Origin of the sequence: Pseudoalteromonas sp. SR45-4, assembly GCF_014163535.1 — a bacterium.
GTDB classification, from domain to species: domain Bacteria; phylum Pseudomonadota; class Gammaproteobacteria; order Enterobacterales; family Alteromonadaceae; genus Pseudoalteromonas; species Pseudoalteromonas nigrifaciens.
In genome coordinates this window covers 1-57,671 of record NZ_JACJDO010000007.1, presented here as the reverse complement: position 1 = coordinate 57,671, position 57,671 = coordinate 1, and the positions used below count along the sequence as shown (strand labels likewise).

55 protein-coding genes and 5 tRNA genes (1 of these 60 running past the window's edge) are annotated in these 57,671 nt (G+C 39.6%); 19 read left to right on the top strand and 41 right to left on the bottom strand.

Features of this window, described 5'->3' with window-relative positions:
• A protein-coding gene (locus H5058_RS05115) for a hybrid sensor histidine kinase/response regulator (protein WP_182677163.1) crosses the window boundary here: on the top strand, positions 1-2,526 show its 3' portion. 249 nt of this gene lie to the left of the window's left edge; the window shows 2,526 of its 2,775 coding nt (coding positions 250-2,775); its start codon lies beyond the left edge, outside the window; its stop codon occupies positions 2,524-2,526.
• Positions 2,527-2,581: 55 nt separating this feature from the next.
• Here H5058_RS05115 and H5058_RS05110 read toward each other — a convergent pair whose 3' ends face one another.
• Positions 2,582-2,854: an oxidative damage protection protein gene (locus H5058_RS05110; RefSeq protein ID WP_011327256.1), complete on the bottom strand. Its 273-nt coding sequence runs from the start codon at positions 2,852-2,854 to the stop codon at positions 2,582-2,584.
• Positions 2,855-2,888: 34 nt separating this feature from the next.
• Positions 2,889-3,950, bottom strand: coding sequence for an A/G-specific adenine glycosylase (gene mutY, locus H5058_RS05105; RefSeq protein ID WP_182677203.1), 1,062 nt, complete (start codon positions 3,948-3,950; stop codon positions 2,889-2,891).
• A gap of 174 nt (positions 3,951-4,124) precedes the next feature.
• On the opposite strand from mutY, the gene trmB reads away from it, so the two are divergent.
• From trmB to arcA, 3 genes are all read left to right on the top strand, one after another.
• Positions 4,125-4,850 (top strand): tRNA (guanosine(46)-N7)-methyltransferase TrmB, encoded by a 726-nt coding sequence (gene trmB, locus H5058_RS05100; protein ID WP_089367781.1) that lies wholly within the window; start codon positions 4,125-4,127, stop codon positions 4,848-4,850.
• Positions 4,851-4,949: 99 nt separating this feature from the next.
• Positions 4,950-5,975, top strand: a complete 1,026-nt coding sequence (locus tag H5058_RS05095) for a methyltransferase (RefSeq protein WP_182677161.1) — start codon at positions 4,950-4,952, stop codon at positions 5,973-5,975.
• Between the two features lie 759 nt (positions 5,976-6,734).
• Entirely contained in the window at positions 6,735-7,451 is a 717-nt protein-coding gene (gene arcA, locus H5058_RS05090) for a two-component system response regulator ArcA (RefSeq protein ID WP_011327252.1), read from the top strand.
• Between the two features lie 4 nt (positions 7,452-7,455).
• Here arcA and arcB read toward each other — a convergent pair whose 3' ends face one another.
• A complete protein-coding gene (gene arcB / locus H5058_RS05085) occupies positions 7,456-9,774 on the bottom strand; it encodes an aerobic respiration two-component sensor histidine kinase ArcB (RefSeq protein ID WP_182677159.1) in 2,319 nt (772 codons plus the stop codon).
• 213 nt (positions 9,775-9,987) lie between these two features.
• Between arcB and folE2 the strand changes: the two genes are divergently transcribed.
• The 4 genes from folE2 to H5058_RS05065 all read left to right on the top strand — a co-directional run bounded on the left by folE2 (position 9,988) and on the right by H5058_RS05065 (position 13,380).
• Positions 9,988-10,908, top strand: coding sequence for a GTP cyclohydrolase FolE2 (folE2, locus tag H5058_RS05080; protein WP_182677157.1), 921 nt, complete (start codon positions 9,988-9,990; stop codon positions 10,906-10,908).
• Between the two features lie 115 nt (positions 10,909-11,023).
• Positions 11,024-11,620 carry a DUF2726 domain-containing protein gene (locus H5058_RS05075; RefSeq protein WP_011327249.1) on the top strand — a complete coding sequence of 199 codons (597 nt, stop codon included), beginning with the start codon at positions 11,024-11,026 and terminating at the stop codon, positions 11,618-11,620.
• Between the two features lie 107 nt (positions 11,621-11,727).
• On the top strand, positions 11,728-12,435 hold the full coding sequence (gene mtnN / locus H5058_RS05070; protein WP_011327248.1) for a 5'-methylthioadenosine/S-adenosylhomocysteine nucleosidase: 708 nt from the start codon (positions 11,728-11,730) through the stop codon (positions 12,433-12,435).
• Complete coding sequence (locus tag H5058_RS05065; protein ID WP_089367778.1) at positions 12,436-13,380, top strand: cobalamin biosynthesis protein; 945 nt, start codon at positions 12,436-12,438, stop codon at positions 13,378-13,380. It abuts the gene before it with no gap.
• A 95-nt stretch (positions 13,381-13,475) separates the two neighbouring features.
• Here H5058_RS05065 and tyrS read toward each other — a convergent pair whose 3' ends face one another.
• Positions 13,476-14,675 (bottom strand): tyrosine--tRNA ligase, encoded by a 1,200-nt coding sequence (gene tyrS, locus H5058_RS05060; protein ID WP_011327246.1) that lies wholly within the window; start codon positions 14,673-14,675, stop codon positions 13,476-13,478.
• A 502-nt stretch (positions 14,676-15,177) separates the two neighbouring features.
• On the opposite strand from tyrS, the gene H5058_RS05055 reads away from it, so the two are divergent.
• A complete protein-coding gene (locus tag H5058_RS05055; protein WP_011327245.1) occupies positions 15,178-16,491 on the top strand; it encodes a peptidoglycan DD-metalloendopeptidase family protein in 1,314 nt (437 codons plus the stop codon).
• A gap of 94 nt (positions 16,492-16,585) precedes the next feature.
• Here the strand turns inward: H5058_RS05055 and H5058_RS05050 are convergent, their stop codons facing one another.
• The 5 genes from H5058_RS05050 to H5058_RS05030 all read right to left on the bottom strand — a co-directional run bounded on the left by H5058_RS05050 (position 16,586) and on the right by H5058_RS05030 (position 21,058).
• Positions 16,586-16,762, bottom strand: coding sequence for a hypothetical protein (locus H5058_RS05050; RefSeq protein WP_011327244.1), 177 nt, complete (start codon positions 16,760-16,762; stop codon positions 16,586-16,588).
• Positions 16,763-16,788: 26 nt separating this feature from the next.
• Positions 16,789-17,760 (bottom strand): aldo/keto reductase family oxidoreductase, encoded by a 972-nt coding sequence (locus tag H5058_RS05045; RefSeq protein WP_089367777.1) that lies wholly within the window; start codon positions 17,758-17,760, stop codon positions 16,789-16,791.
• Positions 17,761-17,874: 114 nt separating this feature from the next.
• Positions 17,875-19,005: a sodium ion-translocating decarboxylase subunit beta gene (locus tag H5058_RS05040; RefSeq protein ID WP_011327242.1), complete on the bottom strand. Its 1,131-nt coding sequence runs from the start codon at positions 19,003-19,005 to the stop codon at positions 17,875-17,877.
• 13 nt (positions 19,006-19,018) lie between these two features.
• On the bottom strand, positions 19,019-20,800 hold the full coding sequence (oadA, locus tag H5058_RS05035; protein WP_011327241.1) for a sodium-extruding oxaloacetate decarboxylase subunit alpha: 1,782 nt from the start codon (positions 20,798-20,800) through the stop codon (positions 19,019-19,021).
• Positions 20,801-20,812: 12 nt separating this feature from the next.
• On the bottom strand, positions 20,813-21,058 hold the full coding sequence (locus H5058_RS05030; protein WP_011327240.1) for an OadG family protein: 246 nt from the start codon (positions 21,056-21,058) through the stop codon (positions 20,813-20,815).
• A gap of 643 nt (positions 21,059-21,701) precedes the next feature.
• On the opposite strand from H5058_RS05030, the gene H5058_RS05025 reads away from it, so the two are divergent.
• The 3 genes from H5058_RS05025 to H5058_RS05015 all read left to right on the top strand — a co-directional run bounded on the left by H5058_RS05025 (position 21,702) and on the right by H5058_RS05015 (position 22,798).
• The gene (locus tag H5058_RS05025; protein WP_011327239.1) at positions 21,702-21,872 is read left to right on the top strand and encodes a DUF1328 family protein; all 171 of its coding nucleotides are present in this window, start codon (positions 21,702-21,704) and stop codon (positions 21,870-21,872) included.
• Between the two features lie 65 nt (positions 21,873-21,937).
• Positions 21,938-22,129, top strand: coding sequence for a hypothetical protein (locus tag H5058_RS05020; protein WP_011327238.1), 192 nt, complete (start codon positions 21,938-21,940; stop codon positions 22,127-22,129).
• A gap of 201 nt (positions 22,130-22,330) precedes the next feature.
• Positions 22,331-22,798, top strand: a complete 468-nt coding sequence (locus tag H5058_RS05015) for a YcxB family protein (RefSeq protein WP_011327237.1) — start codon at positions 22,331-22,333, stop codon at positions 22,796-22,798.
• 50 nt (positions 22,799-22,848) lie between these two features.
• Here H5058_RS05015 and csrA read toward each other — a convergent pair whose 3' ends face one another.
• From csrA to ribA, 6 genes are all read right to left on the bottom strand, one after another.
• Positions 22,849-23,040, bottom strand: coding sequence for a carbon storage regulator CsrA (gene csrA, locus H5058_RS05010; RefSeq protein WP_011327236.1), 192 nt, complete (start codon positions 23,038-23,040; stop codon positions 22,849-22,851).
• Between the two features lie 90 nt (positions 23,041-23,130).
• Positions 23,131-24,348 carry an aspartate kinase gene (locus H5058_RS05005; RefSeq protein WP_011327235.1) on the bottom strand — a complete coding sequence of 406 codons (1,218 nt, stop codon included), beginning with the start codon at positions 24,346-24,348 and terminating at the stop codon, positions 23,131-23,133.
• Positions 24,349-26,955, bottom strand: coding sequence for an alanine--tRNA ligase (gene alaS, locus H5058_RS05000; RefSeq protein ID WP_011327234.1), 2,607 nt, complete (start codon positions 26,953-26,955; stop codon positions 24,349-24,351). It lies immediately after the preceding gene.
• A 19-nt stretch (positions 26,956-26,974) separates the two neighbouring features.
• The gene (locus H5058_RS04995) at positions 26,975-27,427 is read right to left on the bottom strand and encodes a regulatory protein RecX (protein ID WP_182677155.1); all 453 of its coding nucleotides are present in this window, start codon (positions 27,425-27,427) and stop codon (positions 26,975-26,977) included.
• Complete coding sequence (locus H5058_RS04990) at positions 27,427-28,215, bottom strand: BPSS1780 family membrane protein (protein WP_011327232.1); 789 nt, start codon at positions 28,213-28,215, stop codon at positions 27,427-27,429. Before H5058_RS04990 ends, H5058_RS04995 begins: the two co-directional genes overlap by 1 nt.
• A 13-nt stretch (positions 28,216-28,228) precedes the next feature.
• On the bottom strand, positions 28,229-28,852 hold the full coding sequence (gene ribA / locus H5058_RS04985) for a GTP cyclohydrolase II (protein ID WP_182677153.1): 624 nt from the start codon (positions 28,850-28,852) through the stop codon (positions 28,229-28,231).
• A gap of 254 nt (positions 28,853-29,106) precedes the next feature.
• Between ribA and H5058_RS04980 the strand changes: the two genes are divergently transcribed.
• Positions 29,107-30,204 carry an energy transducer TonB gene (locus tag H5058_RS04980; protein WP_182677151.1) on the top strand — a complete coding sequence of 366 codons (1,098 nt, stop codon included), beginning with the start codon at positions 29,107-29,109 and terminating at the stop codon, positions 30,202-30,204.
• 123 nt (positions 30,205-30,327) lie between these two features.
• Here the strand turns inward: H5058_RS04980 and H5058_RS04975 are convergent, their stop codons facing one another.
• From H5058_RS04975 to H5058_RS04965, 3 genes are all read right to left on the bottom strand, one after another.
• Positions 30,328-30,789: a low molecular weight protein-tyrosine-phosphatase gene (locus H5058_RS04975; protein WP_086993282.1), complete on the bottom strand. Its 462-nt coding sequence runs from the start codon at positions 30,787-30,789 to the stop codon at positions 30,328-30,330.
• Between the two features lie 55 nt (positions 30,790-30,844).
• Positions 30,845-31,498, bottom strand: coding sequence for a glutathione S-transferase family protein (locus H5058_RS04970; protein ID WP_182677149.1), 654 nt, complete (start codon positions 31,496-31,498; stop codon positions 30,845-30,847).
• 84 nt (positions 31,499-31,582) lie between these two features.
• Positions 31,583-32,089, bottom strand: a complete 507-nt coding sequence (locus tag H5058_RS04965; protein WP_086993283.1) for a DUF3087 domain-containing protein — start codon at positions 32,087-32,089, stop codon at positions 31,583-31,585.
• A gap of 229 nt (positions 32,090-32,318) precedes the next feature.
• Between H5058_RS04965 and H5058_RS04960 the strand changes: the two genes are divergently transcribed.
• Positions 32,319-33,467 (top strand): hypothetical protein, encoded by a 1,149-nt coding sequence (locus H5058_RS04960; protein WP_182677147.1) that lies wholly within the window; start codon positions 32,319-32,321, stop codon positions 33,465-33,467.
• Positions 33,468-33,580: 113 nt separating this feature from the next.
• Here the strand turns inward: H5058_RS04960 and H5058_RS04955 are convergent, their stop codons facing one another.
• The 14 genes from H5058_RS04955 to xerD all read right to left on the bottom strand — a co-directional run bounded on the left by H5058_RS04955 (position 33,581) and on the right by xerD (position 45,895).
• Entirely contained in the window at positions 33,581-34,957 is a 1,377-nt protein-coding gene (locus tag H5058_RS04955) for a Na+/H+ antiporter NhaC family protein (protein WP_182677145.1), read from the bottom strand.
• A gap of 135 nt (positions 34,958-35,092) precedes the next feature.
• Entirely contained in the window at positions 35,093-36,754 is a 1,662-nt protein-coding gene (gene pbp4b, locus H5058_RS04950) for a penicillin binding protein PBP4B (RefSeq protein ID WP_011327224.1), read from the bottom strand.
• 10 nt (positions 36,755-36,764) lie between these two features.
• Complete coding sequence (locus H5058_RS04945; RefSeq protein ID WP_182677143.1) at positions 36,765-37,940, bottom strand: exo-beta-N-acetylmuramidase NamZ domain-containing protein; 1,176 nt, start codon at positions 37,938-37,940, stop codon at positions 36,765-36,767.
• 441 nt (positions 37,941-38,381) lie between these two features.
• Positions 38,382-38,458: transfer RNA gene (locus H5058_RS04940), tRNA-Arg, on the bottom strand.
• A gap of 114 nt (positions 38,459-38,572) precedes the next feature.
• Positions 38,573-38,649 (bottom strand) — tRNA-Arg (locus tag H5058_RS04935).
• Between the two features lie 55 nt (positions 38,650-38,704).
• Positions 38,705-38,781: transfer RNA gene (locus tag H5058_RS04930), tRNA-Arg, on the bottom strand.
• Between the two features lie 74 nt (positions 38,782-38,855).
• Positions 38,856-38,932: transfer RNA gene (locus H5058_RS04925), tRNA-Arg, on the bottom strand.
• Positions 38,933-38,967: 35 nt separating this feature from the next.
• Positions 38,968-39,060, bottom strand: a tRNA-Ser gene (locus tag H5058_RS04920).
• Positions 39,061-39,190: 130 nt separating this feature from the next.
• Complete coding sequence (locus tag H5058_RS04915) at positions 39,191-39,370, bottom strand: hypothetical protein (protein ID WP_182677141.1); 180 nt, start codon at positions 39,368-39,370, stop codon at positions 39,191-39,193.
• Positions 39,371-39,563: 193 nt separating this feature from the next.
• Positions 39,564-41,099 carry a lysine--tRNA ligase gene (lysS, locus tag H5058_RS04910; protein ID WP_011327221.1) on the bottom strand — a complete coding sequence of 512 codons (1,536 nt, stop codon included), beginning with the start codon at positions 41,097-41,099 and terminating at the stop codon, positions 39,564-39,566.
• 27 nt (positions 41,100-41,126) lie between these two features.
• A protein-coding gene (gene prfB / locus H5058_RS04905) for a peptide chain release factor 2 (protein WP_182677139.1) occupies positions 41,127-42,225 on the bottom strand; the annotation gives its coding sequence in 2 pieces (ribosomal slippage) (positions 41,127-42,149 and positions 42,151-42,225; 1,098 coding nt in all).
• A gap of 145 nt (positions 42,226-42,370) precedes the next feature.
• On the bottom strand, positions 42,371-44,092 hold the full coding sequence (recJ, locus tag H5058_RS04900) for a single-stranded-DNA-specific exonuclease RecJ (protein WP_011327219.1): 1,722 nt from the start codon (positions 44,090-44,092) through the stop codon (positions 42,371-42,373).
• A gap of 85 nt (positions 44,093-44,177) precedes the next feature.
• Positions 44,178-44,906 (bottom strand): bifunctional protein-disulfide isomerase/oxidoreductase DsbC, encoded by a 729-nt coding sequence (gene dsbC, locus H5058_RS04895; protein WP_041454340.1) that lies wholly within the window; start codon positions 44,904-44,906, stop codon positions 44,178-44,180.
• A 62-nt stretch (positions 44,907-44,968) separates the two neighbouring features.
• Positions 44,969-45,895, bottom strand: coding sequence for a site-specific tyrosine recombinase XerD (gene xerD / locus H5058_RS04890; RefSeq protein WP_011327217.1), 927 nt, complete (start codon positions 45,893-45,895; stop codon positions 44,969-44,971).
• Positions 45,896-46,002: 107 nt separating this feature from the next.
• Between xerD and fldB the strand changes: the two genes are divergently transcribed.
• A complete protein-coding gene (fldB, locus tag H5058_RS04885) occupies positions 46,003-46,524 on the top strand; it encodes a flavodoxin FldB (protein WP_011327216.1) in 522 nt (173 codons plus the stop codon).
• A 63-nt stretch (positions 46,525-46,587) separates the two neighbouring features.
• Here fldB and H5058_RS04880 read toward each other — a convergent pair whose 3' ends face one another.
• Together H5058_RS04880 and H5058_RS04875 are read right to left on the bottom strand one after the other, a co-directional pair.
• Positions 46,588-47,034 carry a DUF2147 domain-containing protein gene (locus H5058_RS04880; protein WP_011327215.1) on the bottom strand — a complete coding sequence of 149 codons (447 nt, stop codon included), beginning with the start codon at positions 47,032-47,034 and terminating at the stop codon, positions 46,588-46,590.
• A 52-nt stretch (positions 47,035-47,086) separates the two neighbouring features.
• A complete protein-coding gene (locus H5058_RS04875) occupies positions 47,087-47,785 on the bottom strand; it encodes a tRNA1(Val) (adenine(37)-N6)-methyltransferase (protein WP_182677137.1) in 699 nt (232 codons plus the stop codon).
• Positions 47,786-47,860: 75 nt separating this feature from the next.
• On the opposite strand from H5058_RS04875, the gene srmB reads away from it, so the two are divergent.
• Both srmB and H5058_RS04865 read left to right on the top strand, forming a co-directional pair.
• Complete coding sequence (gene srmB, locus H5058_RS04870) at positions 47,861-49,087, top strand: ATP-dependent RNA helicase SrmB (RefSeq protein ID WP_011327213.1); 1,227 nt, start codon at positions 47,861-47,863, stop codon at positions 49,085-49,087.
• A gap of 255 nt (positions 49,088-49,342) precedes the next feature.
• On the top strand, positions 49,343-49,663 hold the full coding sequence (locus H5058_RS04865; RefSeq protein ID WP_011327212.1) for a BON domain-containing protein: 321 nt from the start codon (positions 49,343-49,345) through the stop codon (positions 49,661-49,663).
• A gap of 139 nt (positions 49,664-49,802) precedes the next feature.
• Here H5058_RS04865 and H5058_RS04860 read toward each other — a convergent pair whose 3' ends face one another.
• On the bottom strand, positions 49,803-51,980 hold the full coding sequence (locus tag H5058_RS04860; protein WP_011327211.1) for a YgiQ family radical SAM protein: 2,178 nt from the start codon (positions 51,978-51,980) through the stop codon (positions 49,803-49,805).
• Between the two features lie 301 nt (positions 51,981-52,281).
• Here H5058_RS04860 and H5058_RS04855 point away from each other — a divergent pair, with 301 nt between their 5' ends.
• A complete protein-coding gene (locus tag H5058_RS04855) occupies positions 52,282-52,842 on the top strand; it encodes an SRPBCC family protein (RefSeq protein WP_011327210.1) in 561 nt (186 codons plus the stop codon).
• On the top strand, positions 52,811-53,698 hold the full coding sequence (locus H5058_RS04850; protein ID WP_011327209.1) for a TIGR03899 family protein: 888 nt from the start codon (positions 52,811-52,813) through the stop codon (positions 53,696-53,698). The genes H5058_RS04855 and H5058_RS04850 overlap by 32 nt, the downstream gene beginning before the upstream one ends.
• A gap of 36 nt (positions 53,699-53,734) precedes the next feature.
• Here the strand turns inward: H5058_RS04850 and H5058_RS04845 are convergent, their stop codons facing one another.
• From H5058_RS04845 to H5058_RS04820, 6 genes are all read right to left on the bottom strand, one after another.
• Positions 53,735-54,505, bottom strand: a complete 771-nt coding sequence (locus H5058_RS04845) for a TIGR04219 family outer membrane beta-barrel protein (RefSeq protein ID WP_086996921.1) — start codon at positions 54,503-54,505, stop codon at positions 53,735-53,737.
• 3 nt (positions 54,506-54,508) lie between these two features.
• Entirely contained in the window at positions 54,509-55,495 is a 987-nt protein-coding gene (locus tag H5058_RS04840) for a DUF2333 family protein (protein ID WP_011327207.1), read from the bottom strand.
• An 8-nt stretch (positions 55,496-55,503) separates the two neighbouring features.
• Positions 55,504-56,013 (bottom strand): copper chaperone PCu(A)C, encoded by a 510-nt coding sequence (locus tag H5058_RS04835; RefSeq protein WP_182677135.1) that lies wholly within the window; start codon positions 56,011-56,013, stop codon positions 55,504-55,506.
• Between the two features lie 78 nt (positions 56,014-56,091).
• The gene (locus H5058_RS04830; RefSeq protein ID WP_182677133.1) at positions 56,092-56,418 is read right to left on the bottom strand and encodes a hypothetical protein; all 327 of its coding nucleotides are present in this window, start codon (positions 56,416-56,418) and stop codon (positions 56,092-56,094) included.
• A 36-nt stretch (positions 56,419-56,454) separates the two neighbouring features.
• The gene (locus H5058_RS04825) at positions 56,455-56,661 is read right to left on the bottom strand and encodes a PspC domain-containing protein (protein WP_086996915.1); all 207 of its coding nucleotides are present in this window, start codon (positions 56,659-56,661) and stop codon (positions 56,455-56,457) included.
• A 10-nt stretch (positions 56,662-56,671) separates the two neighbouring features.
• Positions 56,672-57,352: a PspA/IM30 family protein gene (locus H5058_RS04820; RefSeq protein ID WP_179808192.1), complete on the bottom strand. Its 681-nt coding sequence runs from the start codon at positions 57,350-57,352 to the stop codon at positions 56,672-56,674.
• Positions 57,353-57,671 lie beyond the last annotated feature (319 nt).

Genomic DNA, 57,671 nt, shown 5'->3' with positions numbered 1-57,671 from the left:
AGTGACAATTTTGAATACACGCTCTATCGCTTTAGCGCTACAGCACAAACTGAGCTAGTGTATAGCACTAACAAACCTGCAATTGCTGCTATTAAACTTAACGAGCACTTAGTTGATCAAGGTGTACTGCATAATGTTTTAACGCTTAACGATCAACCTATTGGCGAGCTTATTTTAAAGCAAAAAAAATCCCCACCTACATTAACTAAACAAACGTCATTATTGAGCGCCTATTTTATGGCTTGTATAGCGGTTATTACATTATTTGTATTAGCGCTGCTATTAAATCAATATATTAATAACCGTTTACGTAAGAGTACGGGCTTACTCAGCGAAGAATTACAGGCTATAACTGATAGCAGTAATTTTAACAGCACTGTAAATGAACAGTTAGGCAATGGCTTGAATGTGATTGCACTAAATATTAATTTTTTATTAAAAAAAGTACAGGCAGCTTTATCTGAGAATGAAAAAACTCAAAAAGAATTACAAAAACTGCAAAACAATCTCGAAATTGAAGTGCAAACTCGAACCCTTGCACTTGAAAAAGAAACTTTAAATGCGCAAAAAGCGAGTGAAACTAAAACAACCTTTTTAGCGACTATGAGCCATGAAATTAGAACCCCTATGAATGGCGTTATAGGGACTATAGATTTACTGCGCCAAACAAATTTAGACGGCTCACAATATCGTCTTAGTACTATTATTCGTGAATCTGCATTTTCTTTACTGAGTATTTTGGACGACATTTTAGATTTTTCTAAAATTGAAGCTGGTAAACTTAATATTGACCCTATCCCATTTTCTGTCACCGATACGATTGAAGAGGTGGTGCGCGTACTTTCTTCTATAGCCAAGCACCGCGATCTCGATTTAAACCTATCAATTGCTCCTGATATCCCTATTAACCTTATTGGTGATAACACTCGAGTACGTCAGATACTATATAACCTATGCAGTAATGCGATTAAGTTTACGAGTACAACTGAGTCGCATAAGGGGCAGGTTAATATATCTGTAGAGGTAGCTCACAACACTGCAGAGCACTTCACTTTACGTTTTTGTGTAACCGATAATGGTAAAGGCATGAGCCAAGCGCAATTAAGAGAAATATTTAATCCGTTTATTCAAGCGGAAAGCTCAATAACCAGAGAATACGGTGGAACCGGCCTTGGCTTGTCAATTTGTAAAAGTTTAACCGAGTTAATGTTAGGTACTATATCGGTTAATAGTAATATTGGTATAGGCAGTGAGTTCACTGTAGAACTGCCATTTAGTACCTCAGGAAAAATTAAGTTCGCACATAAAAATAGCTTAGATGGCAGGCATATTGTTGTAGTAAGCAATAATGTTGACCGTGAAAAAGTAATCTATCGTTATTTATCATTTATGGGCGCTAAAATAACCTATGTGCATAACGAGCAAGAAATTGAGTCTCTGCACGATGCTAAAGATATCATTTGGGTTGTTGATGGTATTGATAATATGGACAGCATAAATGCATTTTTAAGGCGTTTACTTTACTCTTTAGAGGATAATAATCAGCAGGTTGTCGTTTTAAGCAAGCTAGATGATGCAGCTATTAATCATAAAAATATTTTTTATATTAACGCAACGCCATTATGTAAGTCTAACTTTATGCTATCAATACTTGTAGCTGCAGGTTTACATCAGCCTAAGCACATTAAAAAAAACATAGCATACGATAACCATTTAACTACAGAGCAAGCTTTAGCCGCTAACAAGCTTATTTTGTTAGTTGAAGATAACATTTTGAATCAGCAAGTTATAACTGATCAACTGCACATCTTAGGTTACGGTGTTGAAGTAGCTAATAACGGTGAGGAAGGGATTAATATGTGGCGAAAAGGTAACTATTCGCTCATTTTAACCGATTTACATATGCCGATAATGTCGGGCTGCGATATGGTCGAAAAAATCCGCAATGAGGCCGAAATGCTAGGTTCGGTTATTTCACAGCCTTATATAATAGCCGTGACAGCCAACTCTTTAAAAGGTGAAAAAGAACGCTGTTTAGCTGTTGGTATTAACGACTTTATTACTAAGCCGGTTGAGCTTAACGTTTTAGAAAATACACTAATACGCTGGAATGAAAAAAGTAATCACAAGAGCATAGACATACCACATCAAAAGCCAGCAATGCCAATAGATATGGATTCAGTAGCTAAATACATTAATGGCGATGACGCGAAGAAAATACGTTTTTTTAAAATGTATTTAGAGCAAAGCCAAGAGCTAATAAAGTCGATTAACTTTGGTGTTATGCAAAGCAACGTTAATGAGATTCTTGAGGGGTGTCATCAATTAAAGTCTATATCTAAAACCATTGGGGCGCATCGCGTCGCTGAACTGGCCGTCGTGTTTGAAGAGCAATGTAAAACAGATGAACTAAACAGCGATAAGTTAATTGATTTAAGAGATCAATTAGAAATTGAATATTCTAAAGCTGCTCAATTTTTAAAAGAGCAAATTAAAAGTGCCGAGCAGCAAGAACAACCGAGTTAATTAATTTAGGTATAAAAAAAGGGCTATTTAGCCCTTTTTTTATACCACATAACAATTACTTTTCTGGTGGTTTGTAGCCTTCAATTTCTACTTCTTTGTTTTCAAACAAAAAACCAACCATTTGCTGCTCTAAAAAGCTACGATGCTCTGGGTCCATCATATTTAAATGCTTTTCGTTAATCAGCATTGTTTGCTTGTGCTGCCACTGCGCCCAAGCCTCTTTAGAGATATTGTTAAAGATTTTTTCGCCTATTTCGCCAGGATATAATTGAAATCCAAGCCCTTCAGCTTCTTTTTGTAACTTTTGACAAAATACTGTACGTGCCATAATTAATTCTCTTTAGCGATAGTTATAAACAAGTCTAACCTATTGGTGCAATTTGTTTAACCAACTTTTTAGTTGGTGCTGCTAAACCCACCTCAATTGACTGATCTAGTGGGTACCAAACTAATTGTCGGTCGTTAATTACATCTGGAACTTGTACTACATTTAGCACATGTGGATTAATAGTAAGTTCAAAGTGCGAAAATATATGGGTAAAGGGTTCAAGCGCCACTAAGTCAGCTGTTAGCCCTTGCTGCGCTATAAACACCTCTAGTTCGCTCAACTCATTAAACTCAAAAAAGCCAAACAACCCGCCCCATATTCCTGAGTTAGGCCGTTTTTCCATGAGCACTTTATCATCATGTTTAATAATTAACTGATGGCAGCTTTTTTTCGGCACTGCTTTTTTAGGTTTTGAGTGTGGGAATGTTTTTACCTGCTGCGTTTTAAATGCACCACAGCGGCTACTTAACGGACATGCAGGGCAGTCAAAACGACTACGCGAACATAAGCTCGAGCCTAAATCCATCATAGCTTGATTAAACTCGGTTACGTTATTTTTAGGCGTTAGCTGCTCGCTCAAATGCCAAAGTTGGCTTTCGACTTTTTTAACACCATACCAGCCTTCAACCATAAAAAAACGGGCTAATACTCGCTTAACATTACCATCGAGTATGGGGTGATGCTGCCCAAGTGAAAGTGATAACACTGCACCGGCTGTAGAGCGCCCTATTCCGGGTAAATCAATAACCTCTTCAAGCGTTGTAGGAAACTGCCCCTGATACTTGTCACGAACTATTTTAGCTGTTTTATGTAAGTTACGTGCCCTTGCGTAATACCCTAAACCAGTCCAGTGATGCAGCACCTGATCTTCATCGGCGTTAGCTAAAGCAATAATATCGGGAAAGCTTTGCATAAACCTTTCAAAATAAGGGATAACGGTCACTACTTGAGTTTGTTGTAACATCACTTCAGACACCCATACTTTATAGGGTGTTTTTGTTAACTGCCACGGCAGCGTTTTTCTACCATGAAGGTGATACCAATCAACCACTTGGTTAGAAAACCAATCAGACTGCTGTTTATTTAAATCCAAAATAGTTTACTTTTTACGTATGCTCAATGGCGGCTCAGTTTATTGCAGTTAGTGAAAAGATCAAGCTATAGCGCCTCTATACACCTAGTAAAATCAGCTAGAGCTTGTTATCCATGGCTTGGTCAGGGATAATACGCAACCATTTTTTAAACCAGTTATTTTTGTCAGGCCAATAATATGAGTGAATCAAGTAACACTAATCTTGAGCAAGCAAAGCAAGAAGGTAAGTATATCCGCACTATTCGTAGTTTTGTAAAGCGCGAAGGTCGTTTAACCAAAGGCCAAGCTGCCGCTATCGAAAAATGCTGGCCAATAATGGGCTTAGAGCATAAAAATGGCATGCTTGATTTAAGCGAAGTTTTTGGCAATAACAATGATGTAGTGCTAGAAATTGGTTTTGGTATGGGCAAATCACTGGTTGAAATGGCAAAAAATGCCCCGCATTTAAACTTTATTGGCATAGAAGTACACCGCCCAGGCGTTGGTGCTTGTTTAATGGATGCTGATGAAGCGGGTATTACTAATCTGCGTATTTTTGAACACGATGCGGTTGAAGTTTTAGCCGATTGTATAGCAGATGAAAGTTTAACAACCTTACAATTGTTTTTCCCTGATCCTTGGCATAAAAAGCGTCACCATAAACGCCGTATTGTACAAGGCGAGTTTGTTGAAAAATTACGTTCACAGTTAAAAATGGGCGGTGTTTTTCATATGGCTACCGACTGGGAAAATTATGCTGAGCATATGCTTGAAGTAATGCAAGCTGCGCCTGGCTTTAAAAACCAGTCAGCAACAAACGACTACGTACCACGCCCTGATTTACGCCCGTTAACCAAGTTTGAGCAACGCGGCCATCGTTTAGGTCATGGTGTGTGGGACTTAATGTTTGAACGCACTAAGTAATCTGTATTTCGGATAATAAATACCTTAACCAACATTAACCAACATTTAGGTTAAGTACATAACTCTGTAAATTATATAATCTGTAAGGTAAAGCCATTTATGAGCGTATTAACCAATCCAAGCCTACTGTTACTTCGCAATAGCGAAAAGTTAGTTGGGAAATCTATATTGGTGGTCAACTTTGTTCAAGATGGCTTTTTAGCCGAGCTTAAAAAGCGCAACCCTGAGAGTAAAATAACCGCCTTTAGCTACAATCATGCTAATGGCGAATTTGCCAAAAACACACCCGGCGTTGATGTATGTGTAAACCACTGTATTAGCGGTAACGACTTTGATTTAGTGATTCTTTACTATCCAAAATCAAAACCTGAAGTTCTTATGGCGCTTGATAATATACGCGCAGTAATTACAGCAGATGCTGAGTTACTGGTGGTTGGCGAAAATAAGAGTGGTGTTAAATCAATAGAAAAACAGCTTACTGATAAAGCTAATTTTAGTAATAAAATAGACTCAGCAAAGCACTGTGTTTTATATTCATTTGCAGAGCTTAAACAACTTAGTCAGTTTAATATTAGCGATTATCATAAGCCATTTACGGTCAGTGTGGCCGATAGCGAATTTACCGCTATCAGTATTCCTGGGGTATTTAATCACGGTAATTTAGATGTTGGCACTAAAATATTGCTTGAAAACGCTCCGTTTATTAAGCAAGGTACTGTGCTCGATTTTGGTTGTGGCGCTGGCTTAATTGCAACTTATTTAGGGCTGCAAAATCCGACATTGAGCTTTGTTTGTAGTGATGTGAGCGCTTTGGCAATCTATGCAACAACGCAAACCCTTAAGCTTAATAACATTAAAGGCGAAGCCCTCTTAAGTGATGGACTTACTAACATTACAGGTAAGTTCGATCTTATTATTAGTAACCCACCTTTTCATACCGGTATTGCAACCGACTACACAGTGGCTGAAACCTTTTTAGCCAATGCTAAACAGCACCTAACTAAAGCAGGTAAGTTGAATATTGTTGCTAATAGCTTTTTAAAATACCCGCCAATTTTAGAAGCACAATTTGATAACTATCACACCGTGTTTAAAAATAATAAGTTTGCCGTTTACAGCAGTTAATAATGCTCATGTTTGAGCACCTCACGTGCTCAAACTTATTTATAAAATTAATTACCCTCCTGAATTTTTACCGCTTAGCAATAATAGTCAAAATATTGAGGGGAATAGTAAAATCAAGTATTTGACCTTTTTATAACAAATAAATAAGGGTAGGGTACGAGAACTATTTCAAGCCGTCTATCTGCTGGCAAACCTGTTAAGTAATATCCAAGTAAACTCTGAGCGTAAAACAGCTTTTATAGTTAAAGTAAAAACGACACTCACCAACAACACCACAGCTTCAATAACGTACTGATTAATTATAAGCATGCTCTTGAATTTTAACTTTATGACCTCATTAATAGAGCATTCGTTATTCAACTATATTATTTAGTGAATTAACTGCTTAAAGTTAAATATTTTCTGAACTTTAATGCTTTTAAGATATCACATACATTGATGAAAGGTTGGAAAGTGATATAATTTCGTTTTGAATTAGTCTGATTATTTTAAGTATCTTTACCTGATTGATGGATGTATCAATTACTAAAGGGAAATGGCTTTGACTTTAATAATTCAAAATATGCATCCAATTTTAAAGATCAATTAAACAGTAGCTTTACTCTATACCTTTTAAGTAGGCTGTGCGGATCCTGCTGTTTTTCTCTAATTGTTTTTACTTGTTAACAATTAGATATAATCCTATACTCTTTTAGTAATCGGTTTATAAAACTATACCGGTTTTTTTATAAATAAAACACACCAAAAGGTTAATTAAAAATGCAAACGCCAGTCATTCTGATAGTAGAGGATGAAGACGTAACTAGACTAAACCTCGTTAGTTTATTTGAAGCTGAAGGTTACAAAGTTATTGAAGCCATTGATGGCGATGACATGCATGATAAGCTTACAAATAATGACGACGTCAATCTTGTAGTTATGGATATCAATCTACCGGGTAAAAACGGGCTAATTTTAGCACGTGAGTTACGCCAAAAACGCAAAGTCGGTCTTATTTTCTTAACAGGCCGTGACAATGATGTAGATCGTATTTTAGGCCTAGAAATTGGTGCTGATGACTATATTACTAAACCGTTTAATCCTCGCGAATTAACTATTCGTGCGCGTAATTTAATTACTCGTACTGCCCTAGGTGGTGAAGAGTCTGCACTTGAAACAAATGGTGTAATTACGTTTAACGGTTGGGAACTTGACGAAAACAGTCGCTGTCTTACTTCTCCAGGTGGAGACGCAAAACGTCTACCTAAAGGCGAATACAGAGCACTGCGTTTAATGCTTGACTCTCCAGGTCGTATTTTTAGCCGTGAGCAATTAATTAAACACATGACTGGCCGTGAGCTACGTGCAAACGATAGAACAGTTGATGTTACAATTCGTCGTATTCGTAAGCACTTTGAAAGCGACAACTCAACAACTGAGTTGATCAGCACCATTCATGGTGAAGGTTATCGCTTCATTGGTAAAATCGACAGCTAATTAGTTACTCTAATTGCTGTAAGAATAAATGAAGGGCATGTTGTCCTTCATTTATTTTGTCTGCTAAAACATCTAACCACTGCTTTAATACCTCGTCAGATTCATTCAGCGCACCATACTCCATTACTTTTGCATGTAATTGCACATCATTTAAGCCTACAGATCCCGCAGCACCTTTAAGCTTATGTGCAACTGATTTATATTCTTCTCTGTCGCCTGAGTTTAACGAGGTAAGTAACTCTTGCTGATACTGGGGATTGAGTTTTTCAAATAACTGACTACTGCGTTTAAACACCACCAAACCCATTGAGTTTACAAAGTCTTCTATAGTTTCAACATCAAGTAAATGTGCATTAATGTCAGCAAGCGCTGCTGCACTTACTTTTAATTGTGGCTCATTACTTCTTGTTTGTTTTATACCAAATAAATCAGCTAATATTTTATCTAGTTTTACCGTATTGATAGGCTTAGCGAGCGCTCCTTGGATTAAAATCCCCTCTAGCTCTTGCTCTGCACTGCGCACATTTGCGGTAAGCGCTACAATAGGTAATTTATCAAAATGGCTATCGGCTCTTATTTGCCTTGCTACTTCATCACCGTTTATATCGGGTAACTGCATATCAAGTAAGATCAAATCTAAATCGTCTTCAGTTTCTACAAAAGACAATGCATCTTCGCCGGTCTCAGCCCAAATAACTTCATGACCACGCTGTTCAAGTAAGTTAGTCGCAATTTCGGCATTTAACGGCACATCTTCTACTAACAGTATATTTAAGCTGCGTCCTACATAACTATTCTCAGTGGGTGCGCTACATAAAATTAACGGTATTTCTACTATAAAGCAGCTCCCCTCGCCTTCGGTACTATTAACCGAAATAATCCCCTGCATTGCATCAACTAAGGCTTTGGTTACTGCTAAGCCAATGCCAGAACCAATAGCATTGGTGCCTTTAAGATCTGGCGCTTTATAATACATATCAAAAATACGAGAGAGCTGTTCGGCTGGTATGCCTTCTCCGGTGTCTGATATTTTCATGGTAAGCCAAGGGCCATCATCTCGATTTTCACGAATACAGGTAAGGGTTACACTGCCCTTATGAGTAAATTTAACCGCATTATTTATTAAGTTCCAAACAACTTGGCGAAGTCGGGTTGGATCTAGTTGCGCATAAATATCTAGCATGCCTAAGCGTTTAATATCAAAAGAAAGATCTTTTTGTTCAGCAATTAGGCCTGCAAAGTTAACCACATCGTTAATAAAGTCAGATACGTTTATAGCATTAGTTGCAATATCTAACTGCTCTCTGTCTATTTTGTCTAAATCTATAATGTCGTTAAATATATTACCTAGTGTTTCGGCACTCGAAAACACCGTATTACACCAACTACGCTGCTGTTTATTAAGCTCTGTATCAAGCAACATACGTGTTAAACCAACAATGCCATTAAGTGGTGTACGCAACTCATGGCTCAAAGTGGCAATAAACTTACCTTTATCTTTGTAGGCTGTTTCAAGTGCTTCTGCAGCCTCTTTACGACTCGTAATATCACGGCCAAATGCAAGTAAACCTATGTACTCACCTTTATCGTTAATAAATGGCAATTTACGTAATTCAAACCAACGCGTTTCGCCGCCCACATCGTATTGAACATCTATAGTTAATGCTTGATGAGTTTGCTCTACCTGTTTATCGGTTTTTAAAACTTCAGATAAAAATTGATTAGGAAATATTTGTTCAGCACTCTTACCGATAAATTCGTCACTGGTTTTACCCATTACTTCTTCAAACATTTTATTACAGCCAGCAAACACACCGTTGTTGTCGCGGTAATAAAATAAATCGGGGGAGGAGTCTACTATTGAGCGCTGTAGCATACTTTGCTGGGCAAGCTCTTGTTGTGTTTTTTTACGCTCAGCAATTTCTTTTCTTAGCTCTTCTATTGCCCGGTGCTTGGCATGGAACGCCATTTTACGCTCATCAATTTCTACATTTAAGCGATTTATATTATCTTTTAATGTTTGATTGAGTAGCTTTTCTTGTTTTGTCGCACTGTCTAAATATGCATAGGAGGCATCTAGTTGCCTGATTGAATTTATTAGCACGCTTATAACCAGAGGCGATACCACAGAGGTAAAAAATACCACTGCCAATATATCAACAAGATTAACTTCTCCAACGGCAACATAATAAAACATACTTGATAAAACAAGCGAAACTGCCAATAACAAAGCATAGCAAATGGCTGCAGTTTTAAACTCACCAAACCGAGTTATTAAACTAGAAAGAACTCGAGCCCAAGGGCTCAAAGAAGAATCGGTCATATATCAGTGTTTCTCTTAGCTTAATTACAAAAAGGTTTAAATTGCATGTTATGGTTAATTTTAGCATTTTCTATCAGCTATTTTCATGTTGTGCGATAAAAACTCTAATATTTATTGTTTGAATCATTAGCTGGCTACAACTCATCATTCCAGCAATAAATTATTTAGTGTAAAATGCGGCGCTTTATTATTGCTAATAACGAGTAACACACCATGCAAACTAATATGCCCGATATAGCTAACACGGCTCCCGCCTTACAAACTGGTACATTAGACTGGGTGGGAATGGGTGAAATTGAACTGCCATTTATTTTTGAGTCGCATGGCATAACGCCAGTTACTGTTAATGCTAAAGCCCGTGCTTTTGTAAACTTACACAAAGAAGATGCAAAAGGCATTCATATGTCGCGCTTATTTTTAGCGCTCGACACGCTCTCTACTGAGCAGCAAGTTAATCCTCAAACATTGGCTCAAGCGCTCGATTTTTTTATTAGTAGCCACGAAGGCTTAAGTGATAAAGCACTTATAGAATTTAAGTTTGAATTACCACTGCGCCGTAAATCGTTATTAAGCGGCAAGGCTGGCTGGAAAAGCTACCCCGTTATATTAACCAGCACAATTGAACAAGGTGTTATTAATTACGAGCTAAGTGTTGATGTAACCTATTCATCAACTTGCCCATGTTCAGCGGCACTTGCGCGTCAGCTGATACAAAATGCATTTGCCGAAAAATTCAGTCAAGAAACCCTCTGTCAAAAAGAAGCACTAGAATGGCTAGGTACTACGCAAGGTATTGTAGCCACCCCACACTCGCAGCGCTCAATTGCTAATGTAAAAGTAAAGCTCGACAGTAATATTACTCAATTTGACGTAGTTAATTTAATTAACACGATTGAAGATGAATTAAAAACGCCAGTACAAGCGGCAGTGAAACGTGAAGATGAACAAGAGTTTGCCCGCCTAAATGGTCAAAATTTAATGTTTTGTGAAGATGCTGCTCGTAAAATTAAAGCGCTACTAGAAACACAGCAATACAGTGATTACTGGTTACAAATAAATCATTACGAATCGCTGCATGCGCACGACGCACTCGCTATTGCAGTTAAAGGCGTTGCTGGCGGTTATAGAGCTTAAGTTCTTATTTTGCAGTGTTCAATATCCATACGGGAACATACTACTTAACTAACTAATTTAGGCACGTTAATTGCTTTACTTAAGCAGTGTCAATTTGTTGTTATGGAGTTACCGTATGGAATTCGCTTTATTATCAATTTTAGTATTAGTTGTTGGGGCCTCTGTTGTTGCGTCAAAGTTTAACGATGATGGCGGAAACCCTTATCCTTTTACCCGCAAGCAAAATGTATTTACTCAAGTAGAAAGTGCTTTTTTAAATTTATTAGAACGCGCAGTGGGCGATCAGTATAAAATTGTTAGTCGTGTAAAACTAATCGACGTGATTGATTGCAAACAAGGTTTATCGGCAAAGTCTAAGCGTGCAGCAATGGCTAAAGCTAAAAATAAACAGCTTGATTTTGTGCTAGTCGATAAAGAAAAAATGACCATAGTGGCAGCCGTAGACTTAGTAAACAATGCCAATAAAGATGGCCATAAAGCACAACGCGACTGGTTTGTTAATGGCGCATTAGAGGCCGCTGGCATCCCGCATATTCGTATGAAAGTAAAATCAGGCTATCGCCCAAGTGAAGTACGCGACGCTATTATGTTTAAACTCGGCAAACCTGCGGCTACGCAAACAGCTCGCCCTATTCGTACCCGAGTTCAAAAACCAGCGGTGCTATCACCCTCTCAAGCTAAAGCGCACTCTACAGCACTAGCCGAAATTTAACGTAAATAACATAATAAAAAGCGAGCAAAGTAAAACTGCTCGCTTTTTTGTTTTTTAGCGCTAACTTCACGTATAATCAGCGCATTCAAACTCAGGAACTTAACACTATGAATGTTGGTATTATTGGCGCAATGGAGCCAGAAGTTAAAATTTTGCGCGAAGCAATGCAAAATCCACAAACTTTAACTAAAGCTGGTTTTACTTTTTATACCGGTGAATTAGCAGGTAACACAGTAACATTGGTTCAATCTGGTATTGGTAAAGTAGCATCAACTATTGCAACTACATTACTTATTGACAACTTCGCCCCTGATTGCGTAATTAACACCGGCTCTGCCGGCGGCTTTGATCCGTCATTAAATGTGGGCGATGTAGTTATTTCGTCAGAAGTTCGTCATCATGATGTTGATGTAACTGCCTTTGGTTACGAAATAGGTCAAGTACCACAAATGCCAGCAGGTTTTGCAGCACACCCTAAATTAGTGGCTGCCGCAGAGCAAACTATTGCGCAAATTAGTGACGTAAAAACCTTAGTTGGTTTAATTTGTACCGGCGACATATTTATGTGTGACCCAATACGTATTGAAAAAGCCCGTAGCGACTTTCCTACAATGCTTGCAGTAGAAATGGAAGGGGCATCAATTGCGCAAACCTGTCATACACTTAATACACCGTTTGTGGTTATTCGCTCGATGTCAGATATTGCCGGCAAAGAGTCGCCGCAGTCGTTTGAAGAATACCTAGAAACAGCATCAATCAATTCATCTAAAATGGTAGTGGCGTTACTTGAAAAGCTAACGGCAGTTTCACTGTAAATGCTCAGCAATATGGTTCAAAATCACTTGGACTTTATTGTATTTATAATGGCGCTCCTTGCTGAGCGCTTTTTACCACTTGTTAGTTGGTATCATCCTAACACCGCTTTAACGGCTATTTTTAGCGCTATTGGTAAGCGTATTTATAAAGCAGCAGAACCCAATAGCTATCAATATTTAGCCGCAGCCCTTGCCAGTACACTTATTTTAAGTGTGGTACTTATTATTATTGTATTACTACTGGAATTTGCATTTTACCCTGAATTACTCGCCGGGCTTATTTTATATTTATGCCTTGAGAGTAAAGCTATTGATAAAAAAGCACTACGTATTGCTAAGCTTACCAAACAAAATCAAAAATCTGCCGCCCGTGAGCTATTAAAGCCATTAGTAGCCCGAGATGTTACTAAACTCTCTGGTGCAGGCATAATTAAAGCCTTAATAGAGAGCCTAATATTACGTACTGCAAGATATTACTTTGTGGTGATATTTGTTTTTTTAGTACTTGGCCCTATTGCAGCGCTTGCCTATCGATTACTTACTTTAATTGAGCAGGCATGGCGCAGTAACATTAAACCCAACAGCCCTTTTTTAAAGCCGCTTAAAATTACCTTGTTTATTATTGAATTTATTCCTATGCGCTTATTGGCACTGACTATTGCAGCCAGTAAAGCGAGCAAGCTAAGCATGCATTATATAAAGCATTATGGCAGGCACTTTTATCAAACTAATACCGGGTGGCTTTTAAGCACTTGCTCTGCATCATTAGGCGTACAACTAGGCGGGCCTGCAGTGTATTTTGGCGAACGTTTTAACAAAATGCGTATTGGTACCGAACGCCTCCCTATTGCTGAGGACGTGCCGATTACTATTAATAGACTAAATCAAGCGCGGGTATTTTGGTTACTGGTCGTTGTTTGCATAGAAATACTTAAAAACATTTAGCTAAGGGCGAGTTACACACCTATTATTAAAAATACAAAAAATATAAGCACAAAAAAACCAGCCGTGGCTGGTTTTTAGCGTTTTACCGTTTAGCTTTACGCTACAGTAATATTTGCAAACTTACGCTTACCTACTTGGTAAATAGCCGTACTGCCTTTTGCTATTTCAAGTTTAGTGTCTGTAATTTTATCTTCGCCGTTGAGCTTAACTGCACCTTGCTTAATCATGCGCATTGCTTCTGATGTACTAGCAACTAAGTTAGCTTCTTTAAGCAAGTTAGCAATTAAAATGCTGTCTTGCTCAATGGTTACTGTTAGTTCAGGTATTTCATCCGGCAGAGCTTTTTTCTGAAAGCGCTGAATAAAGTCATCATGAGCTGCTTGTGCATCGGCTTCACTATGAAAGCGCGCAATAAGCTCTTTTGCTAACTCAATTTTAATATCACGAGGATTTGTACCTTGCTCTACACGCTCTTTTTGCGCGTTAATACCAGCAATCGACAGCCCGCTTAATAAGTCGTAGTAACGCCACATTAGCACATCACTAATCGACATTATTTTACCAAACATATCGTTAGGCGCATCGGTAATACCTATATAGTTACCCAACGATTTAGACATTTTTTGCACCCCATCGGTGCCCTCTAATAACGGCGTCATTATTACTGTTTGTGGTTTTTGGCCTTCGTCTTTTTGTAGCTCACGACCCATTAGCAGGTTAAAGCGCTGATCAGTACCACCGAGCTCTACATCAGCCTCAAGTGCAACCGAATCCCAACCTTGCACTAACGGATATAAAAACTCATGAATAGCAATAGACTGGCCACTAGCGTAACGCTTTTTAAAATCATCACGCTCTAACATACGCGCAACGGTTTGGCGTGCTGCAAGTTTGATCATTCCAGCTGCGCCTAAATTTTCCATCCAGGTAGAATTAAATGCGACCGTGGTTTTTGCAGGATCAAGAATTTTAAATACTTGCTCTTTATAAGTCTCAGCATTAGCAAGCACGTCTTCGCGAGTAAGCGGCTTACGCGTTACGTTTTTACCTGTTGGGTCGCCAATCATACCGGTAAAGTCACCAATTAAAAATACAACCTCATGACCTAAGTCCTGAAAGGTTTTCATTTTATTAATAAGTACCGTGTGACCTAAGTGTAAATCAGGCGCGGTTGGATCAAAGCCCGCTTTAATTTTTAGTTTTTTTCCAGATTTTAATTTTTCAACTAACTCATCTTCAATTAATATCTCTTCTGTACCGCGTTTTATCTCTGCAAGAGCGGTTTGTAAATCCACTGTGTGTTACTCCAAAAAATTCTGTTAACGAAGGGGTTAATTATTAATATGCTCGCGGCTTATTACTAGATAAGTAGCACTTTTAGAGTCAATAAACCTATGTAACTAAGATAGCAAATTATTACCTAATTAAAACAACTTTTTAAACGATAGCGTCACTAAATAAGGCAAAGCGGCATAAGTTGCATAAACGAGTAAAGATAACTGTTTGCAACACTTTAAAAACAGCACAAACAGCTGCAGCTTTGGTTTTTAAATTACTAACGTGATGATGCATCATTGTTTTATTATTTTGCTCAAAAATACCGCGGTTTAGCCCTAGTTCTAGATTAATAAAACACCTAGATCATAAGCTGCTTTAATACTAAGATGCCTATAAGCCCTGTGATTTTAGCTTAATTTAGCATTAGTTTAAATCTACAAAATACTAGTATTCGTACATTATTCGTTATATCCTGCAAGATAATCTATTAATTTTCTTGACAGCAGAAAAAGGCACGTTATGGTTCACGTGGTTCACACGCTCCCCAAAAAACACAAATTGCTTATTTTAGGCTTAGTTTCTGCTATTGCTGGCTTAGCTTTTCTCCCTTCTGAAAAAGCCACTGCATCCAAAGACAATAGTGAAAACACGCTAGAAATTGGCAAGCGCTATGAGTTACAAGTTAAAGTTGATGACAACGAAAAATTAACTGCGTTAAACTCAGAGCAAGCAGCAGACAAGCTGCCAGAATACGACTTTGTTGATCACCAAGTAAAAAATGGAGATAACTTAGCTATTATTTTTAAACGTGCTGGCTTTTCAGCTCAAACGTTACATAAATTAATTAACACTAACGCAGAAACTCGCAAACTTACTAAAATTCACCCGGGTGAAACACTGAGTTTTGCCACTGCAAAAGATGGCGATTTAGCACAGCTGCGTTACGTTATTTCAAAAACAGACACTTTATTTGTTACCTTAAACGATGAAGGGCAATACGACACTTCAATCGATAGTAAAGAAATAGAAACACTAACTAAAACAGTAGGCGGCGAAATTTCTAGTAGCTTTTGGACTTCAGCAATAGCTGCAGGTTTAAGCGAGCGCCAAATAATGAACTTTGCCGATATATTTGGTTGGGATGTAGATTTTGCTAACGATATTCGCAAAGGCGATGGGTTTGGTTTAATTTATGAATCTCACTATGTAGATGGTGAGTTTATTGGTACTGGTAAAATTATTGCTGCGGAATTTGTTAACCAAGGCCAGCGCTATGCTGCAATTCGCCACACTGACGGTAGTTTTTATACTCCTGAAGGGCGCAGCATGAAAAAAGCATTTTTACGTGCACCAGTTAGTTTTAAATATATAAGCTCAAGCTTTAACCCGCGACGTTTGCACCCAGTAACGGGGCAAGTTAGAGCGCATCGCGGTATAGACTTTGCGGCGCGCACTGGCACGCCGGTAGTTGCCTCAGGTAATGGTAAAGTTATTAAATCGGGTTACAGTAAATATAATGGTAACTATGTATTTATTAGCCATGGCACACAGTACGTAACTAAGTACTTGCACCTTAATAAACGCCTAGTAAAAACAGGGCAAAAAATTAAGCAAGGTGAGCAACTCGGTACTGTTGGCTCTACTGGTCGTGTGACCGGTGCCCACTTACACTATGAATTTTTAGTTAATGGTGTTCATCGTAATCCTAAAACCGTTAAATTGCCTAAGTCAGAGCCGCTGCCACGTGCAGAGCTTGCCAAGTTTAAGCCTATTGCTGATAACTTTATTGCCCAGTTAGAGCGCAACCGCGAACTACAGTTAGCACTTAAGTAACATTAAATCATTATTAAAAAAGCCTTTGCTAGGTAACTTGCAAAGGCTTTTTTGTACCTATAATTTTTTTGCCTATGAATAATAGACTGACACACTAATTCATTAATACATAAATTAGCTGTACCACTAACGATACCATTACCAGTGGCCATATATACTTACTGTATTTTTTAGCGCCATCTAAGCCTATTTTACTTTGATACTTTTCTAATAACGGAATTAATATTAACAATGCGACAAACAAGCTAATTAAAATAACGAATATATTCATAGTAATACCTTAAGTGGGGGTCTAAATTAGGGTAACTCGTGCCCTTTGGCGCTGACATATAATGCATACCAATGCTCTCGGGTTAATTCTATATTTACAGCGCTGCACGATGCAGCCAGTCGCTTAGCATTAGTTGTGCCTATTACCGGTTGAATTAATGCCGGATGGCGCAGTAACCAAGCCAATACAATAGCCTCGGCAGACGTGCTATAAAGTGCTGCTAACTTATTAACTAATATAGCGGTATTAATATCTGCAGGTGATGCATTTTGCAGCTGTTTTCCTGAATATAATCCTTGGCATAAGCTACCCCAGCTTTGAATTTGTATTTCCTGCTCGGTGCAATATTCTATAAAGCCGGGAGTAAAGTTAATGTCTTTGCCATCGCGGTTACCGACATATACCCCCTCATCAACCCAGGCTGATTGCTTTAAGCTTGCTTCAATTTGGTTGGCAACTATGGGCATATCAAGGGCTGTTTGTAAAAACTGTATTTGTTGCTGCGACATATTAGACACCGCAAAATGACGTACTTTGCCACTTTCTTTTAAGCGACTAAATACCTGAGCTACTTCTTCAACTTGTATCAAAGGGTCGGGTCTGTGCAGCATAAGTACATCTAAATAATCAGTATTTAACCGCTTAAGAGAGCCCTCTACTGATTGCTCAATCCATTGCTTTGATAAGTCGTAGCGCTTTGGCCCTTGCTCATCGGCAAAACGAATTCCGCACTTTGACTGGATATAAATTTGCTCTCTCAGCTCTGGGCGCTGCTTAAGGACTTGGCCAAACACCTGCTCAGCTTTACCAAATGTATAAATATCGGCGTGATCAAAAAAATTAATGCCACCGGCTATTGCTGTATCTATACAAACATGTGCCTGCTGGGTATGAGTATTAGTTAAGGGGTCTTTATTCCAGCCTCCCCCAAGTCCCATACAACCAAATATGAGCTTGCTAACATTAGGTAAATATTTTGCCAAAGGAGTGTCATGCATGCCGGCTATCCTTAATTAATTACAAGTAGCTTACTGTAACAAAAACAGTCAATAAATTAAGCATAAAAAAAAGCGCAGTAAACTGCGCTAATCGGTTGGATTTTAAAATTGATGTTAGCCAACAAGTGCTAATAAAATACCTGCTGCAACTGCACTGCCTAGTACTCCGGCAACATTTGGCCCCATTGCATGCATAAGTAAAAAGTTATGTGGATTGCTCTCAAGGCCTACTTTATTTACTACGCGCGCCGCCATGGGTACAGCCGATACTCCCGCAGCACCAATTAATGGATTAATCGGCGTTTTAGATATTTTATTTAACCCTTTAGCCATAAATACGCCCGAGGCTGTACCTATAGCAAAAGCCAGTGCGCCAAGCACTAAAATACCAATCGTCTCAACAGTTAAAAACTTATCTGCAGCAAGCTTTGAGCCTACAGCTAAACCTAAAAATATAGTTGTAACATTGATGATTTCGTTTTGAGCACTGTTACTTAATCTATCAACAACACCCGACTCTCGCATTAAGTTACCTAAACAAAACATACCAACCAGAGGTATCGCCGCAGGTAAAAACATTGCTGTTAAGCTAAGTACCATTAACGGAAAAATAATTTTCTCTTTTTTAGATACTTTACGCAGCTCTGGCATTTTTATTTGGCGCTCTTCAACCGTGGTTAATGCGCGCATAATTGGCGGCTGAATAATTGGCACTAATGCCATATACGAATAAGCAGCTACCGCAATCGCACCTAACAAGTCGGGTGCCAGTTTAGAGGCTAAAAATATAGCGGTTGGGCCATCAGCTCCACCAATTATCGCAATAGCCGACGCATCTTGCAGGCTAAATTCAAAACCAGGTACATAGTTAAGTAAAATAGCGCCAAACAAAGTCGCAAAAATACCAAACTGTGCAGCTGCACCTAATAGCAACATACGAGGGTTAGCAATTAGCGCACTAAAATCAGTTAACGCGCCTACTCCCATAAATATTAATAGTGGAAAAATACCGGTATCAATACCTACATAATACACATAATGCAGTAAGCCGCCGGGGTCGGATAAACCTGCCACCGGAATATTAGTTAATATTGCACCAAAGCCGATAGGTAATAATAATAGGGGCTCAAATTTTTTGGCTATTGCCAAAAACAATAATAAACAGCCTACCGCAATCATAATCAACGCTGGAAATGTAAAGTTAGCAATGCCTGTGGCATGCCAGAGGTTTAAAATACCATCCATCCTCTATTTACTCCTAAGCTAATGCAATCATAGCGTCGCCGGTAGTTACAGCATCGCCTTCACCAACTAACACTTCAGCAATTGTTCCGGTGTGCGTAGCGCGTATTTCAGTTTCCATTTTCATGGCTTCCATAATAATCACTACATCACCTTCATTCACAACTTGCCCTGCTTTTACCTTTATCTTAAAAATATTACCGGCTAAAGGGGCGTTAAGTGTTTCGCCTGATGCAACCGAAGCAGACTGAGGAATATGTTCTGAGTCTTTTAATGTAACTTCTTTAAGCTCGCCGCCTTGAGCTACAACAACGTCGTAAACCTTACCGTCTACTTTTACGCTGTATTGCTCAGCTTTAACGCTGTTGTTATTTGAAGCTGATTTAGAGGGAGCTTTATTACTTTTATCTTCAACACAAGGAACTGGCTCAAATGCATCTGGGTTGTTACGGTTTTTAATAAACTTCAAACCAACCTGTGGGAATAATGCATACGTTAGTACGTCATCAATTTGCTCATCAGCAAGAGTTAAACCTTGCTCTTGTACTTCTTTTAATAATTCAGCCTCAAGCGTTGCAAGCTCAGGTGCAATATTATCTGCAGGACGACAAGTAATTACCTCTGCTCCATCAAGCACACGCTCTTGTAGCTCTTTATTCATAGGTGCTGGTGTTAGGCCATATTCACCTTTTAATACGCCAGCTGTTTCTTTAGTAATTGTTTTATAGCGCTCACCCGTTAGTACATTAAGTACCGCTTGAGTGCCTACAATTTGCGACGTTGGTGTAACAAGCGGTAAAAAGCCTAAATCTTCTCGTACACGTGGGATCTCAAGTAAAACTTCATTAAGCTTATCTGCTGCGCCTTGCTCTTTAAGCTGGTTTTCCATGTTAGTTAACATGCCACCAGGTACTTGCGCGAGTAAAATACGGCCATCAACCCCTTTTAAGCTACCTTCAAATGCCGCGTATTTTTTACGTACATCTCTAAAGTAAGCAGCAATTTCTTCAAGGTGATTTAAATCAAGCTCAGTATCACGCTCAGTCCCTTCAACTATCGATACAATAGTTTCAGTTGCGGTGTGTCCGTAAGTCATACTCATAGATGAAATTGCGGTATCAAGCATATCAATGCCTGCATCAATCGCTTTTTGATAAGTCGCAGTACTTAAACCTGTTGTGGCGTGGCACTGCATTGCAATTGGAATAGATACAGTTTCTTTTAGTGCTTTAATTAGTTTTTCAGCATCGTACGGCTTTAATAAACCCGCCATATCTTTAATACAAATTGAATGACAGCCTAAATCTTCCAACTGCTTAGCTAGCGTTAACCACATATCAAGCGTATGAACAGGGCTTACTGTATAAGAAATAGTCCCTTGGGCATGTGCGCCTACTTTTATAGCCGCTTTAATTGCCGTTTCAAGATTACGTACATCGTTCATTGCATCAAATATACGAAATACATCAACGCCATTTTTATGGGCACGCTCTACAAATTTTTCTACTACATCGTCAGCATAATGGCGGTAACCTAATAAATTTTGACCGCGTAATAGCATTTGCTGTTTAGTATTTGGCATCGCTTTTTTTAGTGCGCGAATACGCTCCCAAGGATCTTCACCTAAATAACGAATACACGAATCAAACGTAGCTCCACCCCACGACTCAATAGACCAATAACCTGCATCATCAAGCTTTTTTGCAATCGGTAGCATATCGTCAAGGCGCATACGAGTTGCTAACAATGATTGATGCGCATCACGTAGTACCAGTTCTGTTAATTTTAATTTAGCCATTTAAGTGCTCCTTTAATTATTGTTTGTTTTGTACTGAGCAATGGCAGCACTAATTGCGGCGATGTGCTCATTAGGCACACCTTGTGATTTAAAAGACGGTGTTCTGGCAGGCATTGCAAGCTCAGGCTCTGCAAAGCGAGATACCAGCTTAGACATAACCGTAACGCAGGTAATTAATAATGACAGAAACACAAACACCCCCACCATACCGGTTAGCATTAAGTTGCTTGCTGTTGTAAGTAAAGCAGCGATATCCATTTTCCTCTCCTATAAAACTTATACCGAAATCAAAATAAAAAATCATTTTACGTAAATAATTATTCACCGAATAATAACAAAAAACAGTGTTTTGTCTATAGCCTGTAAATTGGTAAAACCAATTTAAACAAAACTAACATGCTATTAATTAACTTAACACTACAAAAAGGACTAGATACGCGCTATTACATAGATAATAAAAATAGTGAATATAAATAAAAGTTATATAGGCGACCTAAAAACCGTTAATAATGCACTTAAAGTAAAGCGTTAACAGTTCTATTAGCATAAAGTAATTTCACCACTGGCAATTGGTCTTACCAAATATATTTGTTAATTATTCAACCATTTAAATAGCCGCTGTTATTAAGCCCGCTATGCTCGTAAGTCTCGAACTGCAATTTAATAGCTCTTAAACTCAATTCTAAAAATCAATATGCGCTAACTTCTCTTATAAAAAACTAACATCCATAATCACTTGTATCAGTATGAATAAATTACATAGCAAAGCGTAAAACTTACCATTGAGTGCACGCTGAAATAACACAAACAAAAGCAAGCCATTGATTTAAAAGCAAAAAAACAATGGCACGTAACTCGCATCATATCCATTGAGCAAATTTGATAAACCAAGGAGAATACAATGTTACGCTGGACAATCACTTTTTTAGTAATTGCTTTAATTGCTGCAGTGTTAGGTTTTGGTGGTATAGCAGGCGCCGCAGCGGGTATTGCAAAAATTATATTTTTTATATTTTTAATACTTTTAGTTATATCTTTAGTATCGGGTGCCCTACGTGGCAAAAAGCCCTAGGTAACAAACTAAAGTTTTAAACTAATTAAAAATCATTTAAATCAAAATTTACAAGGAATTACATTATGAATTCGACAACTTTAAGAGCAGCACTAATTGGCCTATTCGCAAGTTTATTTATTATGGGCTGTGAAGATAACCACGCAGAAGATGCTGGTGAACGTATTGACGAAGCAGTAACTGACGTGCAAAACAAAGTTGAAGATGCATGTGAAGAAGTAAAAGAAGGTGTAAATGCAGAAGAAACTAACTGTTAATTCTTCTAATTTATTAAAAAAACGGCTCTAAAATGAGCCGTTTTTTTATGTGTGTAATAAAATAATATCTAAATTAAAGGTTGGATCTGATAAATAATAAACGCCAATATCTTTATCTATTATGCAGTTATTTATTATATAACTGCGCATTTACTGGTTAGCTTGTTAAAATGCATATAACTATGTTTTAAGAACTTCTATATGACACTTACAACAACCTACACGCTTGATAAGCCTTATTTTTATGAGTGCTTTGACGAATCAGTTGCGCATAGCAAGCGCGCGCAACCAAAATACTTTTTATTGGCGCTATTAGTAGCACTCGGTTTATTTGGAATTTATGGTTTAGACGATCATTACCTAGGATCTTTTCTGATCATGGTTGCGGTACTCGAATGTATTGCCTTTTATTATCGCCGTCCTTGGTGGGTTACTAGACAAATGCTAAGCAAAGCCTCGGGGTCTGAGGTCACCCTTACCTTTGACGAAGAAGGGATTAAATCGAGTAACTTTTATAAAAACACCCAACTTCTGTGGTCAGATATTAACGAAGTTATAACCACAGAGCGCGGCATACTATTAAAAAACAAAAAAGGTATGCAGTATATATCCAAGCACATATTAACTGCCGAAACACTTAATTTTATACACAAAAAAGCCACTCAGTGAGTGGCTTTTGGCAATAACTCAGTATGTAACTAAGTTATATACATTGCTGATTAAGCATTGCCAGGTTCAGGGTTAGACTTTTCAGCTTGAATACGCATGTAAATCTCTTCACGATGCACTGAAACGTCTTTTGGTGCGTTAACACCGATTCGAACTTGATTCCCTTTAACACCTAGAACAGTAACGGTTACTTCGTCACCGATCATTAGGGTTTCACCTACTCTACGAGTTAGTATTAGCATTCTTTTGCTCCCTTGTTCCAATAAAATTATAAGATTCCGCTAAAACATTTTAATGAAAATTAGACTAAAAAGTAAGTAAAACCTATCAATCTATTCATTTTCTGTTAAAAATATCTTATGTAATGCACGAACAGCCAACTCTAGGTATTTTTCATCTATTAAAACCGATATTTTAATTTCTGATGTAGACACTAAAATAACATTAATATTTTCTGCAGCTAATGCATCAAAAAATAAACTAGCAACACCCGAATGTGACTTCATACCCATACCAACAGCAGACACTTTAGCCACTGTTGTTAACCCAAAAATATTTTGTGCTGTTAACTGAGCTTGCTGCTCTGTTAAAACGTCTAATGCGTGTAAATAATCATTTGTGTGTACAGTAAAAGCATAGTCTACTTTGTCAACATTATGATTAACTTGATTAATCATATCTATTTCGATGCCATTATCTGCAAAAAGTTTCAAAATCTTTGCAAGATATTGTGTACCACTAAGTACACCCTCTACATTTATTAAACATTCATCACGATTAAACGCAATACCCGAAACGACATTACCAGGCATATCGCTCTCCTCAAAACTAATCAATGTACCAGCATCAGGGTAAAAACTTGATAGCACCCTAAGTGGCACATTGTGCTTTCCTGCCGCTTCAACTGAACGAATATGCAATACTTTAGCCCCTAAACTTGCTAACTCTAGCATTTCAGCAAAGGTAACTTGGCTCATTCGTCGTGCATTAGGTTCAACACGAGGGTCTGTAGTATATACGCCGTTAACGTCGGTATAGATCTGACATTCGTCAGCTTTTATTGCTCCAGCAATTTCAACCGCCGAAGTATCGGTACCGCCACGCCCTAATGTAGTTACATTTCCTTCAATATCACGGCCCTGAAAACCCGCAATAATTGCAATACGGTTATGCTCAAGCTCATGTTTTAAACGCGTTGCAGCTACATCTGTAATACGGGCTTTGCCAAACATATTATCGGTTAAAATATTAACCTGATCGGCTAATAAACTCACAGCAGAATGACCGCGTTTAATAATAGCCATAGCTAATAAAGCCACCGAAACCTGCTCGCCGGTGCTAATTAATACGTCAAGTTCACGGCTACTTGGCCGAGTATCTATTTGTTTGGCGAGATTAATTAAGCGGTTGGTTTCTCCCGACATAGCCGAGAGCACTACAACCACTTGATGGCCTTGTTGTTTAGTTTTAACAACAAGGTCGGCAACCGCTTCAATTCGCTCTATTGAACCAACTGAAGTGCCACCGAACTTTTGAACAATAAGTGCCACTTAAGCTTGTGTTTTCTCAGTAAACCAAGCTGTTACACTGTCTAATGCTGCAGTTAGGTTTTCTGGCTCAGAGCCACCCGCTTGTGCCATATCTGGACGGCCGCCACCTTTACCACCTACTTGGCTGGCCATATGGTTAACTAGCTCACCGGCTTTAACTCTACCGGTTAAATCTTTAGTTACACCTGCAATTAAGCTCACTTTATCATCGCTTGCAACACCTAGTGCAATAACACCCGAGCCAATTTTGTTTTTAAGATCATCAACCATACCACGTAACGCTTTTGACTCAGTGCCCTTAACGTTGGCTATTAATAGCTTAATACCGTTAATTTCTACTACTGAATCAAGTAATGAGGCACCCGCAGCACTTGCTAGCTTATCGTTAAGTTGCGCAATTTGTTTTTCTAGCTGTTTTGATTTATCAAGCAACGCAGTTACTTTTTCAAGTACTGACGCGCTGTCGGCTTTAACTACAGCAGCTACATCATTTAGCTTTTGCTCTTGCTCACTCACGTAGGCAATCGCGTCAGCGCCGGTTACCGCTTCAATACGACGAACACCCGCAGCAATACCGCTTTCAGATACTATTTTGAATAAACCAATATCACCTGCGCGTTCAACATGTGTACCACCACAAAGCTCAATAGAGTAGTCCCCAATAGTAACTACACGTACTTCGTCATCGTATTTTTCGCCAAATAACGCCATTGCACCTTTTGCTTTAGCGTCATCTATTGCCATAAGCTCGGTACTTAACGCAAAGTTACAACGAATTTCATCGTTTACTACACGTTCAATTTCGCGTAATTCTTCTTTGGTAACAGCTTCAAAATGTGAAAAGTCAAAACGCAAACGCTCTGCTTGAACTAGCGAGCCTTTTTGACCTACATGTTCGCCTAATAATTGGCGCAGTGTTTCGTGTAATATATGCGTAGCAGTATGGTTTTTCTTGATGCGTTCGCGGCGTGCGTCATCAATTGTTGCTTCTACTTTATCGTTAAGACCAATACGGCCTTGTACTATACCGTGGTGTGCAAATGCATTACCTAATTTAGTCGTGTTAGTTACTGTAAACTCGCCACCAGCAACGCTAATTACACCTGTATCACCAACTTGGCCGCCCGACTCTGCATAAAATGGCGTACGGTCTAGTATTACAATGCCTTTTTGGCCATCTTCTAGTAATGAAACCGACTCACTGCCAGCAAACACTTCAACCACAGTCGCACTATGGCTAGTGGTGGTGTAACCTTTGTAAGTTGTTTGTTTGTCTGACTTTAATTGATCGTTATAATCGGCACCAAATTTACCGGCCTGCTGCGCTGTTTTACGCTGCACCGCCATGCACTCTTCAAAGCCTTTATTATCAATCGTCATTTGACGCTCACGCGCCACATCTGCAGTTAAATCCGCAGGAAAGCCATAAGTATCGTAAAGTTTAAATACTAAGTCGCCAGGAATTACATCACCTTTAAGGTCGCTTAAGCTTTCTTCTAAAATAGCTAAACCACGCTCTAGCGTTTTACCAAACTGCTCTTCTTCAATGCGTAATACTTTTTCAATAATTTCTTGCTGCTTTGCAAGCTCTGGGTACGCTTGGCCCATTTGCTCAATAAGTGCAGCTACTAATTTATAGAAAAAGGCACCTTGTGCACCTAACTTATTACCATGGCGAACAGCACGGCGAATAATACGACGTAGTACATAACCACGGCCTTCGTTAGATGGCATAACCCCGTCAGAGATTAAAAATGCACACGAACGAATATGATCCGCCACTACGCGTAGTGATTTGTCGTCCATGTCTTGTGCGTTAGTAACACTTGCAGCAGCGGCAATTAAGCCTTTAAATAAGTCAATTTCATAGTTTGAATGAACGCCTTGTAAAATAGCAGCAATACGCTCAAGCCCCATACCTGTATCAACCGATTGCTTAGGTAGTGGCAGCATAGTTCCGTCGTTTTGACGGTTGTACTGCATAAATACTAGGTTCCAAATTTCGATAAAGCGATCGCCATCTTCCTCAGGTGATCCAGGAGGACCGCCCCAAATATGCTCGCCATGGTCGTAAAATATTTCAGAACACGGGCCACACGGACCGGTATCACCCATTGACCAAAAGTTATCTGCAGTGGCAATTCTAATAATGCGATCTGCAGGTAAGCCTATATCGTTAGACCAGTAGTTAAACGCTTCTTCATCGTCATGGTAAATAGTAACTAACAGTTTTTCTTTAGGTAGCTTTACTTCCTCTGTTAAAAACTGCCACGCAAATTTAATCGCGTCTTGCTTGAAGTAATCACCAAAACTAAAGTTACCTAACATTTCAAAAAATGTATGGTGACGCGCAGTATAACCAACGTTTTCTAAATCGTTATGCTTACCGCCAGCACGTACACAGCGCTGCGAGCTAGTCGCACGCGTATAAGGGCGGCTTTCTGCGCCTAAAAATACATCTTTAAATTGCACCATACCGGCATTGTTAAATAACAAAGTGGCATCGTTACCCGGTATAAGCGAGCTTGAAGGAACAACTTGATGTTGTTTGCTGGCAAAAAAGTCTAAAAACTGTTGTCTAATTTGTGCGGTAGTCATGTGCTGCATGTGAAGGTCTCACCCGTATTTACTGTGCTTGCATTGCAAAATCGATTTCATCGTAGCTAAAGCCTCTATACATTAGGTAGCGCACGCGCTTGGCCTTGTCTTTGTACTCGAGGTCTGCCGGTGTATTTGAATATTTTTTATTGTACGCATCCTGCGCCAGCTCAAACCAATCTACTTCAAGCTCTTCAATTACTTTTTCAAGTAATGAACGGTCAATCCCTTTGCCCATAGCTTCGCTTTGAATGCGCCTTAAGCCATGGCATTTAAATATGTGTTTTCTAACAAAGCCTTCACAGTAACGTTGCTCGTTTACAAAATTGTGCTTTTCGCACCAATCAAGCAAGGTTTCGATAAACTCATCTGTGGCTTCTTTTTTTTGTAATTTGAACGTTAATTCTCGGCGTAAATATTCTTGCCTTGATAACAACCAAAGTACATAGTTTTTTAATTTCTGCTTTAACTTATCATCCATTAAGCGTCAAAACGCCCACTAGACTCACTACTTAATGGCGTAATATTGCTATCGTCACTTGGTGGTACAACCGGCATAAAAATAGCTTGATAAGATACAAAAAAGCTAATGTAGCAAATAGGCATTAAAACCAACAAGGGTAAGAACGATAAAAACATCGAAAGCACAATAAATAACCCGCAAATAATAGCATAAACGCTTAGCGGTAAAATATTATAATAAAACACCATAAAGGATTTTTTAAGAGCGCTAAAAATGCGCTGTTCTTTATTAAAGTAAACTAATGGAACCGCGTAAGCGAATGCAGTTAAATAAACCGACAACGCTAATAAAAATAGCACCACGCTTGCCATAGAAATACTCTCTAACATTTGGCTAATTGCCATATTAGGATCTAAATCTGGCTGCGCCATAACCGCAATTGCATCGGCAAATAAACCGTTTGCTAATAATGCCATTAAAATACCCGCACCCATTTGGTACAAAGCCAAACGCAGTAAACCTAAACGATTACCTTTAGTGGTAATGGGCTTGAGAATATCAGCGAGCATAATTTTACCGCCTTGCTGCTTAGTAAGCACAGCCTGATAAAATCCTGCGGTTAAAAATGGCGTAGCTAAAGCCGCTACCACTTGTAATAGCGGTAAAAATAACGACAACAGGCCAACAATACCAATAAATAAATGCATAAAAATAAAAGTAAGCGGCTGGGTTTTAAAAATAAGCCAGCCCGCTTTAAACCACTTTAGGGCAGCATCGGCCTTAAAAACTCGTAATTGTGTAGACATAGTTACTCTTAATTTAAGGTTTTTTAATTTTTTTGATATCTAACATGTGCGCGCCATGTTTAATTTTGGTTTCTAAATACGCTTTATTACCCGCAACACCGGCTTTAATGTGTGCGTGCGTACCCACAACCGAATCAACCGTAATACCAGCATCTCTTAGTGCATTTAGCTTTTTAGGGTTATTGGTCATTAATTTAACGTGGGGTAAATTAAGCGCATTTAGCATTAGCACCGCATCCGTAAAATCACGTAAATCATCGGCAAAACCTAAATGATTATTTGCCTCATAAGTGTTCATACCTTGCGACTGCAACACGTAAGCATCTATTTTATTATACAAACCAATACCACGACCTTCTTGGCGTAAATACAATAAAATACCGCCTTGCTCGTGCATCATTTCAATACACTCATTTAACTGCTCACCGCAATCACAACGCGACGAGTAAAATACATCACCCGTTAAACACTCTGAATGCATACGAATAAGCGGTACATCTTGCTCTGTATCAGCGTTGTTAAAGACCATAGCAATATGTTCTTTGCCATCTTTTAAATCAGTAAACGAGATAATTTCAGCGGGAATATCACTGTTCTTGCCAACATTAAGCTGAACTCTTGCTCTTACTTGCGCCACGACAAATCCAAATATTTAAATAACTACGACACGATAATGAAGTGATATTATCACAAAAGAATACAAAAAGATCGAAATCCAAGGGTATTTATTGCAATTATATGGCGACGAGAAGCTTAATTATCAATGCATAATTACAATATATAATTCTCACTAAAGCCCTTACTGTTTACCTTTATTTACATCAATTCATGACTAATTATAAGTAAATTGTTAATGTGTTAAAAAGTATAATAATTATAATATGGAACATTATGAAACCACATAAACTCGCCTTACTGCTTAGCCTTAACCTTTCAGTTATTACTGCATCGGCTTTTGCAAGCGAAGCTACAAATGCAAACACTGCATTTTCTCAAGCGTACCAAAATTACTTAAGCGCCGTAGATACCAACGAAAACATACAACAAGCTGCCAAACTCGCTTACTCTTTAGGTGCTAAAGTATATGGCGATAACGCAGATAACACCGCAAATTTAGCCATTAATTACGCTAAAGCTATCAGCGGATTTAACCAGGAAGACGAAGCTAAACGCTACGAACTGTATAAACAGGCGTACAATATTTTAGCTAACAATCATGGTGAAAGCTCAGTCGAGACAATAGACGCCTTACTAGGTATGGCAAGCAATACTAAATCAGCGCGTCAGGCCGATAGCCAATTGGAACGTATAGTTGATATAGCAAAGGAGCTTAAAAAACCAAGATTTGTAGCCGACATGCAATTTGCTGCAGCCTCTTTGTTAGTTAAAAAGTTTGTGCCAGAAAAATACCGTTCTGCTAAACACTACGCCGAAGAAGCTGACGAGTATTACCAAGCAAACTTACCTGAAAACGCTGTAGAGCGTATCAAATCAGATTTTTTAATGGCCTCGTTTGATGAAGGTCGTAAAAAATATGATTCAGCAATTACAAGGTTAAACCGCATAGTCACCGTATTTGATAATAACTTAAGCTACGATCACAGCGCCGAGCTAAGCGCTCACTCTAAGCTTATAGTACTATACGAAAAGCAAGGCGAAAGTGAGCAAGCAACTAAGCACTGCTTAGCTATTGCTAAAATGGTGCCTTGGGAAGAAAGCCAAGAACAAACCCCGCTTTATCGTGTTAATCCTGACTACCCTATGGGCAAAGCACGCCAAGGTAAAGATGGCAGTGTAGTTATGGAGTTTGAAGTAGACACCGCAGGCTTTGTTAAAAACGTGAGTGTGCTCGATTCAAATGGCGGCGTAACCTTTGAGCACTCGGCAAAAAAAGCAGTAGAGCAATGGCGCTATGCTCCTAAATTTGAAGATGGCATACCTGTAACAGCAAAAACCCAAGTACGGCTCGACTTCAAAATTAACCGATAACTTAGTGAACTACCCAGCGACTAAAGATCACAGGGTTTTCTCGCTAAGTAATCATAAATTCTCTAATAAAAAAGGCGCAATTTAGCGCCTTTATTAATTCACTGTAACGCACAAAGCCATTACTTAAACATTGGCTGTTAATTTAGCTAATATTTTATCACTTGCTGCTTCAATTAAATCTAGCACCTTTTCAAAACCATCGTCCCCACCATAATAAGGATCGGGAATAGCACTTACAGCCTGCTCACCAAACTCTAAAAACAGTGCAAGCTTATACTGTAAATGTGCTGGGCAACGCTGAGTTAAATCGGCTAAATTTTGTTTGTCGGCGGCTAAAATCAAATCGAATTCAGTAAAATCACTACTGCGCACTTTACGCGAATAAATCCCTTTGAAGCTATAACCTCGTTTTTCGCCCGCCTGCATAGATCGGCTATCTGGTGAATTGCCTTCGTGATGACCTATAGTACCGGCCGAATCAACTTTAACGGCAATACCTAACTGCTCAGCACGTTTTTTTAATACCGCTTCAGCTGTAGGCGATCGACAAATATTACCTAAACACACAACCAGTATTTTTTTCATAGAGCCTCCCTCTAAACTAAACGCTATTAATTACTGAACTAAATAACCTTAAACACTATTGCATTGACGCAAGCATAGCCTGCTCACTTTGTAATAAAGTTTGCATTGCTGGTAATGCTTTTACACGCTCAAAAAGTGCAGCTAAATTTGGCCAGCGCTGTGCATTAATCTGCTCGCCCGCATGCTGCATATTGATTATCTGCGACGCAAACGCTATATCAGCAAGGGTTAACGCGTTACCTACAAAGTAATCATTATGACCTAGCACGCCTTCAAGGTAGTCAAAGTGCGGTGGTAACTGCTCATTCATAGCCAACTTTACTAAACTTTCATCACATACTTTTTGCATACCTAAATTAATTACTCGCTGTTGAAACACAGTAAAAGTAGTTAATGGGGCAAGTTCATAATCAGCATATTTTTCTAACCAGCGTGCCTGAGCAGTCTGCTCGACAGTGTCGCCAAGTAATGCTGTATTCCCTGTGTATTTATCATCAAGGTATTGGCAAATAACACTCGAATCAGCCAGCACTAAATCACCATCTTTAAGCGCTGGTATACGCCCTAATGGATTTAACTCAAAAAACCAAGCCGGTTGATTAAACGGCGACACTATTTCTAACTTATAATCTAACTGCTTTGCAGCCAAACACAGACACACCTTGCGTACATAAGGAGAAAGAGGTACGCCATAAACAATTAAACTCATGTTAAACCCTTATCAGAAGAAAAAAGCGCAACTAATACGCTAATTAAAAAGCTATTTAATACTTAAAATCGTTTTAAAATTGCTTTAAAAGTTCTTTAAAATACTTGCATCATAGTCATTGGCATCAAGTGTTAAATTATACTTAGCCGCCACACTATCCAGCTCAGCTTGCTTAATTGCTAAGTCATCCATAGTGATTGTATTGTCATCGAGCTGCCATAACAATTTAGAGCCCGCGTAACTGTAATGAATAGCCAATAGCGCATCACTATTACCTTCACGCCCTGCTGCCTTTAATTTCGCCATTTTACGCGTTATTTTATTAAGCGCTTGTTTAAGCTCCCACACATACACCACTTCAATCATAAACGGATGCGTGCGGTATTTATTAAGTAACCACGCAAGCCCTAATGCGCTAATAACAACGCCCGTTACGTTCCAATGAAAGTGAGTGCCGCTCTCATCAGGAAACAAAGCAATCAGCGTTTGCGATATAGCTAAGCTCCCAACAGCTAAACCCACAGCACAACCGGCAATAACACGGTTTAAATGCTTACGATAACGCGCTTTATTTATTTCAATGAGTTGCATAACAGCCTAAAATTAAGTGAACAAAATATAACTGCCGCCATTGTAACTAAACAATCCACTTATCGAAAAATCTATTTGCGTTCTTTTTGATTTAACAACAGCATTAGTGCTATTAGCCCTCTGCAACGTTAGGAGCTGTTAATCAATGGTTAGCCAACGAATTAATTTGCACTGCGTCTAGATGCGTAGGATAGTAACCAAATAATCGCTGTAACTGTATAGGACTACCATGCTTAAACTACTATTTGCTTCAAGTTTAATTTTTTCTTCTTGCTCGGTTTTGAGTAAAAATTTAACAACCGAAGAGCAACGAATTGAAGCCGCTACCCACGCCATGCCTCAGGTGCTAATGGCCTTTGCTGATGAGGTGAATCAATTTGAACAGCAATGGAAAAGCCTTAACAACTTTCGGCATGCAACTGACTTAATCGCTGATTATTCAAGTCAATTATGGTTAAACGCCAAACAACGCATTGTTACAACTAAAAACTACGATGATCGCGAGCTTTACTGGGCACGATTACTTTCAAGTAAAATAATTCGCTCTGTTAAGCCAAAATTTACCCTCTCAGTCGCTGAGCAAAATAACCTTTTAACTCAGTTAGAAAAAGGCAGTCGCGGTCATAACGACCTCAGCTTTACTAAAGGCAGCACTAAAAAAATTATCCTTACCGGCTTTGACCCCTTTTTATTAGATAAAAACATAAATCAAAGTAATCCATCTGGAGTTGCAGCCCTCTTACTAGATGGTCAAGTAATTAACTACCAAGGCATTAGCGCTGAAATTAACACCGTTATGGTGCCCGTTCGTTATGCCGACTTTGATCAAGGTATAATCGAAGCACTCCTCGCGCCCTATTACGCCCTGAATAATGTCGATATGATTGTTACTGTAAGCATGGGTCGCAAAGATTTTGATTTAGAAAGATTTCCCGGTAAGCGCCGCAGCGTAACTGCCCCAGACAATGCCAATATTATATTTGGTGGGACACAAACAGCTCCCTTGCTCCCAAGTTTAAATAACCAGCCACTGCCAGGTAACGAATTTGTACAATTTAGCCTTCCCGTGGCAAATATGCAGCAAGCACAAGGGCCGTATAAGGTTATTGATAATCATAAAATCACTACCTTAGAAAAAACTTACGAGCCTGCAACACTTGCCGAGCTGCAAAATAGCATTGCCGTAAATGGCTCTGGCGGTGGATACCTGTCTAACGAAATTTCGTATCGCAGTATACGCCTTCGTAATCAACTTAATTCAACCATTCCAACAGGCCATATTCACACACCCAGAATTCAACAGTTTGAGCCGAAAACGGAAGCAAAAATAGTAAAGCAAATTACCGCAATGCTAGAGCACAGCTTAAATGCGTTGTAAGTAGCTGACTTGTCGGATGGCGCGGCTGCGCCGCTTATCCGACCTACGTATAAACAAAAAGCCTGCAAATTTGCAGGCTTTTTGTCATTCAAAATGAGTAATCATAAACGCGCTTATAAAACAATTATGCTCGTTACTAAGTAGGCTATAAGTGTCAGGCCACCAGCGAACAAGGCATAGGGTAGCTGGGTTTTAACGTGAGTGAGTAAGTCACAGCCTGAGGCGATAGCCGATACTGCGCTGGTGTCGGATATGGGCGAGCAGTGATCGCCAAATATACCGCCACCTAAAATAGCGCCTAATACCAACGACGGCGGCAAACCCAATGCTTGAATAAGCGGCACGCCAATAGGGATTAAAATTGCAAAGGTGCCCCACGATGTACCCGTAGTAAACGACATAACCGCACCGGTTAAAAACAGTGCCGGTACCACCAAGTAAATAGGGAGGTAATCGCCCACTAAAGATGCCACAAACACACCAGTGCCCAACTCTTTTAAGCTTGCTCCTAAAGTTAACGATAACAATACAATGCCTACTAGTGGCAGTAATTCGCCCATGCCTTTAAAGCCTGTTTCAACTAACTTATGGTGGCTAAATTGGCGTGATGCTAGCATTAAAAAGTAAGCTACAACTATGGCTAAAACGGTTGCATACAATACCGACTTTGAGCCACTACCTTCTGCCAATACACCGTTACCTGTGTAAAACATAAAGCCCACCATGCTAACAATCAGCGTAATAAGGGGCACTAACATAAAGCGTGCTTTAGAGCCTTTTACTTCTTCTTTTAAGTCAGTTGTTTGTAGCTCTAGTTTTTGCTCAGCTTGTTTCATTGGGCCATGTACTTTATCAAACGCAATGGTGTAAAAAACAATAACAAGCGTAATTATGGCGTAAAAGTTATAGCCTACGCTGCCCCAAAGTACCGATACAGCTGATTCACCTAACTCGTAGTTACTTAATAACCCCAGTACAAATGCGCCCCAGCCATTTAGTAATATTAAAATACATACCGGCGCACTGGTGCTATCGATAATATAAGCTAAGCGGGCGCGGCTCATTTTAAATTTATCGAATAATCCGCGCGATAAAATACCCGCAGTAAGTACACTCAGGTTTGACTCTATAAACACCGCAATGCCAGTAAACATAGTTAAAAAGCCAACTTGACGCTTACTTTTCGCTATACCTTTGTTCATTAACATATTAACGGTAGCGGCTACTCCACCCGACTCGCGAATGTAGGCAAGCAAAGCACCAATCAAAATACTAAAAATTAAAATACGGGTATTGCCGGGCGAGCTTGCTACGCTAACAATACGTTCAATAGTGTTTAAAAAGGTATTAAATACACTACTGCCCTCCCCCTGTAATGCGAGTAAAAGCTCTGACGAAGCCACTGCAAGCAACAGCGCCATAATAACCTCTTTGCGCCAAAATACGACAGCAATGGCGATTAACGGCGGTAAAATAGAATACCAAGACATAAATTAACCTTTATTTTAGTGTGCTTATTTACGGGGTAAATATTTTACACTTTGTTATCTAGCTTAAGTTTTACAGTCAAAACCCATTTAAGTAAACCACTAAGCACATTGATATATGCTATTTATACTGTCAGTTTATTGATTTAATAACGCTTCGTATATTAATGAAACAACCGAGCCATATTGTGCAGTTTCATAATTTTTACCACTAAATTGATAACTTTTTTGCGAGCCTGTAATTGGCGTATGCCGCGCATTAGTTAATAAAATAATCGCTAAGTCGTAAACGGGATCAATTACCGTTACTGTGCCTGTCCAACCTGTATGCCCATAAGCCTGTGCGCTTGCGTAAGGGCCAAAGTGCCAACGCCTTGCTTGGTTATTACCAGCAAGCCTAAAGCCCAGCCCGTAGGTTTCATCGCTACTTTGTGGGGTTAAAAACTGCGCTAAAGCACTTGCACTAAAAAGCTGCTTATCGCCGTAACCACCATTATTTAATAGTAGCTGACAAAGTATGGCTAAATCTGGCGCATTACTAAATAACCCCGCGTGCCCTGCTACGCCACCTAGAGAATAGTACGCACGCTCGTCATGTACTTGGCCTTGTAAAACATGGGTGCGAATATTATCAAATTTGATTCGTCCGTCTCGCGTGTTACCACCCAGCTCTGTGGCGGCAAATTGCTGAGCATTAAAGCCTTTTTTAAGGGGGTTAAACACAGTGTTATGCAATTTTAATGGCGCATATACTTGTTGCTCTAGGTAATCGTCAAGTGAAAGACCGGTTATACGCTCAACCAATACTCCTAAAATCATGTAATCAATGTCTGAATAAACATGCTGCCCGAGCGATTTTTCGCTAAGTGGCACACTGGTAAGTAAGAGCTTTTTTGTAGTATGGCTATTTTGTGAGTAAAACACATCGCCATTGCTACTGTCTTTACGATGAAAATCAAACACCGGCGGATAGCCTGCGCTATGCGTGAGTAAATCTTTTACGCGTCGCTGCTCTCGACCATCGCCTTGATACTCTGGTAAATATAATTGCACTGGCTTATTAATATTTAATAGACCTTCGCTTACTAACTTCATTAATGCAAAGTTGGTAGCAAATATTTTAGTATTAGAGGCTAAGTCAAATAAGGTATCGGTTTGCATTGGCTCTGGGCGTAATAGCATTAAATCATTTTGTTGATACTGTTTTGCATCGCCATAAGCAGTTAATTTAATTAACTCACCATTTTTTACTACCGCTAAAACAGCACCAGGAAAACCCGCTTTAATATCTCGCTCTATTAATGCATCTACCTCACTAAAATTAGCCTGCTGATGCGACGCTTTATTTAAAGTAGGAAACGCAAAGCGCAGCGTTAAACTTGCTCCCGCTGGTTGAATGTTTGCAACTTTAAAGGTGTTAACCCCGTTATGCGTTAGCTTAGCTAAACTATATTGGTACACAGTATTAGCGCCGAGCAATTGCTTAATATTAAGCAGTTGATTATTTATATAAATGTCGGCACTTTTAGCACTATGATTTTGAATTAACAGCTGCCCATGGCCTTTATAGGCTTTAAACGTGCCGCGATTATTTACATACTCACGGCTACTAGGGTTTGGCTCAGGAAAGGTAACAATTACTTGCGCATTAGGCAGCTCAACAAGTTTACTTTGCGTTAATAGCGCCTTGGGCTCGAGCGGCTCTACAGAGGAGCTACATGCCCCCAGCATAAAACTTAAAGCCACTATTAATAACTTTTTTATACTGTAATAATTTTTATTTTTTAAATATAAGTACATAAGCTGCCTTTTACTCATATAACAAATAAGGTGCTCTTTGCTGTTTAAATTGCATCAGGGCCGCCTGCCAAGTTTGCTTTATTTGTTGTGCCGATTGCCCCGCCTCAATAGCTAAGCGCAGCTTATCGGTACCTGCTAACTTATCCATAAAATCAGCGCGCTCAAAAAACGTAATATCATTATTATTAAGCTGCTTATAAGCACTTATTAAGTAGCTTAAATCTAACCCTTTAGTGGTGGCTTGGCGTAAGTCGAGCCCCTGCACAGCTTGGTTTTTAAATTTAGGGTTTAGGGCCGCGCCTTTAATAGCGCGCGGGGTAAAACTAAACTCTCCTAAAGCAATCGGTGAATACCCTATAACCTGAAACGCAAAATCGGTGCCTCTGCCAATACTAATTGGCGTGGCTTCAAAAAAGCACAAGGACGGATAAAGCGAAATAGCAGTATCATTTGGTAAATTAGGGCTTGGCTTTATCGGTAAACTATAGCTAGTTGCGCGTGTATAACCACTAACTGGGATCACATTAAGCTCTAAAACAGCTGCTTGATTTATCCAGCCTTCACCTTTGATCATGTTTGCAAGCTCGCCCACAGTCATACCATGAACTATAGGAATGGGGTGCATACCTACAAATGACTTAAATTGTGGCTCTAATATGGGCCCATCAACATAAGCAATATTTGGGTTTGGTCTGTCAAGTACAATAAACTCCACACCTTGTTCGGCAGCTGCTTCCATCATGTAATGCATAGAGCTTATATAAGTATAAAAGCGCACACCCACATCTTGAATATCAAAAATTATTATATCAACATCAGCTAAAACTTCAGCGCTCGGTTTTTTATTGTTGCCGTAAATGGAAATAAGTGGAATACCGGTTTTACTATCAACGGCATTTTTTACGTGCGCCCCCGCATCGTGATCGCCACGAAAGCCATGCTCAGGTGCAAATATTTTAGTTATGTTTACGTTTTTTTCCCGCAGGCTATCTACTAAATGGATTTGTTCTACTGTTGATGTTTGATTAACCACCAGCCCTACGCGCTTATTTTTTAACTGCGGTAAATACTTTGTGTATTGCTGCGCCCCCACAACAATTGAACCTTTAGCTTCATCAGCTTGTACGCTGAGTATTAAAGTAGCGCTAAAAATAAAAAACAACGTAATAAATAGGGTTTTAAACATACTGCAATATCCTTTTAAACAAGGCGTTTAAAGTAACATAGGTAATAAAAAAGAGCAGCTTTAGAAAGGTGTTAAGTAATTAGAACCTGCCGTTTCTCTCGCGAACAAATTCTCCGTTAACAGGGGTGGCAATCTACAATTTTCACTTTATTTTAGGCATAAAAAACCGACTCAAATGTCGGTTAATTATGAAAGTGGTGGGCACAGGACGTATCTTGTAAGAGTGAACCTGTGACCGCACGGTTCTCGGCCACACAATAATTTCACTTTATTTCAGGCATAAAAAAACCGACTCAAGTGTCGGTTAATGTATGAAAATGGTGGGCACAGGACGTATCTTGTAAGAGTGAACCTGAGAGTGCTCGGTTCTCGGCCACACAATAATTTCACTTTATTTCAGGCATAAAAAAACCGACTCAAATGTCGGTTAATGTATGAAAGTGGTGGGCGCAGGAGGATTCGAACCTCCGACCGCTCGGTTCGTAGCCGAGTACTCTATCCAGCTGAGCTATGCACCCACTTTCATTGTTTGCTTATTTAAACTCTAAGCGGAGTGTATAACTTTAAAATAAAAAAACCGATTTTCATCGGCTTATTTTTCTTACACTTAAAAGTGTATGAAAATATGAAAGTGGTGGGCGCAGGAGGATTCGAACCTCCGACCGCTCGGTTCGTAGCCGAGTACTCTATCCAGCTGAGCTATGCACCCACTTTCATTTTTACTTTACTTTACTTGTTTTTACTCTAAGTAGGAGTCTATAAAGTGGTGGGCGCAGGAGGATTCGAACCTCCGACCGCTCGGTTCGTAGCCGAGTACTCTATCCAGCTGAGCTATGCACCCACTTTATAGTTTACTTATTTTAACTCTAAGCAGAGTTTTTGCTTATTTAAACTCTAAGCAGAGTTATTAAAGTATGGTGGGCGCAGGAGGATTCGAACCTCCGACCGCTCGGTTCGTAGCCGAGTACTCTATCCAGCTGAGCTATGCACCCATACTTTAAAACTTACAAAACACGCCATTTAAAAATGGTGGAGAGGGAGGGATTCGAACCCTCGATAGAGCTACAAACTCTATACTCCCTTAGCAGGGGAGCTCCTTCGGCCACTCGGACACCTCTCCGTCTTGTGGGGCGTATAATAAAGAGTTCAGAAAATATGTCAAACACTTTTCTACCAAATGTGCCTATATGGTTATAGATTGTGCATCTAGTTAGTTTTAATGTGTAATTAGTTTGAAATTCAAACAACTTTTAACTTTTTTCTGGTGGGTTAACGCCTAACACAGGCACTAAATCATCATTTAACTCTGCAAGATACTGCTCTTGATAACCTAACTTTTGAAATTCTGCAATACAGGCTCGGTAAAAGGCTTGTCTTGCATCTTCTGTTTCGCAGTTATTGATTGGGTTTTCAATACGTTTATTTTTCATATTATTATTTATAAATCCATTTAATCTTTTTATTTAGAGCCTTAAATCAATCCTCTAAATTTCCATCGTAGTGTAGCGAACAACTTTACATAAATGCAACAGTGCGTTTAAAAAACACTCAGATTAAAAAGTTATAGCCCAGACACAAAAACGCCGCATTTAAGCGGCGCTTTATTACTTTACATTATTAAGCTTAGTCGGCTTGCGGGCGCATATGCGGGAACAAGATAACGTCTTTAATGGTTGGAGAGTCAGTAAACAGCATTACTAAACGGTCAATACCAATACCTTCACCTGCAGTTGGTGGTAAGCCATACTCTAGTGCGCGTATGTAGTCTTCGTCGTAATGCATTGCTTCATCATCGCCTGCGTCTTTCTCTTCAACTTGACGAGTAAAGCGCTCTGCTTGGTCTTGTGCATCGTTAAGCTCAGAGAAACCATTAGCTAGCTCACGCCCACCCACAAAAAACTCAAAGCGGTCTGTAACAAATGAATTTTCATCGTTACGACGTGCCAATGGTGATACTTCCCATGGGTAGCCGGTAATAAACGTAGGTTGAATAAGCATGTGCTCTGCTGTTTCTTCAAATATTTCACACAAAAATTTACCTGGGCCCCAAACACAGTTTTCAGGAATTTTAACGTGTACTTGCTTAGCGTACGCTTTTAATTGTTCAAAATGGTTTTCTGGGTCGTTAAACACTGCCGCATCAAACTCAGGGTTATATTTTAAAATTGCGTCGCTCATGCTTAAGCGCGTAAACGGTTGACCAAAATCGTATTCAACTGAGTCAATTACTTCGCCGTTTTCGTCTTTAGTTGTGTTAACTACCACAGCACTACCAAGTACGTTTTCTGCAACTGTACGTAGCATGTCTTCGGTAATGTTCATCAGATCGATGTAATCAGCGTATGCTTGGTAAAATTCAATCATTGTGAATTCTGGATTGTGACGCGTAGATAACCCTTCGTTACGGAAGTTACGGTTAATTTCGAATACGCGATCAAAACCACCTACCACTAAACGCTTTAAGTACAGCTCAGGCGCTATACGTAGGTACATGTCAATATCAAGCGCGTTATGGTGTGTTACAAACGGGCGTGCCGATGCACCGCCAGGAATAACCTGTAGCATGGGTGTTTCTACTTCCATAAAGTCACGGTCTGCTAAAAAGCGACGAATGCCTTCAACTACTTGTGAGCGAATGCGGAATGTTTCACGCGTTGCTTCGTTAGTAATTAAATCAACGTAACGTTGACGGTACTTAGTTTCTTGATCTGATAAGCCATGGAATTTTTCAGGCAACGGGCGAAGTGACTTAGTTAATAGTTGGTACTCTGTCATTTCTACGTATAAATCGCCTTTACCCGATTTATTAAGCGCGCCTTTAACACCAATAATATCGCCAGTATCTAGTTGGCCATATTTTTCTTTTAAATCTTTTTGCACATCTTTAGACGCATATGATTGTACGCGGCCTTTCATGTCTTGAATTACAAAAAATGGTCCGCGCTTTGCTAAAATACGTCCAGCAATAGACACTACTTGTTGTAACTCTACTAATTCTTCTTTGCTCTTATCACCAAACTGGGCTTGCAAATCTGCCGTGTAATGCTCACGACGGAATTGGTTTGGATGACCGTTGGCTGGGCAATTTTGGCGTATAGCATCTAATTTGCCACGACGCTCAGCGATTAACTTGTTTTCGTCTTGGATTTGATCAGTCATTTTTTTAGCTCTTTATTAGCTTGGTGGTTATAAACCAGATTTTAAGCTGGCTTCTATAAATTTGTCTAAGTTGCCGTCAAGTACCGATTGGGTATTACGGCTTTCAACGCCTGTACGTAAATCTTTAATGCGAGCGTCATCGAGTACGTATGAACGAATTTGACTGCCCCAACCAATGTCCGACTTTGAGTCTTCTTGGGTTTGTTTTTCAGCATTTTGCTGTTGTAACTCTAGCTCAAACAATTTTGCTTTTAACTGTTTCATTGCTTGGGCTTTATTTTTATGTTGTGAGCGCTCATTTTGGCACTGCACTACGGTATTTGTTGGTACGTGCGTAATACGAACCGCTGATTCAGTGGTGTTAACGTGCTGACCACCTGCGCCCGAGGCACGGTAAACGTCAATACGTAAGTCAGACGGGTTCATATCAATTTCAATATTGTCGTCAACTTCTGGGTAAACAAATGCAGAGGCAAACGAAGTATGACGACGACCACTTGAGTCAAACGGGCTTTTTCGCACTAAACGATGCACGCCAGTTTCGGTACGTAACCAACCATACGCGTATTCGCCAACAAAGCGAACTGTTGCGCCTTTAATTCCTGCAACATCGCCGCCAGTAGCTTCCACTAATTCAACTTTAAAGCCTTTAGCCTCGCCCCAGCGTAAATACATACGCAGCAAAATATTACACCAGTCTTGTGCTTCAGTACCGCCAGAACCAGATTGTAAATCAAGGTAAGCGTCGTTTGAGTCATGAGGACCGCTAAACATACGACGAAACTCTAACGCTTCTAGTTGCTCGTTCAAGTCTGTTAGTTCGCTTTGTGCTTCATCAAAGGTTTCTTGATCTTCGGCTTCTACAGCAAGCTCAAGTAAGCCTTCAACGTCGTCAGTACCCGTCACTAAAGTATCGATAGTTTCAACAACAGCTTCTAATGCCGACTTTTCACGGCCGAGAGCTTGTGCGCGTTCAGGTTCATTCCATACGGCTGAGTCTTCAAGTTCGGCGTTAACTTCTTCTAAGCGTTCTTGTTTAAGAGCATAGTCAAAGGTACCCCCGAAGCAACTCAGTACGTTCGCGAATTTCCTTGATTTGGTTAATCACAGGATTCACTTCAAACATGGTCATTACTCCAAAATGGCTAGGTTATTACGCTCCTTAAAAAGGAATTAACGCAATATATTATCGTCAAATGATAAAAACGCCCGATTTTAACAAAAAACCGTGCGCTTTATTAGCACTTTATGCGATCTATTCTAGATATTTTTTAGCTGGCTTTTTCTAGCTCTCGGATAATTAATTGCAGGGTGAACTTGCCTCTAAACTCATTTATATCGAGCTGATACGCTGCTTTAACAAATTGTGCGTTGTTATCTGGCCATTCTTTTACATCAATGCCAAAAGCTATGGCATCAACTAAGCGGCCTGATTGATGTTTTAATACCAGTTTTAAATGCTTTTCGCCCACTATACGCTGCTGAATTAACTCAAATGTGTGCTCAAATACCGGTTCAGGAAATTGCTGCCCCCAAGGGCCCGCTTGTTTTAATTGCTGGGCAAAATCCATGGTAAAACACTCATTTGGCAACTCGCCATCGGTAAATACAATGCAGCGTTTACTTTCTTCACTAAGCTGGGCGCTAACGGCAGTATCAAAGGCGTGTTTAAATTCGCTAAATTGCTGCTCATTAATACTTAAACCGGCCGCCATGGCATGGCCACCAAACTTACTAATTAAGTGCGGATCGGCCGTACTTAGCCCTTCGAGTAAATCGCGTATGTGCAGCCCTTCAATTGAGCGACATGACCCTTTTATCTCACCGTTTTCGCCACCCGCAAATATAACTGTTGGGCGGTGGTATTTTTCTTTTAAACGCCCGGCTAAAATACCAATAACACCTTGGTGCCAATCCTCTTGGTATAAACAAATAGCGTCGGGAATATTGTCATCATTAAACGCTAACTTATCAAGCACAGCTTGCGCTTCATGCTGCATGCCTTGCTCTATTTCGCGGCGTGCAAAGTTTAAGCTATCTAGCTCACTGGCAATGCGCCTAGCTTGGTTTATATCGGTACTGAGTAAGCAGGCTATGCCTAAACTCATGTCATCTAAGCGTCCTGCGGCATTTAGGCGCGGAGCAAGCGAAAAACCAAAGTCGCTGGCACTCAATCTTGAGGCATTACGATTAGCAACCTCAATGAGGGCAGTAATGCCTGGGCGAGTTTTACCACTGCGAATACGCGCTAGTCCTTGGTGCACCAATGTCCGGTTATTGGCATCAAGCGCCACTACATCGGCTACAGTACCAAGCGCAACTATGTCGAGCAGGTCGGCTAAGTTAGGCATAGGCTGCTGCGCAAAATGATTTTGCTCACGCAGTGTGCTTCTAAGGGCAATAAGTAAGTAAAAAGCCACACCAACACCTGCAATCGATTTAGACGGAAAGCTGCAGTCGTGCCTGTTCGGGTTTACTATGGCATCGGCATTAGGGAGTGTTTCGCCCTGTAGGTGATGGTCGGTAACCAGCACTTTAATATTGGCGGCTTTTACAATATCAATACCCGCAATACAGGAAATACCGTTATCGACTGTAATTACTAAATCGGGTTTAAGCTGAACTATTTGCGCAGCTAACGCCGGGCTTAAACCATAACCTAAGCTAAACCGATCAGGTACTAAGTAATCTAAATGAGCAAAGCCAAACATGGCCAAGCCTTGCATTAATGTAGCGGTACTGGTTGCACCATCAGCATCAAAATCGCCAACAATTAAAATATGGCTTTGGGCATGTAGCGCCTCAATTAACAAGTCGCAGGCTTTGTCCATATCTTTAAATAACTTAAAGTCGTGTAATGTGGCGGCGCTGTTATTTAGCTCATCGGCATGGGAAACATTTCGCGTGGCATAAATTTGCTTAATTACAGGGTGTAAATGACTCGGTAAATGTGAATCATCGACGTTTTCGCGCGTTTGGATCGTTTTTTTCATGCAGATTTTTAACTTATTTGGTTCATCATAAATATACAAAAAAAGGCCTTTCGGCCTTTTTTTATGCGCACCGTAAATTTAATTACTATGGGGCTTTACTAGCGTTAAGCGCAGCGCTTAATGCGGCAGCTGGCTGATAACCTGGGATCATGGTGCCATCTTCTAAAATAATAGCAGGTGTACCGGTAACACCAAAGCTTTGACCTAGCTGATAATGCTCAGCAACTGGCGCACTACAACCTTTAACTGCTGTAGTATTTGAGCCACTTTTAGCTTCGGTTAGTGCTTCTTGTTGATCTTTAGCACACCATACGTTCATTAAGTCATTATAACCTGAACCTTGTAGGCCACCGCGCGGAAACGCTAAATACTTAACGGTAATACCCGCTTCAAGTAAATCATCTAGCTCACGGTGTAATTTACGACAATAACCACAGCTAATGTCGGTAAATACGGTAATGCTATGTTTTTCGTTAGGTGCTTTGTACACTATCATCGAATCTTCGTATTCTTTTAACCCAGCTTGGCGTACGCCGTTTAGTGCTTTTTCGGTTAAATTACTACGATTATTTAAGTCTATAAGTGTCCCTTGCATTAAAAACTGTCCGTCTGGGCTTGCATAAAGCACACCTTGATTAGTGATCAGTTCTTTTAAACCCGCTACTGGGCTTGGGTTTATTTGCTTAACGGTAACACCAAGCGCGGCAAATTTAATAACAATAGGATCATTAGCGTTAGGGGCTACAGCCACATCATTCGCTACGGCACTTAAACTAGTGCATAACATGGCACCTGCTAACATTAATTTTTTCATAATTCTTCTCTATTTTTATAAATACATATCAATTGACCGGCTTAGTGATAATAAATTTCATATTAAGCACGTGGATGATGCTGCGCATGTACCGATTTTAATCGCTCATTTGCAACATGCGTATATATTTGGGTGGTTGATAAATCACTGTGTCCTAACATCATTTGAACCACACGTAAGTCTGCCCCATGATTTAATAAGTGGGTTGCAAATGCATGGCGCAATGTATGCGGTGACAATGACGACTCAATTGATGCCAAAATAGCATAGTGCTTCACTCTATGCCAAAAAGTTTGTCGGGTCATGCCAACCCCTCGCTTTGAGGGAAACACAAAGTCGGTGGCGTGTTTAATCATTTGCGCCCGTCCCACCTTTAAAAACTGCTCAAGCCAATACATGGCCTCTTCGCCCAGTGGTACTAAACGCTCTTTATTCCCCTTACCTTTTACAAACACTACAGCTTGGCGCAAATTAATTTGTTCAATCCGCAGCCCTACAAGCTCACTAACCCGCAAACCTGTTGCATATAGTAACTCAAGCATGGCTTTATCGCGCAGCCCCATTGGCTCATCGGTATTGGGAGCGCTCAGTAGCGCCTCTACTTCAGCCTCCGAAAGCGTTTTAGGCAAAGACTGTCCTGCTTTAGGTTGCGCAATATTGAGCATTGGCGAGTCGCTAATTAACTTTTCGCGCACAAAGTACTGATAAAAACGCTTAAGCGCACTAATACTACGCGCAGTACTACGCGGCTTTAAGCCTAGATCAACTCTATGGGCTAAATAGCTTTCAACGTCTAGGCCGGTTACAGTCATTAAATTTTTGCCTTTTAAAAACTGGCAAAACTTATCTAAATCGCTGCGATACGCCGATAGTGTATTTTCACTCACCCCTTGCTCTAAATACAAACAATCTAAAAAGGTTTCTAGGTAATCGTTATTGCTTTTTGGTGCCGTGCTTGGTTCTGAAAAGTCGTCAGCTAGCGTTGTCACTTTTGTGCTCTCATTTTTGTTATAGCCATTGCCTAAGGTATCAATTAAAAACACCTTACGGTAAACTTGAGCTTATCATATCAGGCAATTACACAGTGATAAATACGATGCAAATTGGTTTATTTTTTGGCTCTACTACCTGCTACACCGAAATGGCAGCAGAAAAAATTCGCGACATTATTGGTGCCGATATCGTTACCTTGCATAATATTAAAGACGAACCACTAAAAAATGCAGAGCAATACGATTTCATTATTTTTGGTATTTCAACCTGGGATTTTGGTGAAATACAAGAAGACTGGGAGTCAAAGTGGGACGACATAGCAGACGTAAACTTAAATGGTAAAACCATCGCGTTATTTGGCATGGGTGATCAACAAGGTTACGGCCAGTGGTTTCAAGATGCGCTTGGCATGCTACACGACGAAATAAGTCCGCAAACATTTACCCAGTTAGGTTTTTGGCCAAACGACAATAGTTACGAGTTTGAAGCATCTAAAGCACTCACCGAAGACGGTACACACTTTGTTGGTTTAGCCCTTGATGAAGACAGCCAGTACGAGCTAAGCGACGAGCGTATTGCCACTTGGGTTGAACAGGTAATGACCGAGTACAGCGAAACCCTGTAATACTGTTTATTATTGTTGTACTTGTAAAGCGCAGCCACACTGCGCTTTAATTTTATTGGCTAACTACTCTACTCTTAGCCAATATTGGTTACGATAAAAAAAGCCAATATAACCACGCACTTCTAATTTTTCACCAGCATCTTGAGTCGTTAAGCGCACTGTATAGCTTTTACCGTTATTTGGGTCGAGTATTTGACCGTCTTCCCAACTACCATCACCGCTATCAATCACATTATCAATAATGGTCATGCCTAATATGGGCTGATCTTTTTTATCGCCCGAGCACTGCGAGCACACTGCATTTTGCTTATCTTTATTTAATAATGTTTCAATGGTGCCGCTTAAAACCCCGTTATTTTCAACTATACGGACATACGACTTAGCTTCATTAGTGTCTTCATCAATGGTTTTCCAAAGCCCAACAGGCGTCATACTGGCAAGTACGCTCTGCGTTGTAAAAAATGTAGCGGCTAAGGCGCTTAATAATACTGATTTAGTTCGTTTTTTCATTATAAGTTTCCTGTATACATATAAACTCATCATACCAGCACTGTTTACCACATTACATCTTCAAATAAAATGCTTTGCATAGCGTAATATAATCTTCGCTATAGTTGTTTTCATTATCTTTTATACACAAAGCTGATTCCACAATGCTCTGGTTTATATAGCTAAAGGTCATTAGGTTTCGGCTAATCGCTTTATTTGGCGTCGCCTTTACTTGGCAATGAGTATTTAAAAAAAGCCCGTTTTGAGTAGCAAGTTCAATAAACACCGCAGCCTCTGTAGTGGGTAAAATTAAGCTAAAGGTTGAGCCTGCATGACTGAGCTTTTTAAAAGCACTAATTAGCTCAGCAAAACTTAAACCATCTGTATGGCGCGCAATATTACGCGCCTCATTATTACCTTTTAAACTGTGATTAAAATACGGCGGATTGGCTATCACTACATCAAACGGCTGCGCGCTGTTAAAAGTTTGAATGCTTTGCTGGTGCACCTCTATATTTGGCCACGGGCTAGCGGCAATATTTTGCAACGCTTGTTGGTAAGCATTTTTATCAACTTCTACCGCCGTTATAGTTAACTGGGGGCTGCGCTGTTTGCACATAAGCGCCAGCAATCCCGTGCCTGTACCTATATCGAGCAAGCTGTTGACATTACTTAAATTAGCCCATGCTCCAAGCAAAATACCATCGGTTGATACCTTCATTGCACACTGTTCGTGCGCAACTTTAAATTGTTTAAATGCAAAACCAGACATTTTTTCACCTTTTCATTCACCAAGCAGGCGTAACCGAGTATAATTAGTGCCATTGTCCTTTATTTTTGACACTCTATGCAATTTTCTGAATTTGATCTTGATAACAAGCTACTCGACGCCATTAATAAAATGGGTTACGAAACGCCAACCAGCATTCAACAACAAGCTATTCCTGAAGCACTTCAGGGGCGTGACATTTTAGCATCTGCGCCTACAGGTACAGGTAAAACAGCCGCCTTTTTAATTCCGGCTATTCAATATTTATTGGATTTTCCGCGTCGTGATCCTGGTTTTGCGCGCGTATTAGTAATGACGCCAACTCGTGAGCTAGCTTATCAAATTCATGAACAATGCGAACTACTTGCTAAACGTACTAACCTTAAAATTGGGGTAGTAACAGGCGGTATTAACTATGGTACGCATAAAGAGATTTTTGAAAAAAATAATGACATTTTAATCGCCACCCCAGGGCGTTTAATGGAATATTTAGAAACCGAAAACTTTCATGCTGAACACGTAGAAATGCTTATTATTGATGAAGCCGACCGCATGCTAGACATGGGCTTTAAAAAAGAAATGAGCCGTATTTGTGACGAAGCTAAAAATCGTCGTCAGTGCTTTTTATTCTCAGCAACCCTTGAAGGCGACAGTGTTGAAAGGTTTGCTGAAACAACGCTAAACGATCCAGCATTGCTTGAAGCCGAATCGTCACGCAAAGAAAAGGCTAAAATTCACCAGTGGGTACATTTAGCCGACGACTATCATCATAAACTTGAGCTGTTAGTTAATACCCTTAATGGCCCAGACGTAACTAAAGCCATAGTGTTTGTTAAAACCCGTGAGCGTCTTGAAACGCTAATTGGTGAACTAACAACTAACGACGTTAAAGCAGCCTGGTTACGCGGCGAAATGCCGCAAGACAAACGCATGAAAGCGATGGAAAACTTCCATAGCGGCAAAACCCGTATATTAGTTGCTACCGATGTAGCGGCGCGCGGTATCGACGTGGCTGATATTAGCCATGTAATAAACTTTGACCTACCACGCACAGCCGATATATACGTACACCGTATTGGCCGTACGGGCCGCGCTGGTAAAAAAGGCATCGCTATTTCACTGGTTGAAGCGCACGATATTGGCATTCTTTATAAAATAGAGCGCTATATTGAGCAAAAACTTAAACGCCGTGTTATTAAAGGATTAGAGCCAAAGCATAAAGAAGCTAAGCCGCCGGCTAAAAAGCGTAAAGATCCGGTTAAAATGAAAGCGAAGAAAAAAGCTAAGGTAAAAAAGAAAAAGTAACTTAAGCGCATACTGTAAGTAGTATTATGTTAGCCGACAAAAATGTCGGCTTTTTAATGCCTGCTCCCCCCATAACTGCATGGTTTAGGGCTATGTAATCTCTACTTAGTTTTATGTAACTATTGCCCACCTGAATTCCCACTTAATAAAATAGCCTTTATTTTCAGTACATTAAATATGGAACGATAATTGTAACTACCATGGTAACTCCGCCTAATTTGGCTACCCGATTAATTGCAATGTAAGGATATGATTATGAGCCGTTTAAAATTAACTATCGCTTTAGTATCATTTTGTTGTTTGTTTTTATTAGCATGCGCTACAAAAGTGAGTGCTACAACAAATATGGTTGTCGTTAGCAGCCTGGCAACCCAACCTAACTTACAGCAATCGATTACCCACACTTTGCGTACCAACCCCAATTTAGCGCTAAGCGATATTCGCGTACAAGTTAAAAATGGCGAAGTAGATTTATACGGTAAAGCGCAAACAGGTTTTGAGCGTGCGTTGGCACAAAAGTTTTTAGAAAATATGGATGGCGTAAAAATCATTCGTAACAAAATTGATATTATTTAAGTTTTACTTAAATAACTTACATAAAAAATGCCGCTTATTGCAAAATAAGCGGCATTTTTTTCAGTGCTCATATATTCAGTAATCAAGCCCAAGCTTAGTAATAAGCCAAACAGGCTAACTACTTTTTAAGCTATGAGCTCTATTTAGCTCTTTGGCGATTACTCGCTACCTTTGGTTTTGTATTGGCCTTATGAAATTGGCTAAAACCAGTATGGCGCGTTAATGCTGGGCGCCCACCTCGACTACTTCCTTTTGCAGCTCTTTCGTCGCGCCCTTCTTCTGGCACTAAGCAATTTGGCGCTTTACCTATTAGGTTAGCTTTACCCATTTTGCGCAGTGCTTCGCGGATCATTGGCCAGCCCGCAGGATCGTGATAGCGTAAAATTGCTTTATGTAAACGACGCTGGCGCGCACCTTTCGGCACAGGTACTACTTCGGTATTATTTTTAATATTACGCAGTGAGTTCATCTCGGTATGATAAATAGTGGTCGCATTTGCCATTGGAGATGGGTAAAAATTTTGTACCTGATCAAGCTTAAAGTCGTTCGACTTAAGCCACAAAGCCATGTTTACCATGTCTTCGTCTTTAGTACCCGGGTGCGCCGAAATAAAATATGGAATTAAATACTGTTTTTTACCCGCTTCTTTTGAGTACTTATCAAATAACGCTTTAAACTGATCGTATGCTCCCATACCTGGTTTCATCATTTTTGATAATGGTCCATCTTCGGTATGCTCTGGCGCTATTTTTAAATATCCACCTACATGGTGAGTAACTAATTCTTTAACGTAACGTGGATCTTGCACGGCTAAATCGTAGCGTACACCCGAGGCGATTAATATTTTTTTAATGCCTTTAACTTCACGGGCTTTTTTATACAGCTCAATTGTTGGCGTATGATCGGTATCCATATGCTTACATATTTCAGGGTATACACACGATAAACGTCGACAGGTACTTTCTGCTTTTTTGCTGGTACAACCCAATTTATACATGTTGGCTGTTGGGCCACCTAAGTCAGAAATAACCCCGGTAAACCCGGGTACTTTATCTCTAATTTGCTCAATTTCTTCAATTATTGATTCTTGCGAACGGCTTTGAATAATCCGCCCTTCATGTTCGGTAATCGAACAGAAACTGCAACCACCAAAACAGCCTCGCATAATATTAACTGACGTTTTAATCATGTCGTAGGCAGGTATTTTTGCATCCCCGTAGCTAGGATGAGGAATACGTTGATACGGCAAACCAAATACAGCGTCCATTTCATGTGTTTCTAGTGGATATGCTGGGGGATTAACCCAAATAGAACGATCGCCGTGGCGCTGAAAAATAGCACGAGCACAACCTGGGTTAGTTTCTTGGTGCACAATACGAGAAGCATGTGCATACAATGGCTTATTCACACTTACTTGCTCAAACGCAGGTAATTTAACGTAGGTTTTTTCCCATGGCTTAGGGCGCGCTGGCTGAATAGTAATAACCTTGGCGGCTTCGGCTTTTAAGTCTATACCTGCTTGTTTAAATTCTGATTTGCTACAGCCAACATCATCTGCGCCATACGGGTTTGGAATTGGATCAATTTTACCTATTTTATCAATAGCGGTAGAGTCACTGCCACGCCAGCCTGGTAACGGCTCTTTACGAATAACCGCAGTCCCTCGTACATCTTGAATGGTATCGGTACTTTCGCCCGCTGCAATACGATGAGCAACCTCAACCAGTGGGCGCTCCGCATTACCATATATTAAAATATCGGCTTTAGCGTCAAACAAAACACTACGACGCACTTTTTCTTGCCAATAATCGTAATGAGCAACACGGCGTAAACTTGCTTCAATGCCACCTAAAATAAGTGGTACATCTTTATACGCTTCGCGGCAACGTTGTGAGTAAATGATTACCGCACGATCAGGGCGTTTACCACCAATATTGTCTGGCGTGTAGGCATCATCATGGCGCATGCGTTTTTCAGCTGTATAACGGTTAATCATCGAGTCCATGTTGCCAGCGGTTACACCAAAAAATAAATTGGGTTTACCCAGCGCCATAAACGCTTCTTTAGAGTCCCATTCTGGCTGGGCAATAATACCCACTCTAAAACCTTGCGCCTCAAGTACTCGGCCAATTACTGCCATCCCAAAACTAGGATGATCTACATAAGCATCGCCACTAATAATAATTATATCGCAGCTATCCCAGCCAAGTGCATCCATTTCTTCGCGTGTAGTAGGTAAAAATGGTGCTGTGCCATAACACTCTGCCCAATACTTTGGGTATGAGAATAAGGCGCGCTTAGCTTTAAGTGTGCTCATAAAGTTGACCGTTTAATAACAAAAGGCGCAAATTATACCCTATACCAACCTACCTTGATAGAGCACTACTTTGCTGTGCCGCGCGGTTTTAAAGTGAAGTTTCGTTATTTTTTAATACTTATACACCTAAATTAACTATTACTTTTTATAGGTTGTGGCTAAATATCTAGCTCAATTAAAAAATAGTTGCTATAAAATTAACCTCGAAAGTTAAGCACACCCGAGTTAATATGCTAAATTAATAATAAGTTATGAGTTTGTAACCTAATTTATCTGAGGTTTTTTTATTAAAATATTAAAAATGTTAGTGCAGCTTTTATTAGTTTTACTCTTACTTTTTATCGTTATTGGCCTATTACTACCACAGAGCTATAACGTAACAAAGAGTATTAACATTAATGCTAATACGCACATAGTAAAACCCTTAATCACTGATTTTTCGCAGTGGCATAAATGGTCGCCTTGGAAGAAGCTGGATCCCTCTGTAGAATTTTCCTTAGGTGAGCCAAGCACAGGGGTTGGTGCTCATCAATCATGGCAAAGTAAATGGGGCGCAGGTGAAATGACCACCACAGCGTTAAGTGCAAACAAAATGGTGTTGAATATTTTATTTGCTCAAGAACACATTATTGCCGCTAATGTAATATTTACGCAAAATGCAAAAACGGTCACGGTTACTTTTCAAATTACGGGGCAAGCCACGCTACCTTTAGTTTCTGGGTATGTGGCTGTGCTTAGTGAGCACATTTTAAGTAACGCAGTATCACTGGGGCTCAATAATTTAAAAACAGTAGCGCAGCTAAGTGATGCACAAACAATAATGGAAAGTCATGGCAGTCAAAACCGCACAAGCAAGAATTAATCTCGCTAATACCATAGAGTCGTTACTGGGTTATCCTATTATTAAAGTAGGCAATAATGAGGCATCCCATAATAATGAGCAAAGTTATGGCCCCCAAGGCAAGGTTAAACCGCTATATCGCATTAATAGCGACAATACCGTTTTAGCTAGAGCACAAAAAAGACAAGACTTACTGCTCATTAAACAACAGCAAAATATAGAAACAATTTTAGCTATGGCAATGGATTTTTGTCCTGACGTAGCCAGTAGTAAACAACCCGATGCCGATTGGGTAGAACACTTTGTAGCACTATGTGGTGATACCTCAAATCAATCTATGCAGTCACTTTGGGCAAAAATACTCACCGGTGAAACGCTTAACCCGGGGACTTTCTCAATAAAAAGTTTGCAAACACTTAAGCATATGACCCAGCGCGAAGCTGACTCTCTACAAAAGTGTGTATCCCTCTCTGGTTATAATGAAAAAGACGATAGCCACTTTATTTTACTAGGGTTTTATAAAAAACCATCACTATTTGATTTGTTACGTAAGGGCAATAAAGTATCTTTAAATCTAGGAAAAACAGGGATTAGCTTTCCTGATATATTAACTTTAATGGATTTAAATTTACTATATCGAAAAGAGATTGAGTCTGCGGTACTAAAAACTGGGCAAGAACTTACGTTATCGTTTTTATCACAAAAAGTAACGTTAAAAGCAAAAAATAGCGATTTAGTATTGAGTTATTATAAGTTTACGCAAACAGGTGATGAGCTATCTAAACTCATTAACTACCCGGTAAATAAAGTGTATAAGCAGTTACTTAATAGTGCACTTGAGAGTGAATTTGAACTAGCGTGGCATACTACTAAGTAGCAAAACCACGCTATATACTATTAATTAGCAGTGTAATTAAAAGTGTACTTGAATGCCCGCAAATGGACCCGATGCATCAATATTAGTGTTAATATCATCAACATCGTCTAGCTCTAATGTCATTGAGCGGTAACCTGCTTTAACAGCAACATCTATTGCTAGGTTATCAATAAATTCCCATGCAATACCCATTTGGTAATCTTGAACTTTGCTATCGTCAATTGCTACAAAGCTGCCCTCAAAAAACACGCTTAAACCGGTAAAAGGTAAGCCTGCTTCAGCGCGGCCGTAAACCAATGGTACAAAGCCTGAAAACTCAACAGTTTCAGTATAATCAGCGCCACCTTGTTGCGTAGTACCTTTAACTAAAATCTCACCATCAAACTGCTTAGCGTTAACACCCAAATCGATAGAGATTAAATCGTTATCAAAGATTTCGTAATAAAATGTGTAATCAATGTGAGTTAAGTCACTTACTGAATTAACCGTAGTACCTACAACGTAATCTGAACCATTAAAAGAAAATGTTTTATCCAGACGTGTAGAGCCGGTAAGCTCAAGCTCTGTGTATCTTAATTTAATATTAGGTACTAATGGCACTGGATGCTCAAGTGCAGCGTAGTAGCTTACGAAGGTTTCATCGTCAAAATTAAAATCTTGTGGTGCATTTCCTTTATAAGAAAAGCTTCCTTCGTTATCCGCTTTCCAGCCATCAACACCTACATACAAGCCTAATAAGGTATCAGCTTGCGCTGCAGGCGCTAAACATGCCATTGAAAGGGCTGCTGCTAAACAATACTTTTTCATTTTCTATCCTTGGGTCAATAATTCGCTAAGTTCAATAAGAGCCGCATTGGCTCTAGAAATATAATTTGCCATAACCAGTGAATGGTTTGCTACATAACCAAAACCATTCCCATTTAATATCATTGGGCTCCATACTGTTTCTTGAGTTGCCTCAAGCTCTCGTATAATTTGCTGCACACTTACGCGTGCATTCTTTTTCTCAAGTACATCGGCAAAGTCATATTCTACCGCTTGTAAGAAATGCAATAAAGCCCAAGTAGCACCGCGCGACTCATAAAATACATCATCAATGTCTAACCATGGCGTTTTTGCTTGCTGTTGTAATGGAGAAAAAGTGGCTTGTGTATTTGATGTATTACCCGCTAAATCAGTGTTTACTTTATCTTGGCCTACACTAGCGCTTAAACGCTGACTCAAGCTACCTAAACGCTTTTCAGCTTCTTTTAGCCAACTGCGCAAGTTATCGGCGCGAGCATAGAATTGACTGTCACGCTCATGGTCATTCGCTATTTGAGTACGATATACCAATAAGTAATCAATGCCTTTTTGGTACTCACCTTCAGCGCTTGGCCACGCCCACGCTTCAGAGCTAATATTAAACTGCGGCTGTGCTTTTTTTAGAGCTTCGTGTTCAGTTGATTGCGATTGCGAACGGCTAAAATCTTTACGCATAGAAAGGGCTAAATCACGCACCATTTCGAGTGCGCCATATTCCCACGCAGGCATATCGTCCATTATTATACTTGGCGGCAAAACATCATTTGATAAATAACCGCCTGGCTTTTCGAGTAACGTACTTGCTACCGTTATTAATGTTGATGTTGTTGTATAACCAATAACAAATTGCTCATTACGTTGCTGGGCTTGCTGCTTTGCTTTTTCTACCACATTAAAACGAGCAGGCTCCGTACTCCAATAAACAGCTATTGCGTAAAAAATAATTAGTAATATAGCTAATGCTGCAACTATTTTCCCTTTATGTTGTGACATTGATCCTCCTAATGATGAGTATGTTGTTTTGATGCTTGTGATTGTTCTGCTTGTGATGCAAGCGATACCACCTGAGCATTGGTAAATACACGGTTGCCATCACTAAAATATAGTGTGAGTTTACGTTGTTGGCCTACTTTTAACGGTTCTTGTGGTTCAAAAATCATTAAATGATAGCCACCAGGCTTAAAATCGATTTGTTGATGGGCGTTAATTGTTAACGATTCAACTTTTTGCATTTTCATCATGCCATCTACGTGCAAGTGCTCATGAATTTCAACGCGACCTAAGCCATCAATAGTTGCTTTAGTCAACGTAGCCACAGTATCACTATGATTTATAATACTTAAATAACCTACACTTGAAGTTGTGGCAGGTAAAAACTCCCTTACTTGTGCATTACTAACCTTAATAATAGCAACATCCGCATCGTGATTATGCCCTGAATGTGCCATCGATGATGATGAAAAAAGACTTAAAACCGACACCAAAACAATTGAAATACACTGTTTAATCACCACTCTAATCCTTGTTAAAACATAATGCTAAGTATCAAATTTAACATAGTTCAGTTGCAATAGTCAGTTAATTTGGAGTTAAGATGCTACTTTTTTGTTATCAGCTACTAACCAGCAAAGTACCGCAATAAATAGTAACGGCCAAGCAATCATCAGCGATCCAAATAAAAATGCCAATACAGTTCCGACTAATGCAACTGCTGCTGCGCCAACTAATCCTATCGTTATTAGTACTGTAACAGCTACAAAAATAATAATAGCCGCTAAAGCTCCTATTAGCTCAAGCCCAGTCCAACTTGTATCTGCAATCCAAAGCGGTAATTGCCAAGTATCAAAGTGCACCGCAGAGACAACATCAGTAAAAAATAGTAAATAAACAATTATACATACGGCTAACGCTTTCATTTAGCTCTCCTTAATTCAATCTAAATGTAAATTAGCTTAAATTGCTTTTTCTTCTAGGCAGCAATGCGCAATAAAATAACCTAGTGCAATTGCAAACGGAAAACTCAAAAATAATAAAATAGTGACAAGTCGTGTTGACCACACAGGTAAATCTAATCGCTGCGCTAAACCACTGCACACACCAGATATTTTTTTATCAAGTGGATCTTTGTACCAACCACGTTTGCTGTTAAAACTATTCATAATTATCTCCTTAAGCACTCTGTTTTAAGTTAGTTTTTAAATCAGCTTTTAAGCGAGCTAATTCTGCATCTACTTGTTCGTTTTTCACCAAAGCGTCTATTTGTGCAGCTATAGTATTTTCTGAATCAGTAAGCTCGTACGCTTCTACCTGTGCTTCAATACCTTCTACGCGCTGCTCTACTTTCTCAAATCGAGAGAGTGCATGTGCAACTTTTTCACTTTGTAATTGGCTATTTATTTGCCCCCTTGCAGCCACTATATTGTGCCGCTGTACTAACTGTGTTTGCTTGGCTTTAGCCTCGGCTATTCTTTGTTGCAAACGCTGACAATCCGCTGTCATTTTAGTTATTGATTGCTGCAGCGTTTCTAGTTGCAGCTGCTTTGCTACAACTGTGTTACTAATGGTTTGTTTTTCAAGCAAAGCTGATTTTGCTAAATCATCTCGACCTCTCTCTATTGCTAGCTCAGCTTTATCCTGCCAATATACTAAATTGTTATTTTTATTTTCAATTTGACGTTTAAGTGTTTTTTCTTCGCACAACAAAGCCGCTGTCGTAATACGACACTCAGTAAGTGCATCTTGCATCTCGCTGAGCATTAAATTAAGTAATTTTTCTGGATCTTCTGCCTTGTCTAATATCGACACTATATTTGCTTGAACAATATCGGTTACGCGATTAAATATTCCCATCAGATTCTCCTGTTAACTTTTTAAGTGATTACACAAATTAGATTCCAAGAGTTATGCCAAGTAATAATATAAACAGTAAAACACATTAAATTCAGCAACTTAAACTTATAATTTATAAATTAAAGTTACTTTTAACTGAATATGATTAAGTGTAATTAGCCAATAAACTAAACTTTTGACTATTTTTTAGGATCATCGAGTAGGGTGAGGCTTATGCCTCATCCCTCTCACAGAACCGTACGTACGGACCTCGTATACGGCTCCTGTACCCTTCACATTTTATCAACTTATTTCCTAAACGCTGATAAAGCAAGCCATC

Bases quoted from the DNA above. Each gene is read 5' to 3' on its own strand.
- H5058_RS05110 (WP_011327256.1), bottom strand. From the start codon at position 2,854: ATGGCACGTACAGTATTTTGTCAAAAGTTACAAAAAGAAGCTGAAGGG.
- trmB (WP_089367781.1), top strand. From the start codon at position 4,125: ATGAGTGAATCAAGTAACACTAATCTTGAGCAAGCAAAGCAAGAAGGT.
- H5058_RS05095 (WP_182677161.1), top strand. From the start codon at position 4,950: ATGAGCGTATTAACCAATCCAAGCCTACTGTTACTTCGCAATAGCGAA.
- arcA (WP_011327252.1), top strand. From the start codon at position 6,735: ATGCAAACGCCAGTCATTCTGATAGTAGAGGATGAAGACGTAACTAGA.
- arcB (WP_182677159.1), bottom strand. From the start codon at position 9,774: ATGACCGATTCTTCTTTGAGCCCTTGGGCTCGAGTTCTTTCTAGTTTA.
- folE2 (WP_182677157.1), top strand. From the start codon at position 9,988: ATGCAAACTAATATGCCCGATATAGCTAACACGGCTCCCGCCTTACAA.
- H5058_RS05075 (WP_011327249.1), top strand. From the start codon at position 11,024: ATGGAATTCGCTTTATTATCAATTTTAGTATTAGTTGTTGGGGCCTCT.
- mtnN (WP_011327248.1), top strand. From the start codon at position 11,728: ATGAATGTTGGTATTATTGGCGCAATGGAGCCAGAAGTTAAAATTTTG.
- H5058_RS05065 (WP_089367778.1), top strand. From the start codon at position 12,436: ATGCTCAGCAATATGGTTCAAAATCACTTGGACTTTATTGTATTTATA.
- H5058_RS05055 (WP_011327245.1), top strand. From the start codon at position 15,178: ATGGTTCACGTGGTTCACACGCTCCCCAAAAAACACAAATTGCTTATT.
- H5058_RS05050 (WP_011327244.1), bottom strand. From the start codon at position 16,762: ATGAATATATTCGTTATTTTAATTAGCTTGTTTGTCGCATTGTTAATA.
- H5058_RS05045 (WP_089367777.1), bottom strand. From the start codon at position 17,760: ATGCATGACACTCCTTTGGCAAAATATTTACCTAATGTTAGCAAGCTC.
- H5058_RS05040 (WP_011327242.1), bottom strand. From the start codon at position 19,005: ATGGATGGTATTTTAAACCTCTGGCATGCCACAGGCATTGCTAACTTT.
- oadA (WP_011327241.1), bottom strand. From the start codon at position 20,800: ATGGCTAAATTAAAATTAACAGAACTGGTACTACGTGATGCGCATCAA.
- H5058_RS05030 (WP_011327240.1), bottom strand. From the start codon at position 21,058: ATGGATATCGCTGCTTTACTTACAACAGCAAGCAACTTAATGCTAACC.
- H5058_RS05025 (WP_011327239.1), top strand. From the start codon at position 21,702: ATGTTACGCTGGACAATCACTTTTTTAGTAATTGCTTTAATTGCTGCA.
- H5058_RS05020 (WP_011327238.1), top strand. From the start codon at position 21,938: ATGAATTCGACAACTTTAAGAGCAGCACTAATTGGCCTATTCGCAAGT.
- H5058_RS05015 (WP_011327237.1), top strand. From the start codon at position 22,331: ATGACACTTACAACAACCTACACGCTTGATAAGCCTTATTTTTATGAG.
- csrA (WP_011327236.1), bottom strand. From the start codon at position 23,040: ATGCTAATACTAACTCGTAGAGTAGGTGAAACCCTAATGATCGGTGAC.
- alaS (WP_011327234.1), bottom strand. From the start codon at position 26,955: ATGCAGCACATGACTACCGCACAAATTAGACAACAGTTTTTAGACTTT.
- H5058_RS04995 (WP_182677155.1), bottom strand. From the start codon at position 27,427: ATGGATGATAAGTTAAAGCAGAAATTAAAAAACTATGTACTTTGGTTG.
- H5058_RS04990 (WP_011327232.1), bottom strand. From the start codon at position 28,215: ATGTCTACACAATTACGAGTTTTTAAGGCCGATGCTGCCCTAAAGTGG.
- H5058_RS04980 (WP_182677151.1), top strand. From the start codon at position 29,107: ATGAAACCACATAAACTCGCCTTACTGCTTAGCCTTAACCTTTCAGTT.
- H5058_RS04975 (WP_086993282.1), bottom strand. From the start codon at position 30,789: ATGAAAAAAATACTGGTTGTGTGTTTAGGTAATATTTGTCGATCGCCT.
- H5058_RS04970 (WP_182677149.1), bottom strand. From the start codon at position 31,498: ATGAGTTTAATTGTTTATGGCGTACCTCTTTCTCCTTATGTACGCAAG.
- H5058_RS04965 (WP_086993283.1), bottom strand. From the start codon at position 32,089: ATGCAACTCATTGAAATAAATAAAGCGCGTTATCGTAAGCATTTAAAC.
- H5058_RS04960 (WP_182677147.1), top strand. From the start codon at position 32,319: ATGCTTAAACTACTATTTGCTTCAAGTTTAATTTTTTCTTCTTGCTCG.
- H5058_RS04955 (WP_182677145.1), bottom strand. From the start codon at position 34,957: ATGTCTTGGTATTCTATTTTACCGCCGTTAATCGCCATTGCTGTCGTA.
- pbp4b (WP_011327224.1), bottom strand. From the start codon at position 36,754: ATGTACTTATATTTAAAAAATAAAAATTATTACAGTATAAAAAAGTTA.
- H5058_RS04945 (WP_182677143.1), bottom strand. From the start codon at position 37,940: ATGTTTAAAACCCTATTTATTACGTTGTTTTTTATTTTTAGCGCTACT.
- H5058_RS04915 (WP_182677141.1), bottom strand. From the start codon at position 39,370: ATGAAAAATAAACGTATTGAAAACCCAATCAATAACTGCGAAACAGAA.
- lysS (WP_011327221.1), bottom strand. From the start codon at position 41,099: ATGACTGATCAAATCCAAGACGAAAACAAGTTAATCGCTGAGCGTCGT.
- recJ (WP_011327219.1), bottom strand. From the start codon at position 44,092: ATGAAAAAAACGATCCAAACGCGCGAAAACGTCGATGATTCACATTTA.
- dsbC (WP_041454340.1), bottom strand. From the start codon at position 44,906: ATGAAAAAATTAATGTTAGCAGGTGCCATGTTATGCACTAGTTTAAGT.
- fldB (WP_011327216.1), top strand. From the start codon at position 46,003: ATGCAAATTGGTTTATTTTTTGGCTCTACTACCTGCTACACCGAAATG.
- H5058_RS04880 (WP_011327215.1), bottom strand. From the start codon at position 47,034: ATGAAAAAACGAACTAAATCAGTATTATTAAGCGCCTTAGCCGCTACA.
- H5058_RS04875 (WP_182677137.1), bottom strand. From the start codon at position 47,785: ATGTCTGGTTTTGCATTTAAACAATTTAAAGTTGCGCACGAACAGTGT.
- srmB (WP_011327213.1), top strand. From the start codon at position 47,861: ATGCAATTTTCTGAATTTGATCTTGATAACAAGCTACTCGACGCCATT.
- H5058_RS04865 (WP_011327212.1), top strand. From the start codon at position 49,343: ATGAGCCGTTTAAAATTAACTATCGCTTTAGTATCATTTTGTTGTTTG.
- H5058_RS04860 (WP_011327211.1), bottom strand. From the start codon at position 51,980: ATGAGCACACTTAAAGCTAAGCGCGCCTTATTCTCATACCCAAAGTAT.
- H5058_RS04855 (WP_011327210.1), top strand. From the start codon at position 52,282: ATGTTAGTGCAGCTTTTATTAGTTTTACTCTTACTTTTTATCGTTATT.
- H5058_RS04850 (WP_011327209.1), top strand. From the start codon at position 52,811: ATGGCAGTCAAAACCGCACAAGCAAGAATTAATCTCGCTAATACCATA.
- H5058_RS04845 (WP_086996921.1), bottom strand. From the start codon at position 54,505: ATGAAAAAGTATTGTTTAGCAGCAGCCCTTTCAATGGCATGTTTAGCG.
- H5058_RS04840 (WP_011327207.1), bottom strand. From the start codon at position 55,495: ATGTCACAACATAAAGGGAAAATAGTTGCAGCATTAGCTATATTACTA.
- H5058_RS04830 (WP_182677133.1), bottom strand. From the start codon at position 56,418: ATGAAAGCGTTAGCCGTATGTATAATTGTTTATTTACTATTTTTTACT.
- H5058_RS04825 (WP_086996915.1), bottom strand. From the start codon at position 56,661: ATGAATAGTTTTAACAGCAAACGTGGTTGGTACAAAGATCCACTTGAT.
- H5058_RS04820 (WP_179808192.1), bottom strand. From the start codon at position 57,352: ATGGGAATATTTAATCGCGTAACCGATATTGTTCAAGCAAATATAGTG.